Source organism: Mycobacterium venezuelense (assembly GCF_054919535.1).
Genome location: NZ_JBONDW010000015.1, coordinates 1 through 57,671, shown reverse-complemented (window position 1 = coordinate 57,671; position 57,671 = coordinate 1). Strand labels below are relative to the sequence as shown.

Annotated in this window: 45 protein-coding genes and 1 pseudogene (1 of these 46 running past the window's edge); 27 read left to right on the top strand and 19 right to left on the bottom strand. The window is 65.8% G+C overall.

The features are described 5' to 3' along the window. On the bottom strand, positions 1 to 266 hold the 5' portion of the coding sequence (locus tag ACRCUN_RS23070; protein ID WP_462143948.1) for a LysR family transcriptional regulator. It extends 649 nt beyond the left edge of the window; 266 of the gene's 915 nt are visible here — the first part of the coding sequence; its start codon is at positions 264 to 266; its stop codon lies off the left edge, out of view. A 107-nt stretch (positions 267 to 373) separates the two neighbouring features. On the opposite strand from ACRCUN_RS23070, the gene ACRCUN_RS23065 reads away from it, so the two are divergent. After that, complete coding sequence (locus ACRCUN_RS23065) at positions 374 to 1,426, top strand: pyridoxal-phosphate dependent enzyme (protein ID WP_462143947.1); 1,053 nt, start codon at positions 374 to 376, stop codon at positions 1,424 to 1,426. Between the two features lie 26 nt (positions 1,427 to 1,452). Here ACRCUN_RS23065 and ACRCUN_RS23060 read toward each other — a convergent pair whose 3' ends face one another. After that, complete coding sequence (locus tag ACRCUN_RS23060; RefSeq protein WP_462143946.1) at positions 1,453 to 2,136, bottom strand: HAD family hydrolase; 684 nt, start codon at positions 2,134 to 2,136, stop codon at positions 1,453 to 1,455. Between the two features lie 167 nt (positions 2,137 to 2,303). Here ACRCUN_RS23060 and ACRCUN_RS23055 point away from each other — a divergent pair. Further along, positions 2,304 to 2,510, top strand: a pseudogene (locus tag ACRCUN_RS23055) (serine hydrolase); the annotation flags it as partial. A gap of 84 nt (positions 2,511 to 2,594) precedes the next feature. Here the strand turns inward: ACRCUN_RS23055 and ACRCUN_RS23050 are convergent. Further along, the gene (locus ACRCUN_RS23050) at positions 2,595 to 3,353 is read right to left on the bottom strand and encodes a methyltransferase domain-containing protein (RefSeq protein ID WP_462143945.1); all 759 of its coding nucleotides are present in this window, start codon (positions 3,351 to 3,353) and stop codon (positions 2,595 to 2,597) included. Between the two features lie 199 nt (positions 3,354 to 3,552). Between ACRCUN_RS23050 and ACRCUN_RS23045 the strand changes: the two genes are divergently transcribed. The 3 genes from ACRCUN_RS23045 to ACRCUN_RS23035 all read left to right on the top strand — a co-directional run bounded on the left by ACRCUN_RS23045 (position 3,553) and on the right by ACRCUN_RS23035 (position 8,633). After that, positions 3,553 to 5,472, top strand: coding sequence for a flavin-containing monooxygenase (locus ACRCUN_RS23045; RefSeq protein ID WP_462143944.1), 1,920 nt, complete (start codon positions 3,553 to 3,555; stop codon positions 5,470 to 5,472). A 2-nt stretch (positions 5,473 to 5,474) separates the two neighbouring features. Further along, positions 5,475 to 6,500: an alcohol dehydrogenase catalytic domain-containing protein gene (locus ACRCUN_RS23040; RefSeq protein ID WP_462143943.1), complete on the top strand. Its 1,026-nt coding sequence runs from the start codon at positions 5,475 to 5,477 to the stop codon at positions 6,498 to 6,500. Between the two features lie 177 nt (positions 6,501 to 6,677). Next, positions 6,678 to 8,633 carry an MFS transporter gene (locus ACRCUN_RS23035; protein WP_462143942.1) on the top strand — a complete coding sequence of 652 codons (1,956 nt, stop codon included), beginning with the start codon at positions 6,678 to 6,680 and terminating at the stop codon, positions 8,631 to 8,633. Here the strand turns inward: ACRCUN_RS23035 and ACRCUN_RS23030 are convergent. Beyond that, a complete protein-coding gene (locus ACRCUN_RS23030) occupies positions 8,620 to 9,075 on the bottom strand; it encodes a MarR family winged helix-turn-helix transcriptional regulator (protein WP_462143941.1) in 456 nt (151 codons plus the stop codon). The two genes, ACRCUN_RS23035 and ACRCUN_RS23030, sit on opposite strands and share 14 nt — an antisense overlap. Positions 9,076 to 9,192: 117 nt before the next feature. Here ACRCUN_RS23030 and ACRCUN_RS23025 point away from each other — a divergent pair, with 117 nt between their 5' ends. Together ACRCUN_RS23025 and ACRCUN_RS23020 are read left to right on the top strand one after the other, a co-directional pair. Beyond that, positions 9,193 to 9,612 carry an organic hydroperoxide resistance protein gene (locus ACRCUN_RS23025; RefSeq protein WP_462143940.1) on the top strand — a complete coding sequence of 140 codons (420 nt, stop codon included), beginning with the start codon at positions 9,193 to 9,195 and terminating at the stop codon, positions 9,610 to 9,612. Beyond that, positions 9,612 to 9,740, top strand: a complete 129-nt coding sequence (locus ACRCUN_RS23020; protein ID WP_462143939.1) for a hypothetical protein — start codon at positions 9,612 to 9,614, stop codon at positions 9,738 to 9,740. Before ACRCUN_RS23025 ends, ACRCUN_RS23020 begins: the two co-directional genes overlap by 1 nt. Before the next feature lie 51 nt (positions 9,741 to 9,791). On the opposite strand, the gene ACRCUN_RS23015 is transcribed toward ACRCUN_RS23020, so the two are convergent. The 4 genes from ACRCUN_RS23015 to ACRCUN_RS23000 form a co-directional block, all read right to left on the bottom strand. Then, a complete protein-coding gene (locus tag ACRCUN_RS23015) occupies positions 9,792 to 11,135 on the bottom strand; it encodes an APC family permease (protein WP_462143938.1) in 1,344 nt (447 codons plus the stop codon). Between the two features lie 11 nt (positions 11,136 to 11,146). After that, complete coding sequence (locus ACRCUN_RS23010; protein ID WP_462144049.1) at positions 11,147 to 12,712, bottom strand: amidohydrolase; 1,566 nt, start codon at positions 12,710 to 12,712, stop codon at positions 11,147 to 11,149. A 76-nt stretch (positions 12,713 to 12,788) separates the two neighbouring features. Continuing rightward, positions 12,789 to 13,805 carry an agmatine deiminase family protein gene (locus ACRCUN_RS23005; RefSeq protein WP_462143937.1) on the bottom strand — a complete coding sequence of 339 codons (1,017 nt, stop codon included), beginning with the start codon at positions 13,803 to 13,805 and terminating at the stop codon, positions 12,789 to 12,791. Next, the gene (locus ACRCUN_RS23000) at positions 13,802 to 14,785 is read right to left on the bottom strand and encodes a nitrilase-related carbon-nitrogen hydrolase (RefSeq protein WP_462143936.1); all 984 of its coding nucleotides are present in this window, start codon (positions 14,783 to 14,785) and stop codon (positions 13,802 to 13,804) included. The genes ACRCUN_RS23005 and ACRCUN_RS23000 overlap by 4 nt, the downstream gene beginning before the upstream one ends. Before the next feature lie 90 nt (positions 14,786 to 14,875). On the opposite strand from ACRCUN_RS23000, the gene ACRCUN_RS22995 reads away from it, so the two are divergent. The 11 genes from ACRCUN_RS22995 (at position 14,876) to ACRCUN_RS22945 (ending at position 24,872) form a co-directional block, all read left to right on the top strand. Further along, positions 14,876 to 15,478 (top strand): TetR/AcrR family transcriptional regulator C-terminal domain-containing protein, encoded by a 603-nt coding sequence (locus ACRCUN_RS22995; protein ID WP_462143935.1) that lies wholly within the window; start codon positions 14,876 to 14,878, stop codon positions 15,476 to 15,478. Positions 15,479 to 15,487: 9 nt separating this feature from the next. Then, entirely contained in the window at positions 15,488 to 16,192 is a 705-nt protein-coding gene (locus ACRCUN_RS22990; RefSeq protein ID WP_462143934.1) for a maleylpyruvate isomerase family mycothiol-dependent enzyme, read from the top strand. Between the two features lie 27 nt (positions 16,193 to 16,219). Further along, complete coding sequence (locus ACRCUN_RS22985; protein WP_462143933.1) at positions 16,220 to 17,173, top strand: ABC transporter substrate-binding protein; 954 nt, start codon at positions 16,220 to 16,222, stop codon at positions 17,171 to 17,173. Positions 17,174 to 17,618: 445 nt separating this feature from the next. After that, entirely contained in the window at positions 17,619 to 18,302 is a 684-nt protein-coding gene (locus tag ACRCUN_RS22980; RefSeq protein ID WP_462143932.1) for a queuosine precursor transporter, read from the top strand. Between the two features lie 75 nt (positions 18,303 to 18,377). Continuing rightward, positions 18,378 to 19,052 (top strand): 5-oxoprolinase subunit B family protein, encoded by a 675-nt coding sequence (locus tag ACRCUN_RS22975; RefSeq protein ID WP_462143931.1) that lies wholly within the window; start codon positions 18,378 to 18,380, stop codon positions 19,050 to 19,052. 9 nt (positions 19,053 to 19,061) lie between these two features. Then, positions 19,062 to 19,973 (top strand): 5-oxoprolinase/urea amidolyase family protein, encoded by a 912-nt coding sequence (locus ACRCUN_RS22970; protein ID WP_462143930.1) that lies wholly within the window; start codon positions 19,062 to 19,064, stop codon positions 19,971 to 19,973. Between the two features lie 9 nt (positions 19,974 to 19,982). After that, on the top strand, positions 19,983 to 20,558 hold the full coding sequence (locus ACRCUN_RS22965) for a GNAT family N-acetyltransferase (protein WP_462143929.1): 576 nt from the start codon (positions 19,983 to 19,985) through the stop codon (positions 20,556 to 20,558). A gap of 99 nt (positions 20,559 to 20,657) precedes the next feature. Continuing rightward, complete coding sequence (locus ACRCUN_RS22960; protein WP_462143928.1) at positions 20,658 to 22,073, top strand: nitrate/nitrite transporter; 1,416 nt, start codon at positions 20,658 to 20,660, stop codon at positions 22,071 to 22,073. 34 nt (positions 22,074 to 22,107) lie between these two features. Further along, entirely contained in the window at positions 22,108 to 23,268 is a 1,161-nt protein-coding gene (locus ACRCUN_RS22955; protein ID WP_462143927.1) for a uroporphyrinogen-III synthase, read from the top strand. Then, a complete protein-coding gene (locus tag ACRCUN_RS22950; RefSeq protein ID WP_462143926.1) occupies positions 23,265 to 23,960 on the top strand; it encodes a sirohydrochlorin chelatase in 696 nt (231 codons plus the stop codon). The genes ACRCUN_RS22955 and ACRCUN_RS22950 overlap by 4 nt, the downstream gene beginning before the upstream one ends. 753 nt (positions 23,961 to 24,713) lie before the next feature. Continuing rightward, positions 24,714 to 24,872, top strand: a complete 159-nt coding sequence (locus ACRCUN_RS22945; protein WP_462143925.1) for a hypothetical protein — start codon at positions 24,714 to 24,716, stop codon at positions 24,870 to 24,872. Here the strand turns inward: ACRCUN_RS22945 and nirD are convergent, their stop codons facing one another. The 3 genes from nirD to ACRCUN_RS22930 form a co-directional block, all read right to left on the bottom strand. Continuing rightward, a complete protein-coding gene (gene nirD / locus ACRCUN_RS22940) occupies positions 24,873 to 25,244 on the bottom strand; it encodes a nitrite reductase small subunit NirD (RefSeq protein ID WP_462143924.1) in 372 nt (123 codons plus the stop codon). Beyond that, the gene (gene nirB / locus ACRCUN_RS22935) at positions 25,241 to 27,814 is read right to left on the bottom strand and encodes a nitrite reductase large subunit NirB (RefSeq protein WP_462143923.1); all 2,574 of its coding nucleotides are present in this window, start codon (positions 27,812 to 27,814) and stop codon (positions 25,241 to 25,243) included. The genes nirD and nirB overlap by 4 nt, the downstream gene beginning before the upstream one ends. 115 nt (positions 27,815 to 27,929) lie before the next feature. Further along, positions 27,930 to 29,342, bottom strand: a complete 1,413-nt coding sequence (locus tag ACRCUN_RS22930; protein ID WP_462143922.1) for an aminotransferase-like domain-containing protein — start codon at positions 29,340 to 29,342, stop codon at positions 27,930 to 27,932. Here ACRCUN_RS22930 and ACRCUN_RS22925 point away from each other — a divergent pair. Next, positions 29,341 to 30,249 (top strand): DMT family transporter, encoded by a 909-nt coding sequence (locus ACRCUN_RS22925; protein ID WP_462143921.1) that lies wholly within the window; start codon positions 29,341 to 29,343, stop codon positions 30,247 to 30,249. The two genes, ACRCUN_RS22930 and ACRCUN_RS22925, sit on opposite strands and share 2 nt — an antisense overlap. Positions 30,250 to 30,299: 50 nt before the next feature. On the opposite strand, the gene ACRCUN_RS22920 is transcribed toward ACRCUN_RS22925, so the two are convergent. Further along, complete coding sequence (locus ACRCUN_RS22920) at positions 30,300 to 30,806, bottom strand: hypothetical protein (RefSeq protein WP_462143920.1); 507 nt, start codon at positions 30,804 to 30,806, stop codon at positions 30,300 to 30,302. A gap of 79 nt (positions 30,807 to 30,885) precedes the next feature. Then, a complete protein-coding gene (locus ACRCUN_RS22915; RefSeq protein WP_462143919.1) occupies positions 30,886 to 31,647 on the bottom strand; it encodes an isocitrate lyase/PEP mutase family protein in 762 nt (253 codons plus the stop codon). Between the two features lie 111 nt (positions 31,648 to 31,758). Here ACRCUN_RS22915 and ACRCUN_RS22910 point away from each other — a divergent pair, with 111 nt between their 5' ends. From ACRCUN_RS22910 to ACRCUN_RS22890, 5 genes are all read left to right on the top strand, one after another. Then, positions 31,759 to 32,055 (top strand): Rv0250c family protein, encoded by a 297-nt coding sequence (locus ACRCUN_RS22910; protein WP_067848143.1) that lies wholly within the window; start codon positions 31,759 to 31,761, stop codon positions 32,053 to 32,055. Positions 32,056 to 32,107: 52 nt separating this feature from the next. Continuing rightward, on the top strand, positions 32,108 to 32,929 hold the full coding sequence (locus ACRCUN_RS22905) for a succinate dehydrogenase subunit SdhC (RefSeq protein ID WP_462143918.1): 822 nt from the start codon (positions 32,108 to 32,110) through the stop codon (positions 32,927 to 32,929). A 30-nt stretch (positions 32,930 to 32,959) separates the two neighbouring features. Then, a complete protein-coding gene (locus ACRCUN_RS22900) occupies positions 32,960 to 34,870 on the top strand; it encodes a fumarate reductase/succinate dehydrogenase flavoprotein subunit (RefSeq protein WP_462143917.1) in 1,911 nt (636 codons plus the stop codon). A 1-nt stretch (position 34,871) separates the two neighbouring features. After that, the gene (locus ACRCUN_RS22895) at positions 34,872 to 35,621 is read left to right on the top strand and encodes a succinate dehydrogenase/fumarate reductase iron-sulfur subunit (protein WP_462143916.1); all 750 of its coding nucleotides are present in this window, start codon (positions 34,872 to 34,874) and stop codon (positions 35,619 to 35,621) included. Between the two features lie 258 nt (positions 35,622 to 35,879). Further along, complete coding sequence (locus ACRCUN_RS22890; protein ID WP_110775225.1) at positions 35,880 to 36,041, top strand: hypothetical protein; 162 nt, start codon at positions 35,880 to 35,882, stop codon at positions 36,039 to 36,041. A gap of 12 nt (positions 36,042 to 36,053) precedes the next feature. Here ACRCUN_RS22890 and ACRCUN_RS22885 read toward each other — a convergent pair whose 3' ends face one another. Next, a complete protein-coding gene (locus tag ACRCUN_RS22885) occupies positions 36,054 to 36,539 on the bottom strand; it encodes a flavin reductase family protein (RefSeq protein WP_409506392.1) in 486 nt (161 codons plus the stop codon). 101 nt (positions 36,540 to 36,640) lie between these two features. Here ACRCUN_RS22885 and ACRCUN_RS22880 point away from each other — a divergent pair, with 101 nt between their 5' ends. After that, entirely contained in the window at positions 36,641 to 37,294 is a 654-nt protein-coding gene (locus tag ACRCUN_RS22880; RefSeq protein WP_462143915.1) for a GAP family protein, read from the top strand. Positions 37,295 to 37,300: 6 nt separating this feature from the next. On the opposite strand, the gene ACRCUN_RS22875 is transcribed toward ACRCUN_RS22880, so the two are convergent. From ACRCUN_RS22875 to ACRCUN_RS22860, 4 genes are all read right to left on the bottom strand, one after another. Then, positions 37,301 to 39,046, bottom strand: a complete 1,746-nt coding sequence (locus ACRCUN_RS22875; protein ID WP_462143914.1) for an AMP-binding protein — start codon at positions 39,044 to 39,046, stop codon at positions 37,301 to 37,303. Next, positions 39,046 to 40,194: an acyltransferase PE gene (gene pe, locus ACRCUN_RS22870; protein WP_462143913.1), complete on the bottom strand. Its 1,149-nt coding sequence runs from the start codon at positions 40,192 to 40,194 to the stop codon at positions 39,046 to 39,048. The genes ACRCUN_RS22875 and pe overlap by 1 nt, the downstream gene beginning before the upstream one ends. Before the next feature lie 57 nt (positions 40,195 to 40,251). Beyond that, positions 40,252 to 43,263, bottom strand: coding sequence for an MMPL/RND family transporter (locus ACRCUN_RS22865; RefSeq protein ID WP_462143912.1), 3,012 nt, complete (start codon positions 43,261 to 43,263; stop codon positions 40,252 to 40,254). A gap of 63 nt (positions 43,264 to 43,326) precedes the next feature. Next, complete coding sequence (locus ACRCUN_RS22860; RefSeq protein ID WP_462143911.1) at positions 43,327 to 44,748, bottom strand: condensation domain-containing protein; 1,422 nt, start codon at positions 44,746 to 44,748, stop codon at positions 43,327 to 43,329. Positions 44,749 to 44,989: 241 nt separating this feature from the next. On the opposite strand from ACRCUN_RS22860, the gene ACRCUN_RS22855 reads away from it, so the two are divergent. Continuing rightward, on the top strand, positions 44,990 to 55,987 hold the full coding sequence (locus tag ACRCUN_RS22855; protein ID WP_462143910.1) for an SDR family NAD(P)-dependent oxidoreductase: 10,998 nt from the start codon (positions 44,990 to 44,992) through the stop codon (positions 55,985 to 55,987). Between the two features lie 82 nt (positions 55,988 to 56,069). Here ACRCUN_RS22855 and ACRCUN_RS22850 read toward each other — a convergent pair whose 3' ends face one another. Continuing rightward, positions 56,070 to 57,149, bottom strand: coding sequence for an NAD(P)H-dependent amine dehydrogenase family protein (locus tag ACRCUN_RS22850; RefSeq protein WP_462143909.1), 1,080 nt, complete (start codon positions 57,147 to 57,149; stop codon positions 56,070 to 56,072). A gap of 237 nt (positions 57,150 to 57,386) precedes the next feature. On the opposite strand from ACRCUN_RS22850, the gene ACRCUN_RS22845 reads away from it, so the two are divergent. Next, positions 57,387 to 57,671: acyl-CoA dehydrogenase N-terminal domain-containing protein (locus ACRCUN_RS22845; RefSeq protein ID WP_462143908.1), on the top strand; the 285-nt coding region annotated here is incomplete at its 3' end.

The following is a 57,671-nucleotide window of genomic DNA, read 5'->3' as shown; positions in this document are numbered from 1 at the left end:
GGCTCCTCACCGGAGCGCAACTCGGCGTGTGCCACTTCGAGCGCCGCCAGGATGTCGGCGCCACGCTCTGCCAGCCGCCTGCCCGCCTCGGTGAGGCGTACGCCTCGACCGATCCGCTCCAGCAGCGCAGCCCCTGCTTCACGCTCGAGCAGGGACAGTTGCTGAGAGATCCCCGACGGGCTCATGTGCAGGGCATCGGCCACTGCCGCGATCGTGCCGCGTTGGCTCAGCTCCACGAGGAAGCGCAATCGCCGGACGTCCAACATCACCCGATTGTAGGAAAACACTTCAGTTCTGCTGCCGGATTGACGGCAGGAATCGGTGATGTTGCCGTGCCGCCGCAGTGCCTAGTGTTCCCGTCAGGAGGTGTTCCGTGCTGACGACCGAATCGTTCTTGCTCAACCCCGCCTGGTCCCCCGACCACGCTGCCGAACCGCGGCAGACCGACGAGATCCGGCGGTTCCACGAGACCCTGCCGGGCTACGCGGTGACCCCGCTGGTTCCACTGCCGACGGTCGCGGGCGCGCTCGGCTTGGCAGCGGTGATGGTCAAGGACGAGTCGCTGCGGCTCGGGCTTCCGGCGTTCAAGATGCTCGGCGCGTCCTGGGCCGTCCATCGAGCGCTGCGGTCGGCCGACCGCGCGCGCCCCCGCCTGATCACCGCGACCGACGGCAACCACGGCCGCGCGGTGGCCCGGATGGGCGCGCTCTTGAACCTTCCGACCACGATCATTGTGCCCCAAGGTGTTTCGGAGCGAGCCATCGAGCTGATCCGTTCCGAAGGCGCCGATGTCCGGGTTCTCGAGGTGGCCTACGACGACGCCGTCCGGCACGCCGCCGCGCTGGCCGACGCCGACCCCGACGCGCTGCTCGTACAAGACACCTCATGGCCGGGCTACGAGGACATCCCGCAGTGGATCGTCGACGGCTATTCGACTCTGTTCGATGAAGCGGCTGATCAAGTGGCAGCAGTCGGCGCGGATGTCGATCTCATCGTCGTGCCCGCCGGCGTCGGATCCCTCGCCCATGCCGCGGTGACCTTCGGCCGTTCGCGCCCACACTGCCGGGTTGTCGCTGTCGAACCCGTGGTCGCCGACTGTCTGCGCGCAAGCCTGGCCGCGGGCGCGCTCACGTCGGTGCCGACCGGCCAGACCAGCATGGCCGGACTCAATTGCGGCACACCGTCCTACCTCGCGTGGCCCGATCTCCAGAAGGGTCTGGCCGGTGCCGTGGCGGTCGACGACCGACAAGCCGAACAGGCCATGGCAACGCTCGCCGAACTCGGTGTCGACGCCGGTCCCTGTGGTGCCGCCAGCCTGGCCGCGCTACGGATCTTGGCAGCCGAACCCGCCCGTTCGCGACTTGGCCTGGGCACTGATGCAACGGTCCTGTTGCTCAACACCGAAGGCTCCAGTGCGACCGGATAGTCAGCTTCGTTTTGAGTGTCGGGCCGTCATGTCAGTGACCTGACAATGCCCGGCAGTTCCTTGAGAGTTGCGCTGGGCCGGTGTTCGGTGGCACGACCCACGTACACGGCAGCCATTCCGGCCTGTCGAGGACCCTCGATGTCGGCATCCCAGTTGTCGCCGACAAACGCGACTTCTTGCGCGGCAGCACCAACTTCACGCAGAGCATCCTCGAAGATGATCGGGTGAGGCTTGCGCCAGCCAACGTTCACCGACGCGACGACGCGGTCGATGGACGTGTGTAGACCAAACTGTCGCACCAGGCGCGGAACCAGATCCGGATGATGGGTGTTGCTGACGATCGCCAGCGCATGATCAGACGACAGATCGGTGACACACTCGAGCGCATGCGGCGCCGGCGAGACATTCGCCGTCCATGCGTCGAGATACTCGTCGATGAGCGTGTCGATGGCCCCCGCGACGAGCGGTGGCGCTCCGATCGAACGCCAATACCTTTGCGACACTTGGTACATCGAGAATTCTCGCCCTGACCTGACAGCCTCGGCATCGAGATCGTCCCAAGCCATCTGCCAGTATGCATTGGAAGCACTCTCGGAGATCTCCGACCCGGCACGCCGCGCAAATGCCAACGGCGCGTTGTAGTCCGGATGGATCGACGGGTTGTAGTCGACGAGTGTGCCGAAGAAGTCGAAGAATACGTATTTGATCATCGCGGTCCTTGCCGTAACACGGCCCTACGACGAGCGATCGTGCGCATGTCATACCGCGACGAACCAAGTCGTCTCAACTTCGAGTCATGTGGCGCATCGACGTGCATCTCAAATGAGCATATGACACCGAGTCTGAGAACCTGCCGTCGGTTCTCAAACTCCGTGACGGCTGGAATATCGCCACCGCCCATTCCCGGCCACGCGGCACGATCTTCCCCATCGGCAGCTTCGGCCACACCGGATTCACCGGAGTGACACTGTGGATCGGCCCGGGACCAGACACCTATGTTGTTGTCCTCGCCAACGTCATTCACCAACGTGGCGGCCCACCGATCGCAGGGCTCAGCGGCGACGTGGCAACGGTGACTGCGTAGGCCTTGCGTCTCTACGGGACGTGATAGGTTTGCGGCTTATTAACCGATTGTGCGACAGCCTATTACAGCACCCTCACAACGAGGTCATCGCTGCATCAGGGCGAAGATCCCCCAACCGAGAAACTCCCGCATGTAGCGTACGTAGTGTGCAGGCTCGGAACTGAGCTCGTCTCGTACCTCGGGCGCCAGTTCGTCGTCGGGGTTCTCGTCGAGCCAGCGACGGAGGTTGAGCCACTGCGCCGCGACGTACCGGTCCCAGCTGTCCTGGTCGGCGAGCATCATTTCCACGATGTCGTAGCCGAGGTCGCCAAACTTCTCGATGAGCTCGGGCAGCGGCAAGAAGTCGGACGGACTGGTGGCGTGGCAGGCCTGCGCAGCCTTCAGATCCGGCGGGATCTGACGCCAATACGGCTCGCCTATAAGCATCATGCCTCCCGGGCGAAGGTTGCGGCTCAGCAACTCGGCCGTTCCAGCGACGCCGTCGCCGATCCAGGTGGCGCCGACACAAGCGGCTAGATCGACCGGCTCGTCTGCCACATGACCGGAAGCGTCGCCATGGACGAACTCCACCCGGTCGGCGACGCCGAGCTCCATCGCGCGGCCCTGAGCCTGTTCGATGAAGACCGTGCTGATGTCCACGCCTGTGCCCCTAAAGCCCAAGTCACGTGCCCAGGTGCACAACATCTCGCCCGAGCCGCAGGCCAGGTCAAGCACGCGTGTACCAGGAGGCAAGCGGAGCGCGTCACCCAAGGCGGCGAACTTGGCGGTAGTCATGGGGTTGTGAATGCGGTGGCTGCTCTCGCGGATGGCGAAGATACGGGGAAGGTCCATGATGCCGCTCATCCTGTCAGGCCGGCAGATGACGATCGACCCGATTTTCGGCAGAACTTCGTCACTGGCCGCACAACGATTGGTGATCCGGTGACTTGAGGAACCCATGGATCTCCTCAGCGACTCGATCGGCCAATAATCACGCCGCGGCCATCCCAGCCCAGTTCAGACCCTTGCGCACATAACGCTACGGTGAGTAGCGTAACCGGCTGTGACCCGGAGCTTTCATGTCGGCCAGCCGTTCACCACGTCGGATGCAGACATCGAGGCGGCATTGCAGGACGTCAGCATCCCGACGCTCTTGCTCTCGCTCGTCCACATCACCGGGGATCCGCGGTTCATCCGGGAGTTCAAGCAGGCCGGGCTGTTCCTCAATGAGGTCCAGGGCTTCATGAGTGAAGACGACAAAGCCAGGGCCCGAGCGGCCGCACTACCGGTGATCGCCGACTACCGGGACCGTGGCTGTCCGGTGCCAGATCCGTTGCCGGCCGAACTCGTGAAAGAGATGTTGGACTGGGCGGCGTGTGAGCCGGTCGACGACGACAACCTCCCGTTGGTTCTGGAGGAACTCGACCTCGAAGGTGTCGACCCGCGCCGCCCGAACGCACTCGACCCCGAGCAGGCAAACGACTTCCACGTGATCGTGATCGGCTGCGGCGAATCAGGGGTGTTGGCCGGGGTCCGGCTCAAGCAGGCCGGCATCCCGTTCACGATCGTCGAGAAGAATGCCGGACCGGGCGGAACGTGGTGGGAGAACAGCTATCCGGGCGCCCGCGTCGACGTGGCCAACCACTTCTACTGCTACAGCTTCGAACCCAGTAACCATTGGGATCACTTCTTCGCCGAGCAGACCGAGTTACGTCAGTACTTTCATGACGTCGTCGACCGCCACGGGCTCGAGCCGCATATCCGGTGGAACACCGAAGTCCTGTCGGTGGCGTGGGATGACGGGATGTGGACGGTCACCGTTCAATCCGACGCGGGCACCCAGACACTCCAAGCGAACGCCGTCATCACCGCCGTCGGCCAACTCAACCGCCCGCACATACCCGAATTCCCCGGTGCGGCAACGTTTGAAGGGCCGTCGTTTCACTCGGCGGCGTGGGATCACCGTGTCGACGTCACGGGCAAGCGGGTTGCCCTCGTCGGCGCGGGGGCGAGTGGCTTTCAGATCGCCCCGGCCATCGCCGATAAAGTTGAGCACCTCACGGTGTTCCAGCGCACCGCGCAGTGGATGTTCCCGAACCCGATGTACCACGAGCCCGTCGCTGACGGCGTGCGGTGGGCGATGGAGCATCTGCCATATTACGGCCGCTGGTACCGCTTTCTGCTGTTGTGGCCCGGCGCCGACAAGGGCCTCGACGCGGCACGCGTCGACCCGAACTACGCCGATCAGGAGAACGCCGTCAGCGACATCAACGCCGTCGCACGCATCATGTTCACCGACTGGATCACCACCCAGGTCGGCGATGATGCCGACCTGTTGGCGAAAGTGCTGCCGGACTACCCGGCCACCGGGAAGCGCACCCTGCAGGACAACGGCAGCTGGCTCGGCACCCTCAAGCGCGACAACGTCGACCTGATCCGCACGCCGATCGAACGCATCACCCCGACGGGCGTCGTCACCGAAGACGGCACCAGTTACGACGTCGACATCATCGTGTACGCCACCGGGTTTCGCGCCACCGACGTGCTGTTCCCGATGACCATAACCGGCCGCGACGGCATCGATCTGCGTGAGCTCTGGGGACGGCGGCCGTACGCGTATCGCGGCATCACCGTGCCGGGCTTCCCGAACTTCTTCATGACGTACGGCCCCGGCACGCATCTGGCTCACGGCGGCAGCCTCATCCTCAACTCGGAACTGCAGATGCGCTACATCAACCAATGCCTCGAACATCTCGTCACCAACGGGTTGAAAACCATGGAACCGCACGAAGAGGCGACGAGAGCCTGGCACACGCGTTCTCAAGAAGAGATCCGCAAAACCGTGTGGGCACACCCGTCGATCAAGCACTCGTACTTCAAGAACGCCGACGGGGAGATTCACACCGTCAGCCCGTGGCGGCTCAGCGAATACCGCTCCGCCATCAACGAGCCCGTCTGGTCCGACTTCATCGTGGAGGCCTGAACATGCGCGCGGTCGTCGTCGACAACGCCGGTGAGATCCACGTCGACACCCGGCCCGACCCGACACTGCCCGGCCCGGATGGTGCGATCGTCCAGGTGGAGGCCGCGTCCATCTGCGGTTCGGACCTGCACTTCCTCGAAGGCCACTACCCGATCGCCGACCCGGTCTCCCTCGGCCACGAGGCCGTCGGCACGATCGTCGAAACCGGCTCGCAAGTCGACAGATTCACAAGAGGCGACCGGGTGTTGGTGTCGTCGGTCGCCGGCTGCGGACGGTGCGCCGGTTGCGCGACCCACGACCCGATCAAATGCGTGCAGGGTCCGCAGATCTTCGGCTCGGGCATCCTGGGCGGCGCACAAGCAGAACTGCTCGCAGTGCCTGCCGCCGACTTCCAGCTGCTGACCATGCCCGACGGCATCGACACCGAACAGGCCCTGCTGCTCACCGACAACCTCGCGACCGGCTGGGCCGCGGCGAAGCGGGCCGACATCCCCGTCGGCGGCACGGTAGCCGTCATCGGACTGGGCGCGGTGGGCATGTGCGCACTGCGGAGCGCGTTGGCGCTCGGCGCGGCAACGGTTTTCGCAGTCGACCCGGTCGAGACGCGCCGGAAGCGGGCAAAAGCCTGGGGCGCAGAAGGGATCATGCCGCCCTCGGCGCAGCCGATCCGAGAAGCCACCGATGGCCTGGGTGTCGACTCAGTCATCGACGCCGTCGGAACCGACACGTCGATCAACGATGCGCTAGATGCCGTGCGTACGGGCGGCACCGTGTCGATCGTGGGCGTGCACGACCTGCAGCCCTATCCGCTGCCTGCTCTTGCGTGCCTGCTGCGCAGCCTTACCATCCGGCTGACCACCGCGCCCGTACAACAGACGTGGCCGGAGTTGATTCCGCTACTGCAAGCCGGCCGGCTAAACGTCGACGGAATCTTCACCGACACAATGCCTTTGGATAACGCAGCCGAGGGATACGCGGCCGCCATGTCGCGCTCGGGAGAGCATCTCAAGATACGACTCGACCCGTAACCCGTACAGTTTCCTGCAAGTTCGCTGTGAGTTTGTTGAAAGACGCGCTATAGCGCGGATTTTCGTGACACTTCCCACATTGGGAATGTTCACGCCAAAAGAGGAATAGCGCTCACGTCGCCCGTCGTTTCACGGACACGTGCGCACACCCCTCCTCACACACACCGGGCGCAGCTGATGCGCCAAGGCCCCCTCGCCGGTCGCTATCCCGCAGTGGCCACGATGGTCACCCTGGCACTGATCCCCTACCTGGCGTTATCCGCCGCGCTGGACCCCCTGGTACCGATCATCTGCGAACAACTTCACATGTCGGAACAGGCGATGAGTCTGAGTTCCGGCCTTGGCAACGCGGCCTATGCGGTCGGTACAGTGCTGGCCGTCCAGTTCGCCCAGCACTTGCCGCAACGCAGGATGCTGTTGCTCTATGCAGTGGTTCTCGTCATCGGCTCGGTGATCGCGGCCTCGGCGCAGAACGGCGCCATGTTCGTCTGCGGCCACATACTGCAGGGCCTGGCCACCAGCATGCTGCTGATCGCTGCGGCACCCCCGCTGACAATCGGTTTTCCCCGAGACAAGCTTCGCCACACCGCCGTCATCATGAACATGTGCGTGTTCGGAGCCGTCGCTCTCGGCCCGTTCATCGGTGGTGTTCAGGCTGAAGCGAATTCGTGGCGACCGCTGTTCTGGGCGGTGGCCGCGATCGCGCTTCTGGCGCTGGTGATGGCGGCGCTGACGTTCGAAGATGCGCCGCCCGCCGACCGCGACGCACCGCGTGACCTGACGGCGATCGGTCTGGCCTCGGTTGGTTGCGCCGCGGCCTTCATCGGCGCCTCGCAACTGACCAGCCATGATTTCTCGGATCCCGCGGTCACGGTGCCGATGCTCGGCGGCCTGGCAACGATCGTGGTCCTGATCATCTACCAGTTCAAAGCACGTCGGCCGCTGCTGACGATCCGGACGATGCTGACGAGTGCGATCCCGGTCGCCGGCGTCGGCGTGGCACTGTTCGCCGCGGCGGCCTCGGTGGCGGCGACCGCGTTGACGGCCGGGGTATTCCTGCAGACCTACAGCCCGGTGCAGGTTGGACTGCTGTATCTGCCCGAGCTCGGTGGCGCGGTCGTCATGGCCTTTGTCTTCGGCTTCGTCATCACACGACGTGCGATGCACTATCTGCCGTTGATCGGCATGGCGCTGCTCGCCGCTGGAATCGTCGTCTTTCGGTTCGCGTTGCCCGCCAATCAACCGCTGGCGCTCATCGCCTCCGCACTGACCGGGCTCGCCCTGGGCGCCACGGTGGCACCGGCGCTGTTTGTCGCCGGATTCTCATTGCAGTCCAACAGCCTTCAGCGGGTCTTCGCGATCATCGAGCTGTTGCGGGCGGTGGCGGCCTTCATGGTCGCGCCGATCTTCGCGCATTTCGCCGTCAACGCGTCGGGCGGTCTCACGGCAGGTACCGGGGATGCGTTGTGGGTGGGGTTCGGCCTCGCCGTCGGCGGCGCGTTGTTCGGTGTGGCGGTCTACGCGCTCAGCGGTGCGCGGCCCCAAACGCCCGATCTCGATCGCTTCCTCGACGGCGAGTCGCCGGCCTGGTATTCACCGCCGCTTCTCGCGCGGATCCGTCCGGGCCTGCCGGCGCCGACGATACCCGCCGAACGGGCCGCAGCACTCCTCGTTCCGGAACGCCGGTCCACGTCGGCCTCGACGGGGCCCGTGCTGTTCGCCTACGACGGAACGGAACGCGCCGCATGCGCGATCAAGCACGCATCGGCGCAGCTCGCGCCCCAACGTGACGCGGTCGTGGTGTGTGTCTGGCAGCCCGTCGATGTCGGCTTCACCCCCACCGGCGGAACACATTTCGACGCCGACAAGGCCACCGAGGTGCGGCAGGCTGCCGCGCGGACGGCTGCGCACGGAGCAGAACTCGCGGGCGCGGCCGGATTCGTGGCCCGTAGTGTTGCCGTCGAAGGCGCGCCCACGTGGCAGGGCATCGTCAAGGCAGCCGACGAACACAACGCGAGCCTGATCGTGATCGGACCGCACCGGCGCAGCGGCCTCCTCGGACACCTGGAAGGCAGCGTGGCGGCGGCGGTGGTCGCGCACGCCAGCACGCCGGTCCTCGTCATTCCGGAGTAGCGGCACCCTCCTGCGCGTGCTTGCGGAGGTTGTCGCGCAGCGCGACGATCCCGCGTTGCATCGTGCGGAACTCGTCGGCCGAGAGCCCGGTCGCGGCGACCAGGTCCATCTCGAGGCCTTGCTCGCGCAGCTTGCGGCCGGCTTCGGTGAGGCTTACGACCACTTGTCGCTCGTCGTTCGGATCACGTTGCCGCGTGACGTATCCCATGGTTTCGAGCTTCTTGAGGATGGGGGTCAGCGTGTTGGACTCCAGGAAGAGCTTGTCACCCAGACTGCTGACGGTCTGGCGGTCTTCCTCCCACAGCGCGACGATCGCGATGTACTGCGTATAGGTCACACCGAGCTTCTCCAGGATCGGCTTGTAGGCCTTGCCATAGGCGAGGTTGGCCGAATAGATCGCGAAGCACAGGAAGTCGGCCAAGCGTGGACTCTTGGTTGACATACCCACATTGTATCGGATCCGATTCAATCGGATGGGATTGACAAGCACACTTTTGGTGTTAATGTCTAGCGAGTCCGATTTAATCGGGTCCGAGATTTATCCAGACAGGAGAACGCAATGACCACCCAGACCGGCAACGTGCTGTACACCGCCCAGACTCACACCACCGGCGGACGCCAGGGCGAGTCCTACAGCTCGGACGGCCGGCTCGACATCGAGCTGACGCCCCCGGGCGCCGCGGGTAACGGCACGAATCCCGAGCAGCTGTTCGCCGCGGGCTGGTCCGCGTGCTTCATCGGCGCCATGGGCATCGCCGCGGCCGCCCACCACGTCAAGCTGCCTGCCGACACCGCCGTCGACGCGGAGATCGATCTGCTCAATACCGACGGGGCGTTCTCGCTGCAGGCCCGCCTGAACGTCAGCGTGCCGGGGATCGATCGCGAGACCGCGCAGGCCATCGTCGACGGCGCCCACCAGACCTGCCCCTACTCCAAGGCCACCCGCGGCAACATCGACGTCACGATCAACCTCGTCTGATGACGCGCGACGGGAGGAAGCGCCCGCTGATCCTCGGCATCGTCACCGCATTGCTGATGTCGGTAGCCGGCGGCTGGTGCTTCGACGAGCTGGAGAATCCCCACCAAACCGTGGCGGCAGCCGAGTAGAAGGCGAATGGCCACCTGTTGGTGCAACAGGTGGCCACTCGTCGTTTCGGTCTACTCCTTCATGTCCAACACCGGGGTCGGTTGCTGAAAGCCCCGGGTGACGCCGGCCAGCCACACGAATCCCACTGCCAGCCAACACAAGCCGATGATGAGCGTCAGACCGGACAAGCTAGTCCACAGCCAGACGGTCAGCAGGAAGCCGATGAGCGGCAATACGAGGCTGTTGATCACCTGCCCTCCGGCCCGTTCGCCCCGGTCCACGTAGTAGTGCTTGATCACCGACAGGTTGACGACCGAGAACGCCACGAGTGCACCAAAACTGACGAGCGATGCCATGGTGGCCAGATCGATCACGATGGCCAGCAACGAAACCGCCGACACCACGAGGATCGCGTACACCGGGGTCGAGTATCGCGGTGACACGTAACCGAAGATGGATCGCGGCAGGATGCCGTCACGCCCCATCGCGTACAGGATGCGGGCGACCGAGGCCTGCGACGTGATCGCGGATCCCAAAGCGCCTGCCACATACGCGGCGGTGAAGAAGGTTTCGAGGAACTGTCCACCAGCGGTCACCATCACGTCGAGGGATCCGGAATCCACATCGGCGAACTCGTTGGACGGGAAAACCAGCTGCCCCAGGTAGGACAGCACGACGAAGATCAGACCCGACACCAGGGTGGCAATCATGATGGCCTGCGGGACAGAACGTTTGGGGTCCTTGGCTTCTTCCGACAGGGTCGACACGGCATCGAAGCCAAGGAACGACAGGCACAGGATTGCCGCGCCGGCGAAGATCGGGCTGAATCCAGGCGCGGTCCCGTCACCGGTGAACGGCGCCGCCAGATCAACCGACCCGAGGCCGAAGACCTTCGAGCACGCCAGCACCAGGAACGCGACGATGAAAATCGCCTGGATCGCGATGATGACGAAGTTCGCGCGCGCCACCGAGACGATGCCGACGATGTTGAGCACCGTCACGATCGCGATCGACACCAGAATGAAGATCCACGCGGGCACGGCCGGGAACGCGGCCTCCAGGTAGATGCCGATGACGAGGTAGTTGATCATCGGCAAGAACAGATAGTCCAGCATCAGCGACCAGCCGGCGAGGAAACCCACCGGGGCGCCGAACGACTTCTGGGTGTAGGTATACGCCGATCCCGCAACGGGATACGCGACAGCCATCCTGGCGTAGGAGCGCGCGGTGAACACCATCGCCGCCAGCGTCACCAGATACGCGAGCGGAAGCCGTCCGCCGGTGGTCTGAGTGACTATGCCGTAGGTGGTGAACACCGTGAGCGGCACCATGTACACCAGACCGAACAAGACCAATGACGGCAGGCCGAGCGCTCGGCGCAACTGCCCTTCGGTCACCTCCGTGGTGTTCGACATATCGGCTCCTCTCAATCCGCGGCCGAATAGACCTGACGGCCCTGCAAATAGGTCGCACGCACCTGCACCGCAGGCAATTCCAGCGCAGACACCGTACGCGGGTCCCGGTCCAGCCACACCAGATCGGCACTCGCGCCAGGCGTGATCCGTCCCCAGTCCGCCTCGGCGAACGCCTGGAACGCGACCGCACCCGTGTAGGACGCGAGTGCGGGTTCGATCGGCAGAATCTCCTCGGGCGTCCAGCCACCCGCCGGATCACCTTCGGCGGTGCGCCGGGAGACTGCGACGGCGATGCCGTCGAGCGGTGCACCGGACGACACCGGCCAGTCCGAGCCGAAAGCCAGTGCCGCGCCGGAGTTCTCCAGCGTGCGCATCCGGTACTGCTTGTCGGACCGTTCGGCCCCCAGCCGCGGGATGGTGAGCACCGTCATCAACGCGTCCATCTGCGCCCACAACGGCTGCATGTTCGGGATGACGCCCAGTTCGGCGAACCGGCCGATATCGTCATCATCGACCAACTGGGCGTGTGCGATGACCGGCCGACGGTCACGCGGGCCATTCTGCTGGACAACGTATTCGATGGCGTCCAGAGCCTGGCGCACTGCCGCGTCACCGATCGCGTGAATGTGGATCTGCATCCCGAGTTCATCGACCCGGCGCGCCGCCTGGGCGAGCGAGTCGCCCTCCCACAACTGCATGCCGTGGTTGTGCAGGCCCGAGCAGTACGGCGCCAACAGGGCACCGGTCTCGTTCTCGACGACGCCGTCGGCGAAGAACTTCACCGTCTGCGCGGTCAGCAGCGGCGACCCGGCCGCCTGGACGCGGTCCCTAGCCGCAGCGTATTGCCTTACCTGCGAGTCGAAATGGCGCGGATCGGCATAGAAGGCCAGATTGAACCGCATGCGCAGCGCACCCTGCTGGGCCGCGGCGACGTAGGTGTCGATGTCGGCAGGCTCAACCCAGGCGTCCTGGACCCATGTCACGCCGTGGGCGAGATAGTAGTCGGCCGCGGTACCCAACGCACCGACGCGCACGGCCTCGTCGCGAGCGGGCATCACCGCGGCAACCAGATCGGTGGCGCCCCATTCGCGCAGTGTGCCGAGCGGCGATCCGTCCTCGCGGCGCGGAATCTCGCCAAGCACCGGTTCCGGAGTGTCGGCCGTGATACCGGCCCGCTGCAGCGCTACCGAGTTGACCCAGAAGGTGTGATAGTCCCAGGCCCGCAGCACAACCGGGCGATCCGGGACGGCGGCATCGAGCCACTTGGCGTCGAACAGGCCGCCGGGCGCCAAGCTTCCGTCATAGGACGCGCCGACGATCCACTCCTGTTCGGGGTGGGCAGCGGCGTATTCCTTGACGGCAAGAACTATTTCGTCGATGGACTGGCACTGCCGCACCGGCGGGCCCGCCGATTCCAGGCCGCCATAGAGTGGATGCGCATGCCCGTCGCCGAACGACGGCATGAGAAAGCCGCCCTCTAGGTCGACCTGCTTGTCAGCGTGCTGTGCCTTCGCCTGCTCCCCGACGGCCCGGACCACGCCGTCGGCGATCAACAGCGCATCGGTCGGCGTCGCCATTGGGGTCCAGATGGTCCCGCCATGAAAGAGGGTGGCCGCCGTGTCGAGCACGGACGGCACATTACGCGCGTTCACACTAACTCCGGGTGGTTATCGGGGATGGTTGTTGTTGGGTGATGCAGTGGATTCCGCCGCCGCGCGCGAACAGGGGGCGGGCGTCGACACTGACGACTTCCCGGCCCGGATACTGCTCGGCCAGGATCGCCACGGCGTCGGCGTCACGCGGATCACCGAAACTGCAGGCGATCACGCCGCCGTTGACCACCAGGTGGTTGATGTAGCTGTAGTCGACGTACCCATCCGCGTCGGTGAGAGTCGCGGGAGCCGGCATCTCGACGATGTCGAATCGGCCCTCAAGGCCGGCGCGAATCTCCTTGCACACCACGTTGTCCGGGTGCCGGTCATCTTGCTGCGTATGCAGGAGTAGGCGGCCTGGTTCGGTGAAGGCCGCCACGATGTCGACATGTCCGCGGGTGCCGAACCGCTGACTGTCGCGAGTCAACCCGCGCGGTAGCCACACCACGTCGCTCGCACCGATGGTGCGTGCCAGCTCGGCCTCGACGTCGGCTTTGGTGACCGCGGGATTGCGGCCGGGATCCAATTGCACAGTCTCGGTGACGAGTACGGTGCCCTCACCATCTACCTGGATGCCGCCGCCTTCGTTGACTAGGGTCGACGACACCAACTCGACTCCGGCCAGCGCCGCCACGGTGGCACCGATCTCGGCGTCGCGATCCCAGCGCGCCCAATCCTGGCCGCCCCAACCGTTGAACACCCAGTCGACCGCGGCCACCGAACCGTCGGCGGCGTGCACGAAGGTCGGGCCGATATCGCGCATCCACGCGTCGTTCAGCGGCGCCTCGACGAGCTCGACCTGTTGGGACACATATTGTTTCGCAGCGCTCATCTCGGCCGGGTCGACGAGCATCGTCACCGGCTCGAACCGGGCGATCGCATGTGCGACCGCGGCCCAGGTGGACCTGGCCTCGTGCTGCTCCTGCTCGGTGTCACCCAGGGAGTAGCCCTCACACGGAAAGGCCATCCACACCCGATCTTGCGGCACGCCCTCGGCGGGCATGACGTATCGGGTCATTTGACGACCGCGGTGGCCGCGTGGCCGGCCCCATACGGACGGGACGGGTCGACCGGAGCGGTCAGCGATCCGTAGCTGTCGGGGCGGCGAGTGAGCAGGAACGGAAAGAGCTCGAGCCAGTCCCGCCGCTGATCCAGGTCGAGGTCGGCGACCAGCACCGCCTCCTCGTCGCGTGGCGCCTGCACGAGGACGCGGCCGTACGGGTCGGAGATGAACGACGACCCATAGAAGGAGACAGTGCCCTCGTCGCCAGTTCGGTTGGGTACCACCATGAACAGTCCACTGCTGATCCCGTTGGCCACGATCACCTGCTGCCACAACGGCTGGGTGTCGAATGCCGGGAACACGGGCTCGGAGCCGATCGCGGTCGGATAGACGACGATTTCCGCACCACCAAGCGAATAGTTGCGCGCCACCTCGGGGAACCACTCGTCCCAGCAGGTCGGCATGCCGATGCGGGCGCCCAAGCCGTCGGGGTTGTAGACGCGATACGGGTCGTCGTCAGCCGGGCCGGGGCGGAAGTACGTGTCCTCGTAATACCCGGCCGAGATCGGGATGTGCATCTTGCGCGTGCGGCCGACGAGTTCACCCGACGGCGAGACCAGGATGGCCGTGTTGTAGCCGAGACCGTCTGCTGCGGGCGCCTTCTCATACAGCGACGCGTGTACGAAGATCCCGTTGGCACGCGCGGCTTCGGCCGCGAGCGCGAAGGTCGGCCCGCCGGTCAGATCCTCGGCGTGGTCGCCCGGGTTGGCGCCCGCCGGCGTGTCTGCCGGATAGCGCAACAGCGTGATCTCGGGCAGGAACACCGCGGTGGCACCGGCGCCTGCGGCGCGGTCGATGCCATCACGCAGCACCTTGGCCAGTTCGTCGGCGTCAGCCCGCCAGCGGTGTTGCACGAGCCCCACTCGCAGCGGCGGCCGCTGAGACGCAGTGGTACGCGACAGCGGTTCGGGCGCGGTGGCCGTCAGGGTGATCATCAGACTCCTAAAACGAATGCAGTTCGTTTATTGTGTGATGAGGACCACCGTGTTGTAAAGCGGTGGGACGAAAACTAGGGGGAACCGGCCATGGGACGTCCGTCGATACCGATCCTGTCGTCAGACCGGATCGCTTCTGCAGCACTGGATTTGGTGAGCGCAACGGGTGGGTTCACCATCCCCGAACTTGCCCGCAAGCTCAAGGTCAGCCCGTCGTCGCTCTACAACCACGTCTCCGGGCGGGAACAGATCGTCGAGCTCCTGCGCGAGCGCGCGATGTCGGAAGTGGATCTGCCCGATATCGACGCCGACCGGCCGTGGGCTGACATCGTCGCGGACGTCATGCGCTCATATCGCCGCAGTTTCGCACGCTATCCGCGTCTGATCCCCCTGCTCACTCTGTACGCGGTGAACAGCAGCCAGGCGTTCACGATGTACAACGCGTTGGCTGTCACGCTGGCCCGGGCCGGGTTCGATCCCGCCGACACCCTGCGGATCATCACCATGTTCGACAACTACGTCCTTGGCTCCGCGCTGGACCTGGCCGCGCCGGAGGAACCTTGGGAATCGGGGGCCGAGGTTGGGCCCGAGCTCGCGGCGGCGTTGGCCACCGGGGCGCCCAAGCCTGCCCGCGCCGACGATGCCTTCGAGTTCGGCCTCTCCGTGCTGCTGCGCGGCCTGGCCGAACCGTAGTCTGCACAGGTGGACAACAGCTTATTTCTGGGCCGCCTTCAGGCCGATCTGATGGCGATAGAAGCGGTCGCACTCGCCGAAGGCGGGGACCTCGGCCGGGCGGTGCCGACCTGCCCCGGCTGGACGGTCACCGACCTGCTCGGACATCTGTGGTCGGTCGAGAGCTGGGTCCGCGAGATCCTGCGCACGCGCGAGGTGGCACAAGAGCGTGAACCGGCCGCCGACCCGACCGGGGTTGTCGCCGATTTCGTCGATGGCATCCCCGACTACCTGACCGCGATGCGTGCCATCAATCCCGAGGAAGCGTGCTGGAACTTCGGGCCGCCGCCCCGGCTGGCCGGCTTCTGGATTCGCCGCCAGGCCCACGAGCACGCCATCCATCGCGTGGACTTGCTCACCGCGCTGGGTGGCGAACCGCTCCGCTTCGATCCGGCCTTCGCCGCCGACGGGGTGGACGAGATTCTGTCGATGTTCTATCCACGCCAGGTCAGATTCGGCCGTACCGAGCCGATCGCCGCGCCGATTCAGTTCTGCGCCACCGATACCGGTGACAAGTGGACCCTCGGTGACGGAGAACCCGTCGCCACGGTCACCTCCGACGCCGCGACTCTCTACCTCGGCCTGTGGAAACGGATCGACCTCATCGACAGGTCGCAGATCGACGGCGATGACGGCGCGGCGCGGGCGGCGCTTGCGCACGCGCTGACGCCGTAGCGCCGGCCTTGCCGTTAATCTGGCTAAGTGCCGACAACCTTGTCACGGCGCGGGTTTCTGGCGGTCACCGCCGGGATGGCGCTCGTTGCCGCGTGTAGCTCGCAAAAGCCTGGCGAAGTCGCCAAAGACGGGTCGGTGACCGTTCGGCACATCTTCGGCGAGACGAAGATCCCGGCGCCACCGCAGCGCGTCGTCAGCGCCGGGTTCACCGAGCAGGACGATCTGCTCGCGCTCGGCGTCGTGCCGATCGCGGTCACCGACTGGTTCGGCGGTGAACCGTTCGCGGTCTGGCCGTGGGCCCAACCCAGACTGGCAGGCGCCCAGCCCACGGTGCTGAGCCTCGCCGACGGCATCCAGGTCGACCAGATCGCGGCGCTCAAACCCGATCTGATCGTGGCGACCAACGCCGGCTTGGATGCCGACACGTACGCCAAACTCTCCGGCATCGCACCGACCGTCGCGCAGTCCGGCCGCGACGCGTTCTTCGAACCGTGGAAAGACCAGGCCACGATCATCGGCCAGGCGGTCTTCAAGAACGACGAGATGTCCGGACTCATCAGTGGCGTCGACGAGAAGTTCACTGCCGCGGCGTCCAACAACCCGCAGTTCAACGGAAAGAAAGCGGTGCTGCTCGGCGGCACGCTGTACCGCGACAGCCTGCAGGCCCGCCCACCCGGTTGGCGCACCGAGTTCCTCACGCAGATGGGCTTCACCGCCCCTGACGTTCCTGCCCTGATACCGCGGGATCAGTGGGCGTCCGTGCTCGACACCGCCGACGTGCTGATCTGGACCACCGAAAGCGACCAGGAGCGCGACGCGCTGCTCGCCGATCCGACGATCGCGCAATTGAAGGCCACCGCGCGGGAGCGCAACGTCTTCACCACCAAGGAGCTCGCGGGCGCGATCGCGTTCGCCTCACCACTGTCTTATCCCGTCGTCGCCGACCAGCTGCCGCCCCTGCTGTCGCGCGCGCTGGGTTAGCCGTCCGGGCGCTGAGCGGAACCGGTGTCGGGCCGCCCGGCTAGGAGCGACAATGTCGCGGAAACGGGCTCATGAGCCACATCGGCCCCATGGGCCGGTCTGGTCAAATCACATGAAGCGCAAAAGGGGTCTGCTTCCACATCAGTCCCTGCCGTTACGCGCCCGCACTGCGCGCGACACTGTCGCTGAGAGGTGGACGACGGAGTTCGCGTGGCCAACGGTGCTGACGCGGCCAGAGTGACAGGTGCGACTTCCGGCGTGGGACTTGAGCGAATGATGTTGCGCACGAGGCGTTTTCAGCGACATTGTCGCTACTATGCGGGCGGGACGGCACCTGGCCCCGACAGCGCGACGACACGTCGTCATCGTGCGCGTGAGTAATGCAGCCCGGCGAGGCAATCCACCGCGCTGGCCCGAGCCTGCGGCCGACTGACAAGATTGCCCGGTGACAAGCACCCAGGAGAACGAGCACCGCGGCACGGCGACCATCGGTTCGGCCTACTATCCGACGCTCGTCGCGGTATTCACGGCCCTGGTGCTCATCTCCAATGTCGCGGCCACCAAGGGCGTCGCGTTCGGTCCGTTGCTCACCGACGGCGGCTTCATCGTGTTCCCGCTGACGTACGTGATCGGCGACGTGCTCAGTGAGGTGTACGGCTTCAAGGCCGCGAGCCGGGCGATCCTGATCGGCTTCGCGATGCAGGCGCTGGCGGTGGTGGTGCTGTGGACCACCGTGCGTCTGCCCGGAGCGCCGGACTACGCCAACCAGGAGGCGCTGGCCACCACGGTGGAGTCGATCACCGGTCTGGCCGCGGCCGGCTTGGCCGGGTTCCTCGCCGGCCAACTGGTGAACGCGGCCATCGTCGTGCGGATCAAACAGCGCACGAAAGAACGGCATTTGTGGGCCCGGCTGTTGGGTTCGACGGTGGTCGGGCAGTTCGCCGACACACTGGTGTTCTGTGCGATAGCCGCACCGATCATCGGGTTCGGCAACATGGGGTCCTTCGCGGTCTACGCCGCGATCGGCTGGATCTACAAGACGGTGATCGAGGCTGTCCTACTCCCCGTCACCTACCGCGTGATCGCGTTCATCAAGCGTCGCGAACCCACGTATCAGGTCGCTGTGTGAGGCTTCGATAAGGCAGCTCTGGCAAAGCTTCACAAACCGGTGTCGATCTTAGCTACTCGCGGGTAGTTTCAGGCCATGAGTGTGGCACCGGATGTGATGGACGCACGGGGCGCAGAAACCGGCCCCGGTACTCCGCATGATTATGGCGACCAAGCGCTCCTGCTTGAGTTCGCAAGTACCGCCGAGGTTTTGGCATGGACCGAAACACTGCAGGAGGCCGGCCTGCCAGGCGTAATGGACATCGTCCCGGCTTCGCGCACGATCCTGGTCAAGTTGGACGGCCACCGGTACCAGGCGCCGACGCGGCAGCGGCTGAGCAAGCTGCAGCTACGCCCCGGCGCGCTGGCCGGGCCACCGGCAGGCGACCGGGTGGACGTGACCATCGACGTGGTCTACGACGGCGCCGACCTTCATGAAGTCGCGGAACTGACCGGGCTGACCCCGGCACAGGTGATCGCGGCTCATACCGGCAGCCCCTGGCGGGTGGGATTCAGCGGTTTCGCACCGGGTTTCGCCTATCTCGTCGACGGTGACCAACGGTTGCGGGTACCGCGCCGCGCCGAACCGCGCACCAACGTGCCGGCCGGAGCTGTCGGGCTGGCCGGGGAGTTCAGCGGAATCTATCCGCGTAAGTCGCCCGGTGGCTGGCAGCTGATCGGCCACACCGAGGCAGTGCTGTTCGACGTGAATCGAGACACGCCGGCGCTGCTCACGCCAGGCATGTGGGTGCAGTTCCGGGCGATCGGTTAGGAGGCACAGATGACCACCACACTGGAAATCCTGCGCACCGGACCATTGGCATTGGTCGAGGATCTCGGCAGGCCCGGCTTGGCGCACATGGGCGTTACTCGTTCCGGCGCGGCCGACCGGCGGTCACACACGCTCGCCAATCGCCTCGTCGCCAATCCGGGTGAGCGCGCGACCATCGAGGTCACGTTCGGCGGATTCTCCGCACGCGTACGGGGCGGCGACGTCGCGATCGCCGTCACCGGCGCCGACACCGATCCGGCCGTGAACGGGGTTCCGTTCGGCACCAACAGCATTCATCACGTCCATGACGGTCAGGTGATCTCGCTGGGCGCCCCGCATTCGGGGCTGCGAAGCTACTTGGCGGTGCGGGGCGGAATCGCTGTCGACCCCGTCCTCGGATCGCGCAGCTACGACGTGATGTCGGCGATCGGCCCGGCGCCGCTGCGGCCGGGAGATGTGTTGCCGGTCGGTGAACACACCGACGAGTTCCCCGAGCTCGATCAGGCACCGGTGGCCGCGATCAGTGAGGACATCGTCGAGCTCCAGGTGGTGCCCGGGCCACGTGACGACTGGTTTGTCGATCCCGACATCCTCGTTCGCACCAACTGGCTCGTGACCAACCGCAGTGACCGTGTCGGCATGCGGCTGGTCGGCATGCCGCTGGACTACCGGTGGCCCGATCGGCAGCTGCCGAGCGAAGGTGCCACAAGAGGAGCAATTCAGATACCGCCCAACGGCTTTCCGGTGATTCTGGGTCCGGACCATCCCGTCACCGGGGGCTATCCCGTGATCGGCGTCGTCACCGACGAGGACATCGACAAACTGGGTCAGGTGCGACCCGGGCAAACGGTGCGGCTGCACTGGGCCTACCCCCGTCAACCATTCGAGGTTAGTCAAGACACCGGCGCGCAGCGCTGGTAGAACAAGAGTGTGGTCTCCCCGAATACCTACGCTCCTCATGTGCGCGGGGTTCTCCATACTGCACGCCTGGTCCATACCTCCGACCTCGACCACGAGACCCGCGAGGGCGCGCACCAGATGGTCATCGATGCGTTCGACGGCGATTTCACGGATGCCGACTGGGAACACTCGCTCGGCGGCATGCATGCACTGATCTGTCATCACGGTGCTTTGATCGCGCACGGTGCCGTCGTTCAACGCCGGATGCTCTATCGCGATGTCGCACTGCGGTGCGGTTACATCGAAGGCGTCGCGGTGCGCGAGGATTGGCGCGGCCAGGGCTTGGGCACCGCGGTGATGGACGCCCTCGAACAAGTGCTGCGCGGGGCCTATCAGCTCGGTGCCCTGAGCGCATCGGATGTCGGGCGGCAGATGTACACGTCGCGCGGCTGGTTGCCCTGGCAAGGGCCGACGTCGGTGCTCGCGCCCTCGGGCCTGGTCCGTACCGCCGAGGACGACGGCGGTGTGTTCGTGTTACCGATGGGCATCGAACTCGACACCACCGCAGCCCTCGCGTGCGACTGGCGCGACGGCGACGTCTGGTAATTCGGCCTCACATCCGGCGTGACGACCCGGTGAGGGGAAGTTCACGGCCGGGTCACCGCGGGCAGCTTTTGGGCAATAAACGCTTTCTAGCGTTTCCTCATGCCCAATCTGTTGAAGTCGAACCGCATCGCCAACTGGGATCCCGAGGACACGGTCGCGTGGGAGGCCGGTAACAAGTTCGTCGCGCGTCGCAATTTGATCTGGTCGGTGTTCGCAGAGCACATCGGCTTCTCCATCTGGTCCATCTGGTCGGTGATGGTGTTGTTCATGCCCGAAGCCGTGTACGGCTTCTCGGCCGGTGACAAGTTCCTCCTCGGCGCCACCGCCACGTTGGTCGGTGCCTGCCTGCGGATTCCGTACACGCTGGCCACCGCGACCTTCGGCGGTCGTAACTGGACGGTGTTCTCGGCATTCGTACTGCTGGTGCCGACCACCATGACCATGGTGTTGATGGCCAACCCCGGTCTGCCGCTGTGGCCGTACCTGCTGTGCGCGGCGCTGGCCGGCTTCGGCGGCGGCAACTTCGCGTCGTCGATGACCAACATCAACGCCTTCTACCCGCAACGGCTCAAGGGCTGGGCGTTGGGGCTCAACGCGGGTGGCGGCAACATCGGCGTGCCGATGATCCAGCTGGTCGGCCTGCTCGTGATCGCCACCGCGGGCAACCGGGCCCCGTACTGGGTGTGCGCGATCTACCTCGTCGCTCTGGCCGTCGCAGGCATCGGCGCCGCCCTGTACATGGACAATCTCGAGCAGCACAAGATCGACCTGGGTGCCATGAAAGCGATTCTCTCCGAACGGGATACGTGGGTCATCTCGTTGCTCTACATCGGTACGTTCGGCTCGTTCATCGGGTTCGCGTTCGCGTTCGGCCAGGTGCTGCAGATCAACTTCGCCGCAGGCGGCCAAACGCCGGCTCAGGCCTCGCTGCACGCCGCCCAGATCGCCTTCATCGGGCCGCTGCTCGGGTCGTTGTCGCGGGTCTACGGCGGCAAGCTGGCCGACCGAATCGGCGGTGGACGAGTCACATTGGCGGTGTTCGGCGGCATGATCCTGGCGGCGGGCCTGCTGGTGGCGATCAGCGTGATCGATGACCACAGCACCGGCGCGGCGACCGGCCTGATGATGTCCGGCTACGTGGTCGGGTTCATCGCCCTGTTCCTGCTGAGTGGACTCGGCAACGGCTCGGTGTACAAGATGATCCCGTCCATCTTCGAAGCACGCAGCCACTCGCTGCAGGTGAGCGAGGAGGAGCGGCAGAAGTGGTCGCTGTCGATGTCCGGTGCGTTGATCGGCTTCGCCGGCGCGGTAGGCGCCCTCGGCGGCGTGGGTATCAACCTCGCGCTGCGGCAGTCCTACCTGTCGAGCGGATCGGCCACCGCGGCGTTCTGGATCTTCCTGGCGTTCTATGTGCTGGCCTCGGTCGTCACGTGGGTGCGCTACGTCCGCCGCCCGGTTGCGACCCAGGTCACAGCGGACGAATCGCAGCGACACGCCTCAGCAATCGCCGGGTAACGACTTGGAAACACGGCCTGCATACACAGGAACCATGAGTGAGCCCGACTGGGCACCGCTCACCGGTTTTCGGGTGGCGGTGACCTCTTCACGCCGCGCCGATGAACTGAGCGCGCTACTCCGCAGGCGGGGTGCCACGGTGACGAGTGCAGCCGCCATCACCATGGTCCCGCTGCCCGACGACGACGAACTGCGTTCGCACACCGAGTCGTTGATCGAGCTGCCGCCCGACATCGTGGTCGCCACGACGGGTATCGGGTTCCGTGGGTGGATCGCCGCGGCCGACGGCTGGGGCTTGGCGAACGAGTTGACCGACGCCCTCGGCAAGGCTCGCATCGTCTCGCGCGGCCCGAAGGCCACCGGCGCGCTGCGGGCGGCGGGGCTGCCCGAGGAGTGGTCACCGGAATCGGAGTCGTCGCGCGAGGTCGTGCGTTATCTCGTCGAACACGGCGTCGCCGGTCAACGCATCGCTGTGCAATTGCACGGCGCGACCGACGAGTGGGATCCGTTCCCGGAGTTCCTCGACGAACTACGCGAGGCCGGCGCCGAAGTGGTGCCGATCCGCGTGTATCGCTGGCATCCCGCGCCCGCTGACGGTGAATTCGATCAACTGGTGGCCGGTATCGCGGAGCGACGGTTCGACGCGGTCAGCTTCACGTCGGCGCCCGCGGTGGCATCGGTCCTGATGCGGGCGGCCGAGATGGGGATCGCCGACCGGGTGGTGTCGGCGCTGCGTACCGATGTGCACGCGATGTGCGTCGGCCCGGTCACGGCACGCCCGCTCGTGCGGCTCGGCGTGCCGACGTCGGCGCCCGAACGGATGCGCCTTGGCGCCCTGGCCCGTCACATCACCGACGAGCTACCACTGCTGCAGTCCCGCACGGTCCGGGTGGCCGGTCACGTACTGGAGATCCGGGGCACATGCGTACTCGTCGACGGCGTCGTCAAGTCCCTGTCCCCGGCGGCCATGGCCACCATCCGCGCGCTGGCACATCGACCGGGCGCGGTGGTGTCGCGGTTCGATCTGCTCGGGGCGCTGCCGGGCAGCGGCACCGACACTCACGCGGTCGAGACGGCGGTGCTCCGGCTACGAACGGCATTGGGAGACAAGAACATCGTGTCGACGGTGGTGAAACGGGGTTACCGACTGGCAGTCGACGACTCCGAGATGACTGAAATGGCGCAGGCATTATGAGCCTGGTTCTGGTCGCACACGGAACCCGTAAGCCCGGCGGCGTCGCGATGATCGGCGATCTTGCGGATCGGGTGGCCGGTTTGCTCGACCGCAGGGTGCACGTCTCGTTCGTCGACGTCCTTGGTCCGACCCCCAGCGAGGTACTCGCCACCCTGCCGATGGACCGGCCCGCGGTCCTGGTTCCGGCATTCCTGGCCGCCGGCTACCACGTCCGCGTCGATGTCCCGGCCCACGTGGCTGCCAGCGCACATCCGCTGGTCACCGTCACGCCTCCGCTCGGCACGTGTCCGGGGACCGTGCGTGTCCTCGCCGACCGATTGGTCGAGTCAGGCTGGCGCCAGGGGGATTCGGTGATCCTGGCCGCGGCGGGAACGTCGGACCCGAGCGCCCAATCAGATCTGCGCCGAACCGCGGCGATGCTGTCAGCCGTTACCGGCGACCGCGTAGAACTGGCCTACGCCGCGACCGGTGCCCCCAGCGTGGCTGACGCTGTCGCGGCGCAACGCCGCCGCAGCGACCGCCGCATAGTCGTTGCTTCCTATTTGCTCGCCGACGGACTTTTCCAGGATCGGCTGCGTGCTGCCGGTGCTGACTTGGTGAGCGACCCACTCGGCACCCATCCCGGCATGGTCAGATTGATCGCGAACCGGTTCCGGCGGGCCGGCGTGCTGAGCCTGCCTGCCGCGGCGTGAACCGACCATCCGGGCCACAAAGGGTGCAGCAAACACTGCCAGCACCAGCGCCGCACCGCTGCCGCCGACTGACATGGCAACGCTTCTGCGATCGGCGACCAATCCGGCACACTGCGCGGCGTAGTCACTCGTAGCGAACGCCGGCCCGACCAGGGTGTGCTGATCGAGGTTGAGCAGATCCTGCTTCGCCGCGATCCCGTAATCGGGGCTGATTGCCGTGCCGCACGGTATGGGCTGACCCGCCCGATCGACCGCGTTCAGGCCGAGCGGCAGCGCCACAGCAACCAACGCACCGAGCACCGCCGACGCACCCAGCAGATTCAGGATCGACCGCCCGACCATCACTCATCACCCCCGTACGAAGGTTCCCCCTCGAATGCGAGTGTAAACATCTCCAGCGAACATCTCTAGTTAGCCAGCCAGCCATCACCGGACACTGGCAACGTTGTTCAACTGTTGTTCATTTTGGCAAAGATCACGATCAAAACACGGTCTGTGCAGGTAGTTAACTTTGTAACCCAAGTTATTGACGCGTGCGTGGAGGTTCTCCTGGTGAATAGCCGGGTTGTACTCAGCTATCGTTAGGTCGATCGTTGGCCGGAGTGTGCGGGGGTATGAGTAGGGTGCTGGTGACAAGACCGGGCTGCGCAGTGTGTCGGAGTGGCCAATTCCGCTGTGCCCGTGCCTAACTCAGTACCCGCGGAGCGCTTGCGTCAAAACCTGCTCAGCGCCTTGGAAAGCGCAAAGAAACCGATGTCGACCGCGGAGTTGCGCGACCACATCCACGAGCACTTCCGGGAACCAGTCGTGATCGAGGCGGTGTACCGGAACCTGACGGTCCTCGAACGGCGCGGCGAGGTGTGCCGCCGCAAACTCCCCGGACGCGACGCCCATTGGACGCGCGCCGACTGATCAGGCCGCGATCTCGACGAAGCCGTCGGGAGTGACCCGAGTTCGATAAACGGGAATCGAGACCGTCTCGTCGTCGAGGCAGCTGCCGTCGTCGAACGCGAAGGCCTGTTTCTTGATCGGTGACTGCACGGTCGCCCGCCCGCCTCGGTCCCCCACGATTCCGCGAGACAGCACAGCCGCACCCGAGAACGGGTCGATGTTGCCGACGGCGTGCAACGAACCGTCGTCGAGGCGGAACAACGCCGCCTGAGAGCCGTCCGGCAACAGCACCGCCACCCCACGGCACGGCATCAGGAAGTCGTACCGGCAGGCTGTCGTCCACTCCCTCGCGTTCGTGGCGTGGGCGTCTTCACGATCGTCGACCAGTGTCATTTCGCCTCCTGGAATCCGCGGACCTTCGGCATCCCGATGTCGGTCGCGCCCGGCACCTTGCGGCCGGCGCGTTCGGTGAACGTGATGGTGGGATCGGCTACGTCGGGCGCGTTGACGAACGACACGAAGCGCGAGAGCTTCTCGGGGTCCTCCAGCACGCCCTTCCATTCGCAGGCATAGCCCGCGACGTGACGCTCCATGGCCGCCTCGAACTCCGATGCCAGACCGAGGGAGTCGTTGCACACGACATCGCGCAGGTGGTCGAGCCCACCGTCCATGGCCTCCAGCCATGGGGCGGTGCGCTGCAACCGATCTGCAGTGCGGATGTAGAACATCAGGAAGCGGTCGATGTAGCGGATCAGCGTCTCGTCGTCGAGGTCGCCGGCCAACAACTGCGCGTGCCGCGGCGACATCCCGCCATTGCCGCACACGTACAGGTTCCAACCCTGTTCGGTGGCGATGATGCCGACGTCCTTGCTCTGCGCTTCGGCACACTCGCGTGCGCACCCCGATACGGCCATCTTGATCTTGTGCGGAGCACGCAGGCCCCGGTACCGCTTCTCGATCTCGACGGCCATGTTCACCGAATCCTGTTGGCCGTAGCGGCACCACGTGCTGCCCACGCAGCTCTTCACGGTGCGCAGCGATTTGCCGTAGGCGTGACCCGACTCCATGCCGCCCTCGACCAGACGCGCCCAGATCTGCGGCAACTGCTCGACGCGGGCGCCGAACATGTCGATCCGCTGGCCGCCGGTGATCTTGGTGTAAAGGTCGAAATCCCTTGCGATCTCGCCGATCAGGATCAGCTGTTCCGGAGTGATCTCACCGCCCGGCGACCGCGGCACCACCGAGTAGCTGCCGTTCTTCTGGAGGTTTGCCAGGAAGTGATCGTTGGAATCCTGCAGCGAGGCCTGTTCGCCGTCCAGGATGTGGTCGGAACTCGTCGACGCCAGGATCGACGCGATCGTGGGTTTGCAGATATCGCAACCTTTTCCGGTACCGAAGCGTTCGATCAGGCCGGAGAACGTGCGGATTTCGGTGGCGCTGATGATCTCGAACATCTCGGCGCGCGAGTGGTTGAAATGCTCGCACAGCGCCTTGGACTGCTCGACGCCCTCCGCCTCCAGCAGTTGCTTGAGCAGCGGCACACACGATCCGCATGACGTGCCGGCCAGCGTGCACTTCTTGAGGCCGGGGACGTCGGTGCAGCCACCGCAGATCGCTTCCTTCAGATCGCCCTTGGTGACGTTGTTGCACGAACAGATCTGGGCGATATCCGGCAGCGCGCCGACCCCGAGACCCGGCGTGCTTCCCTCCTGGGCCGGTGCGATCAACGACAGCGGATCGCCGGGCAGCTCACTGGCGACCATCGGACGCAGCACACCGTAGGCCGACGCGTCGCCGACCAGGATGCCGCCGAGCAGCGTCTTGGCGTCATCCGAGAGCACCAGTTTGGCGTAGGTCTTCTTGACCGGATCGTTGACCACGACGTCCAGGCAGTTGGGCGTGCGCCCCTGCGCGTCACCGAAACTCGCGACATCGACGCCGAGCAGTTTGAGCTTGGTGGACATGTCGGCCTCGGGGAATTCGGCCTCCCCGCCGAGCAGCCGGTCGGCAACCACCTCGGCGCTCGTGTAGCCAGGGCCGACCAGGCCGTAGCAGCGGCCCTCGATCGCGGCGACCTCGCCGATCGCATAGATGCTCGGATCACTCGTGACGCAGGACAGGTCGGTCAGCACGCCGCCACGTTGGGCGATGTCGAGGCCGGCCTTGCGGGCCAGTTCGTCGCGCGGGCGCACACCGGCGGCGAAGACGACCACGCCGGCGTCGACGCTGCTGCCGTCGTTGAGCGAAAGCCGCACGGAGTCGTCGGTGTCGGATTTCCGCAACGGCGTGTTCCGCTGGACCGGTTGAATGCTCTCGGTGCTGACCCCGGTGTGCACCTCGATGCCGAGACTGCGGATCATGCGATTGAGCAGCGCGCCGCCAGCCGGGTCGAGCTGTGCCGCCATGAGGTGCGGCGACATCTCCAGCACATGGGTCTTGAGCCCGAACGCGCGCAACGCGTTGGCGGCTTCGAGGCCGAGCAGACCACCGCCGATCACCACGCCGACCGGTGTTTTGGAGTCGAGCGCGGTCAGCGCTCCGGCCCGAATGGCGTCCAGATCGTCGAGGGTTCGATAGACGTGGCAGTGCGGCAGGTCGTGGCCCGGCACCGGCGGCACGAACGCGTACGAGCCGGTGGCCAGCACCAGAGCGTCGTAGTCGATGCGCTCGCCACCCGCGGTGCGCACCGTCTTGGCTTCGCGGTCGATCTCGGCCACCGGGCTCGCGAGCCGCAGGTCGACGCGATCATCGCCGGCATAGTCGTTGCCAGGAAGCGCCAACTGTGCCCGGTCCCAATGCTCGGTGTAGCCGGTGAGCCCGACCCGGTCGTAGGCGGCGTCGGCCTCCTCGGACAGGACGGTCACCCGCCAGGTGCCCTGCTCATCCCTGGCCCGCAACGCCTCGACGAAACGGTGGCCCACCATGCCGTGGCCCACGACGACGACGTGTCTTGTTGACTGCATACAGCGAGGCTAGAAATCCGATATTGCCGAAATGTCGCCCTGTGTGAAGCGCCCATCACGGTGTGCTCACGGTTTGCCGAACGCACCTGTGAGGTCTTGCGCCGGTGAGGCGCGCCTAGCGGTGCTGACGTGCAAGAGCCTGCCCGATCACGCGTGCACCTTCGTCGAACCGGGCCGGGTCCGGCCCGGAGTAGTTCAGCCGCAGGAACGGGCCGGCCGGCTCGGCGGGAAACCATTCCGAACCCGGCGCGACCAGCACGCCGCCGGCTTCGCAGTCTCGAACCAGGCGCTCGAGATCGGTCGCGTCGGGCAACCGCAGCCAGACGTGCAGCCCGCCGCGGGGCACGTGGTCAAGATGCACGTCGGCGACATGTTCCTCCAGGCAGGCGATCAGTAGATTGCGCCGCGCGCGCAACTGGTCGGCCAGATCCCGCAGATGGGTGCGCCAGGCGGGTTGTGTCACCACGTCGAGCGCCGCGGCCTGTAGCAGTCCGCTGACGTACATCGACTCCGCGCCACGGTCGGCCAGGATGCGCTCACGCGCTGGTCCTCTCGCGATGATCGCCGCAACCCGGATCGACGGCGACACACTCTTGGTCAGCGAGCGCAGGTAGATGACATGACCGCCGTCGTCGTGGGCGGCGACCGGGCGCGCGGTCGTGTCGATTCCGAAATCGTGTGCCCAGTCGTCCTCGACGAGAAACGCGCCGTGTTCGCGTACGACGTCGAGCACCTGCTGGGCACGGTCGGTGGTCCATTGTGCGCCAGTCGGATTCGCGAAGTTGGGCTGCGCGTAGAAGACCCTGGCGCCGGTCTCGGCAAAGGCCCGCGCGAGCTCGTCGGGGTCGGGCCCCCTCGTGCCGCTCGGCACCGGCACCATCCGCACGCCGGCCTGTGCGGCAGCGAGGATCGCGCCCCAGTAACTGGGCGATTCGATGAGCAACGGCTGCCCGAATCCGACCAACGCGCGAAACGTCGAGCTGAGTCCGCTCTGGCTGCCGGGCAACACGATCACGTCGCGCGGTGACGGCGCGGTGACGTTGGGCGGGCTGGCCTCTGCCAACTCCTGGGCGAACCACGCCTGTAGTTCTGGCAGGCCCGGTGCCGGCGAGCGGCTGAGTGCGGTGTCACCGCGGGCGGCCCGCGCGACCGCGGCTCGCACGAGGCGTTGCGGTAGGAGTTCGCGATCGGGATATCCCGAATGCAGTCCGATCACGTCGGGTGCACCGCTGCGAAGCGGTGTCGACAGGGCCGGGATGCGAGCGTGCGGAGAGCGCAAAGCGGCCGTCTGCCAACCGTAATCGGGTGGCCGCGCGGTACGGACCGCCCGCACGAATGTGCCGACCCCTGGCCGGCTTTCCACCAGACCGAGTCCACGCAATGTGCGCATCGCCTTCGCGACCGTGACGGGGCTCGCGTTGTATTGGGCCACCAACGCCCGGTTCGACGGCAGCTGGGCACCGGCCGGCGCGGTGGCGATCCACTGTCGGAGACCGCGCACAATCCGCTCGGTGCTATCGTTATCCATGTTGGATCAGAGTAGCGCTACTGCGCAGACACAGTCACCGCTATCCCATGCCGGGCTCTGGTGGGGTTTGCTGGGCGTTACGGCGTTCTCGTTCACGGTCGTCTTCACCCGCATTGCGGTCGGCGGACTGTCGCCGCTGTTCATCGGCGCCGGACGCGCCGTCGTCGCCGCCTTGCTCGCAACCACCGCGCTCATCGTCACCCGACAGGCGCTGCCCCGCGGGCGCCAGTGGGTACGGCTGGTCGTGGTGGCCACGGGCATCGTCGCCGGCTTCCCGTTGTTGACGTCCTATGCGCTCACGACGGTGCCGGCCAGCCACGGCGCCGTGGTGATCGCGCTCCTGCCTGCCGCCACCGCTGTCGCGGCGGTGCTTCGCGGACACGAGCGTCCACCGCTGGCGTTTTGGGTGGCGGTGGGGATCGGCGCTGTCGCGGCGGTGGTTTTCGCGATGCTGCACGGCGGCGGCATCGGGCATCTGAGCTGGGCCGATCTGCTGTTGTTCGGAGCCGTCGTCGCGGCGGCGATCGGCTATGCGGAGGGCGGGATGCTGGCGCGCGAGCTCGGCGCATGGCAGACGGTGTCGTGGGCGCTCGTCGTTGCCGCGCCGGTCATGGTCGTCCTGACTGCTGTCTCCGTGGCCCACCAGCCACCGCACGCCACGGCCAATCAGTGGGCGGCCTTCGCCTACCTCGCCGCGGTCAGCATGTACCTCGGCTTTTTCGCGTGGTACCGCGGGCTGGCGATCGGACCGATCGCGCAAGTCAGCCAGGTTCAACTCGTCCAGCCGGTGATGACGATCTGCTGGGCGGCGCTGATGCTGCACGAAGGCCTGACGTGGGTGACCGTCCTCGGCGGTGCCGCGGTCATCGCTTCCGCGGGACTTGCCGTCCGCATCCGGCTCCGGTGAATCCGCCGCGGTAAAACCCATAGGCCGCCGCCGGTTTCGGCGGTCTGCGGTCAGATGTCGACCAGCATGGTGGTGCTGTAGACGTCACCGCGCACCTTTCCCGGCGCGGGCGGGCCTTCGACGACGACCCACGCGCCTGTCGAGCCCTCCTGACGCGGACCGCTGATCGTGACGAAACCAGTGCCCGCCACATCGGTGTTCATGACGCCGGCCGCGACACCGGGGTCACCGGGACGGCACGTGGCCACCGATGCCCGCGGTGTCTGGATCAGCCTGACCCGGTAGACGGTGTTCGGATGCGCCGTCTGGAGGCGCACGTCGGCGCGCACCGAGCCGGCTTCGGGCGCGCCGATCTCGGCCTCACCCGAACCCGTGCCGGTTCCGTACCCGAGGAGAAAATTCTCCAGAACGAAATCGCACTGCCTGATGACGTTCTGCAGCGGCGTCATCGTCATACCCGTCGAATCGGCCGCGGCGGCCGGCGCACCGATGCCACACAGCATCGCGGCAATCGCCACCACGGGTGCCGACGCCGCACGTTTCCTGGACCTACCCATGCCGTACATCCCGCCTGCTCGCCGTGATACCGACGGCTTCACAGTAACTACGGGACGGCCACCCCGGAGGCGAGACGAGCTAAGTCCAGCGCGACAAAATCTCCTTGGCCTGAGCCGACAGCGCCCACTGCAGGAAGGGGCCGAAGGTGATGCGGCCGACCCCCAGAGCCGCCAACTCGGCCCGGTCCGCCGTGTCGGGCGGCACGGTCACACTGACCGGCAGTGGCACCGCAGAAGTGAAGCGCGCCAATCCTTCCGGATCCCGCAGGCCGGCCGGGAACAGGGAATCCGCACCGGCGGCGGCCGCCTCCGTCAGCCGGGCGATCGCGCGGTCCACCCGATCGGCGTCGTCGCCGTCGTTGCGCAGGAACAGGTCGGTACGCGCGTTGATCACCACGTGAACCCCGGCCGCGTCGGCCGCCGTACGCAATTCACCGACCAGTGCCGCGTGCTCGTCAGGGGTGCGCAGCCGACCACCGTCCTTGTGCACGGTGTCCTCGAGGTTGAAACCCACCGCTCCGACGTCCAACAATCCCTCGATGATGCGAGCCGGGGCCTCGCCGTAGCCCGATTCGATGTCCACCGACACCGGAACATCGACGGCGTCGGTGATCTGACGCACGCGCGTGAGCAGATCGTCGAACGTCATCACCTCGCCGTCGGCCTTACCGATTGAATCGGCCACCGGGTGGCTACCCACGGTGAGTGCGGCGAACCCCGCTTCGACGGCCAGATTGGCCGACCAGGCGTCCCAGACCGTTGGCAGGACGCCGGGGTTACCGGGCTGGTGCAGCGCCAGCAGCGCCGACGCCCGTTCCTGCAGAACCTGTTGAGACAACATGCAAAAACCTCCGACCCTTCAACGTGACCTGTGTCACTCTCAACTCGGTGACGTGGCTAGCATTGGTTGTCGTACTGTGAGCCATGACACCCTTCAGCCCAAGGAGGTCACTTGTCCAGCACCACCGAATTCGCCGAACTGCACAATCTGATCGGCGATATGCGTCGTTGCGTCACCACGCTTGCTTCGAAGTACGGGGACTCCCCGGCCATGCGTCGCGTCGTCAATGATGCCGAACGAATCCTCAACGACATAGAGCGGCTCGACATCGACGCCGAAGAGCTGGAGATGCGCCACGGGGTAACCCGGCAGCGGCAGGGCGCCGAGAAGATCGCCATTCCCGACACCCAGTACGGAAGCGATTTCTGGCAGGACGTCGCCGACGAAGGTCTCGGCGGATATCGATGAGCGCGTGGGCGTTTGACGCCCACCGCAACAACTGAACCTCAGAAAGGGAACCGTGAGCGCACCCACCGCTGACCGTCGCGCTACCGGGGTCTTCTCGTCGAAGCGAGCTCAGATCCCCCAGCGCACCCTACGGACCGACCGGTGGTGGCAGGCACCACTATTGACCAACCTGGGGCTCGCGGCGTTCGTCGTCTACGCCACGGTCCGGGCCTTCTGGGGCAGTGCCTACTGGGTGGAGGACTACCACTACCTCACCCCGTTCTATTCGCCGTGCGTGAGCACCGCGTGCGCACCGGGATCGAGCCACTTCGGCCAGTGGGTCGGTGAACTTCCGTGGTTCATCCCGATGGCCTTCATCTCGCTGCCGTTCCTGCTCGCCTTCCGGCTCACGTGCTACTACTACCGCAAGGCCTATTACCGGTCGGTGTGGCAGTCGCCGACCGCATGCGCGGTGGCCGAGCCGCACGCGAAATACACCGGGGAGACGCGCTTTCCGCTCATCCTGCAGAACGCACACCGGTACTTCTTCTACGCCGCCGTCCTCGTCTCGCTGGTCAACACCTACGACGCCATCGTCGCGTTCCACTCGCCCAGCGGCTTCGGATTCGGCCTGGGCAACGTCATTCTCGTCGTCAACGTGATCCTGCTGTGGGTCTACACCGTGTCCTGCCACTCCTGCCGGCACGTGACCGGCGGGCGGCTCAAGCACTTCTCGAAACACCCTGTCCGGTACTGGATGTGGACCCAGGTCAGCAAGCTGAACACCCGGCACATGCTGTTCGCCTGGATCACGCTCGGCACCCTGGTGCTGACCGACTTCTACATCATGCTGGTCGCCAGCGGCACCATCTCCGACCTCAGATTCATTGGTTAGCAATAACACTCAAAGAACAAGCGAGGATTAATGGTTGAACTCGAACGGCACTCCTACGACGTTGTCGTGATCGGTGCCGGCGGGGCGGGTTTGCGTGCGGTGATCGAGGCGCGCGAACGGGGCTTGCGGGTTGCGGTGGTGACGAAATCACTGTTCGGCAAGGCCCACACGGTGATGGCCGAGGGTGGGTGCGCCGCGGCCATGCGCAACGTCAACACCAAGGACTCCTGGCAGGTGCACTTCGGTGACACCATGCGCGGCGGCAAGTTCCTCAACAACTGGCGGATGGCCGAGTTGCACGCGCAAGAGGCGCCCGACCGGGTGTGGGAACTGGAGACCTACGGTGCGCTGTTCGACCGGACGAAGGACGGCCGGATCAGCCAGCGCAACTTCGGCGGCCACACCTACCCGCGACTGGCCCACGTCGGTGACCGCACCGGCCTGGAGATCATCCGTACGTTGCAGCAGAAGATCGTGTCGCTGCAGCAGGAGGACAAGCGCGAACTCGGCGACTACGACGCACGGATCCGGGTCTTCCACGAATGCTCGATCACCGAACTGATCAAAGACGGCGACCGCATCGCGGGGGCATTCGGATATTGGCGCGAGACGGGCAGTTTCGTGCTCTTCGAGGCGCCCGCGGTGGTGCTGGCGACCGGCGGCATCGGCAAGTCCTTCAAGGTGTCGTCGAACTCCTGGGAGTACACCGGTGACGGCCATGCCCTGGCGCTGCGGGCCGGGTCGAACCTGATCAACATGGAGTTCATCCAGTTCCACCCGACGGGCATGGTGTGGCCGCTCTCGGTGAAGGGCATCCTCGTGACCGAGGGTGTGCGCGGTGACGGCGGAGTGCTCAAGAACTCCGAGGGCAAGCGCTTCATGTTCGACTACATCCCCTCCGTCTTCAAAGGCCAGTACGCCGAGACCGAGGAGGAGGCCGACCAGTGGCTCAAGGACAACGATTCGGCCCGGCGCACCCCTGACCTGCTCCCCCGCGACGAGGTGGCCCGCGCGATCAACTCAGAGGTCAAGGCAGGCCGCGGCTCGCCACACGGCGGCGTGTACCTGGACATCGCGTCCCGCATGCCTCCCGAGGAGATCAAGCGGCGGCTGCCCTCGATGTATCACCAGTTCATCGAGCTGGCCGAGGTCGACATCACCAAGGACGAGATGGAGGTCGGACCGACCTGCCACTACGTGATGGGCGGCATCGAGGTCGACCCGGACACCGGGGAGGGTGCGACACCCGGACTGTTCGCGGCGGGCGAGTGCTCCGGCGGCATGCACGGCTCGAACCGGCTGGGCGGTAATTCGCTGTCGGATCTGCTGGTGTTCGGCCGTCGCGCCGGCCTCGGTGCATCGGAGTACGTGCGCGCGCTGTCCGACCGGCCGAAGGTCACCGAGGCCGCCGTCGAGGACGCCACCCGGCTGGCGCTCGCACCGTTCGACAAGCACGACAACCCCGAGAACCCGTACACGTTGCACGCCGAGCTCCAGCAGTCGATGAACGACCTGGTCGGCATCATCCGCAAGGAAGAGGAGATCGAGGCGGCGCTGGCCAAGCTCGCCGAGCTCAAGGCCCGCTACGCCAATGTCACCGTCGAGGGCGGGCGCGTGTTCAACCCGGGCTGGCACCTGGCGATCGACATGCGCAACATGCTGCTGGTCAGCGAATGCGTCGCCAAGGCAGCGCTGCAGCGCACCGAAAGCCGCGGCGGACACACCCGCGACGACTACCCGGAGATGGATGCCAACTGGCGCAACACCCTGCTGGTGTGCCGTGCGGTCGAGACCGACGATCCCGTGGTGCCCGACGTGTCGGTGACGCCCGAACCGCAGGTTCCGATGCGGCCCGACCTGCTGGGTTGTTTCGAGCTTTCCGAACTGGAGAAGTACTACACCGACGCTGAACTGGCCGAGCACCCCGAACGGAAGGGCTGAGATGGCTGCGTATGAAGCGAGTTTGCGAGTCTGGCGAGGTGACGACACCGGCGGCGGCCTGCAGGACTTCACCGTCGAGGTCAACGACGGCGAAGTGGTGCTCGACATCATTCACCGGCTCCAGGCCACCCAGGCTCCTGACCTGGCCGTGCGGTGGAACTGTAAGGCCGGCAAGTGCGGGTCCTGCTCGGCTGAGGTCAACGGCCGGCCCCGGCTGATGTGCATGACGCGGATGTCGACGTTCGACCCGGCCGAGACGGTCACGGTGACACCGCTGCGGGCATTCCCAGTCATGCGGGATCTGGTGACCGATGTGTCCTTCAACTACGAGAAGGCACGCGAGATCCCGTCGTTCGCCCCGCCGAAGGAACTGCAGCCCGGCGAGTACCGCATGCAGCAGGTGGACGTGGAGCGCTCGCAGGAGTTCCGCAAGTGCATCGAGTGCTACCTGTGCCAAAACACCTGCCACGTGGTGCGCGACCATGAGGAGAACAAGCAGGCGTTCGCCGGCCCGCGGTATCTGATGCGCGTCGCCGAATTGGACATGCATCCGCTGGACACGCTCGACCGCAAGGACATGGCTCAGGACGAGTTCGGGCTGGGCTTCTGCAACATCACGAAGTGCTGCACGGAGGTGTGCCCCGAGCACATCAAGATCACCGACAACGCGCTGATCCCGATGAAGGAGCGCGTGGTGGACCGCAAGTATGACCCGATTGTGTGGTTGGGCAACAAGCTGTTCCGGCGATGAGCGCTCGCGCGAAGAGTCTGTCGGTGGGTGGTGGGTCGATTGCTGTGACGAGCGTGCAACCTGTTGTGATGATCTCGGCTCGGGGGCGCAAAACCCTGCACGTTCGGCACAGTGCACAGACGACTATGCCGAACCCTGAGCCGCCCCCCGTATTCACAACGTCAGATAGGTATGTCCGGCCGTTTTCACATTCGCGGACTGGGGTATGAGACGCGCGTAGGCTCGACACAGCAGCCAATCACCGTCGAAAGGCAGCTCATGAGTATGGGACATACCCACAGCGTCAACGACATTCGCACTGCGATCCGGGAGTTGTCGACCCGGGCTCAGTTGGCCCGCAAGGAGGGCCGTACTGCTGACGCGAGCGAGATCGAAGAGCGCATCGCCCGATATCGCGAAGAGCTCGCGCAGCGTCCGTAACCGCCCGGAGCTCTAGCCGCCGAGTCGGCGGAACGTGCTGCGGTGGAACACGATTGGCGCGACGTCGTCGTGCACGGTGATATCGCTGACCCGCAGCACGACGATCGTGTGATCGCCGGCCGGCACCAGTTGTTCGATTGCGCTCTCCAGCCACACACTGGTGCCATGAATGAACACGGCGCCACTTTCGCGTGACTCGGTCTCCAGGCCGGCGAACCGGTCCCCGGTCTTGGCGGCCAGGGTCCGCGCGGCCGCGTCGTGGGACTCCCCGAGGACGCTGATGCCCAGTGACGGCAGATCCTTGAGCTTCGGCCACGTGGTCGAGGAGTTCTGTACGCAGAACGACACAAGCGGCGGATCGAGGGACACCGGCACGAACGTGCTGGCGGCAAGGCCCACCAGGGTGCCGTCCACCTCCGCCGCAATCGCGATGACACCGGTCGGGAAGTGGCCGAACGCTTCACGCAGCGACGTCGGGCTCAGATCTGTTGCGCTCATAGCACCTCCATCTTCACACGTACGGGTGTGCGCCTGCCAGGTTCGGAATCGTTGTGAACGCAACTGCGTAGGACAGGCACGCCGGTAACCTGACCCGCATCATGTGGATTCCGCTGCTCGCGATGGCCGTTGCGGTCAGCCTGGAACCGTTCCGGATCGGGATGACCGTCGTGATGCTCAACCGGCCCAAGCCACTGCTGCAACTACTCACCTTCTTGGCCGGCGGGTTCGCGATGGGCACCGCGGTGGGCGTCATCGTGCTGTTCCTGCTGCGGCCCGCGTTGGGTTCGGCACATTTCACCCTGCCCAGGGTGCAGATCCTGGTCGGCGTCGTGGTGCTGGTGACCGCTGCGGTGGTCGCTGCGGGTGTGTTGGAGCCCAAACCCGGGCCCCGAGAACCGGGGCTGCTCGCGACGCGCGCCCGGCAACTACTCAACGGCCGTTCGCTGTGGACGGCGGGCGCCGCGGGCCTCGGCATCGCGCTGCCGTCGGTCGACTATCTCGCGGCCCTGGCGCTCATCGTCGCGTCCGGTGCCGCGGCCGCGACCCAGGTCGGCGCGTTGCTGCTGTTCAACGTGGTGGCGTTCGGACTCGTCGAGATCCCGCTGATCTCCTTCCTGATCGCGCCGGAGCGCACCCGCGCGACTCTGTCGGCACTGAACGACTGGCTGCAGGCGCGGCGCCGCCGCGGGGTGGCTGTCCTGCTGGCCGCGGTCGGCTTTGTACTGCTCGCCGTGGGGTTCGCCGGTCTCTGAACGCGCTCAGGCGTCCAAACGGGTGAATTCGTCCTGCCGGTACTGCTCGACGCAAGCGGCGCGCCGAACCTTGCCACTCGTGGTCGTCGGAATCGAGCCCGGAGACACAAGGACGAGATCCCCGAGATTCAACCCGTGCGCGTTGGAGATTGCGGACGTGACATTGGTCTTGATCTCCTTGAGCCAGTGCACCGCCTCGACGGTCGACTCTTCCCGCTTCTTCACCTCGGCCACGGTCACCAGCTTCTCGGTGCTGTTCACCGGCACCGAGATCGCCGCAACCCGGCCACCGGTGATCTGTTGGACCGTGGCCTCGATGTCCTCGGGGTAGTGATTCCGTCCGCGGATGATCAGTAGATCCTTGATGCGCCCGACGATGAACAGCGCACCATCCGAGATGAAGCCCAGGTCACCGGTTTTCAGCCAGGGTCCGTCAGGCGTGCCGGGCGTGGGGTCGACGAGTGTGGCGCCGAAGCACTGCTGTTCCTCCGGTGAGCGGCCCCAGTAGCCGGCCGCGACATTGTCGCCGTGGACCCAGATCTCGCCGACCAGGTCCTGCGCGCATTCCTGGTGCGACTCGACGTCGACGATGCGCACCACCGGTGACTGCGGAAGGTTGTATCTGACCAGCGCAGTGCCGGTTCCGGATTCACACCGCCGGACCCTGCCGGCAGAGAGTTCGTCGGCATCGAAGCTGTCGACGTCCGACGACTCGCTCCACGTACCGGTGGCCACGAATACCGTTGCCTCAGCCAATCCGTACGACGGACGCAGCATGTTGTCCCGAAAAGCGAAGTGGGCGAACCGATCTGCAAAACGCTCCAAGGTGGCCTGTTCGACCCGCTCGGCGCCGTTGATGATACCCACCACGCCGCCCAGGTTGAGCCCGGCCAGATCCGCGTCCTTAGTCTTGCGAGCCGCGAGGCCGAAGGCGAAATTGGGCGCTGCCGAGAACGAATGGGCGTTCTCGGCCAGCGCTCGTATCCACCTGGCCGGCTTCTCCAGGAACGCAACAGGACTCGTCAACACGGCGCGATAGCCGCTCAGGATCGGTGCGCAGACACCCAGCACGAGGCCCATGTCGTGATAGAACGGCAACCACGACACGATCGTCGCGTCCATTATCGCGTTGCGGTCTGCATCCGTGAAGAAGCAGCGCATCAACTGTTCGAAATTGGTCTGCAGGTTGCGATGCGAGATCATGACACCGGTCGGCAGCCGCGTGGAACCCGAGCTGTACTGCAGATACGCCGTCTCCGGGCACTCAACCGCGCCGAGACTCGCAGCGTCGTCGTCGGCATCGAAATCCAACGAGTCGATCTGAACGATCTTCGGCGCGGTGTCCAGGCGCGACCGGTCCACATAATCGCCGACATCCTGGGCAACCGAGGACGTCGTAAGAACAACCGACGGTGCGGTATCGGCGAACACCGCACTCACCCGGTCGTGGCTCGAGCCGCGATGAGGCAGTGGCAACGGAACCGCGATGAGTCCGGCCTGCATGGATCCCAGGAACGCCAGGATGTATTCGAGGCCCTGGGGCGCCAGGATCACCGCCCGGTCACCGGCTGAACCGTGCGCACTGATCTCGCGTGCGACATTCATCGTTCGCCGAGACAGCTGCGACCAGGTCAGGGTCTCGGAGACACCGTCCGGGTTGTCGGTGTAGTCGGTGAACGTGAAGGCTTCGCCGTCGGGGCGCAGGCTGGCACGTCCGTGCAGCATCGAGAGAATCGTTGACTGGGCGGACATCACGAGCCACCGCCTTGCGGGTTCAGCAGCGACAGGGCGGTGTTGACCAACTCCGACATCGGATCGGTGCCGCCGCCAAAGGTCGCCTCGTTGGCCGGTGCGGTCACCTCCGCCGGGTCGAAGCCGTTCACCGGGTCCACCGTGATCGGTGCGGTCGCCGGATCGTCGTTGCGTGAATAACCCGCGTCCACCATGGGCAGCAGCACCGCGTCCAGCTTGTTGAGCGTGTCCTGGTCGTAGCCGAGGTACTTGAATGGCAGCACCAGCGGCAGGTGCTCCTCGGGAACCAGGTACGTCGTCGTCGTTCCGCCCCTGGAGTTGACCGTGGTCCTGATGTTCTGCGGCGGAACATTGCTCGGATTGGTGAAGGCGATCGCTGTGTGACCGGTGGCCAACCCGGCGATCGAGTTGATCACGCTCATCCAGTGGTCCGGCCGGTCCGGCCAGTCGGCGATGCTGTCGTAGGCGGAGATGAACTGATCTGTGTGGTACTGGCTTTCCACGGGAGCCGGTATGCGGTAATCCATAGACGGTACGACGCTGCCGACGGGAAAGTTCTGGGTCAGGAAACTCTCGCCGAACGGGTGCTTGGCGATCGGATCACCGAACGTCGCAAAGCTGAGTTGATCCGGCGGCGGAGCGGTCGGATCGTTGGCCAGACGCGCTTTCACGGCGTTGACCACGAGCGCTCCCTCGGAAAGCCCCATCGCCGTTCCCTTGCCACCGCTGCGGATCGCCGCGTCGAGGTTTCCCTCCCCCTCGTCGACCGATTCACCGATGTCGGGCCCGTCGAGACCGATGCCGGGATAGATCTGCTCTCCGAGCGCACCGATACCGGGGAATATCCGTTCCAGGGTGTGCCCCTGAACTTGACCTGCCGGGTAGTCGACCTTCGTCCGCCTCATGCCGGGGAACCAGTGCTCGCCCGTCATACGGATGTACTCGTCGTACGGAATGCCGAGGACGTGAGCGCCGCCCAAGGCGTACGCGGTCCCTGGGTTCTCCGGCGTCCCGGCAGCCGGGCCGCCGGGAGGCGGCGGTGGCGGGGGCAGCAGGGTCTCATCGGCCGACGCAGTCCCAAGGACGCCGAACGCCCCGCTGACGCTGGTCGTCATCAACACGGCAAGTCCTGCAAGGAGTTTCTTCATGGCCACTCCTGATCGCCCGCTTCGCTTCGTAGTTTCACATACATGACGTGTGCCCGCTCACTCGGCAACTGCCGACGCGCTCGCGGCCGGCGGCCGTGCGCGGGGCTTCCGCGACTCCAACCTTGATGGCCACCAGTTCGCCTTACCGACGAGGGCCGCGATGGCGGGCACCGTGATGGTGCGCACCACGAACGTGTCCAGCAAAATCCCCACGCCGATCAGGAATCCTCCTTGGACCACCATGCCGATGCTGGAGAACAACAGACCACCCATCGACGCGGCGAAGATCAACCCCGCCGCGGTGATCACACCGCCCGTCGAACCGAGCGTGCGAATTATGCCGTAACGCATGCTGTTCGGAGACTCGTCGCGCATTCGCGACACCAGCAGCATGTTGTAGTCGGCGCCCACCGCGACCAAGACCACGAAGGCCAGCGGAGGCACGCTCCAATGCAGCTGCTGTCCGAGGAAGACTTGGAACACCAGGACCCCGATACCGATCGCCGCGAAGTACGAGACCACCACGGACCCGACGAGATAGAGCGGCGCGATGATCGCCCGCAACAGCAACATCATTGTCAGCAGGACGACGATGAGCGTCGCGGCGATGATGAACCGGATGTCCTGCTGGTAGTAGTCGCGGGTGTCACGCAGTGCCGCAGGGAACCCGCCCATCGAAATCGTGGCGTCGGCCAGCGTGGTATTCGGCTGGGCCCCGCGGGCGATGTCCTGGATCTGATTGACCTGGTCCATCGCGTCGGAGCTGAACGGGTTGAGTTTGGTTTGCACCAGATAGCGCACCGAGCGGCCGTCCGGCGACACGTAGGCCGAGGCAGCCTTCCGGAAGTCGGCCAGACCCAGCACTTCCGGCGGAATGTTGAACCCGGCCTGCGACGGATCCGCGGCGTCGTGCCTCATGGTCAACAGGAACGCCGATGCCTCATTCAGCCCGGCCGCGATCACCTTGACCTGCTTGACCAGTTCGTCGACGCCGCCTGCCACTTCCCGGCTGCCGCCGGCCAGGCGGTTGGCGCCCTGCTGCAAGTCCTTCAAGCCCGCCTGCGGGCCGCCGGGTTTGTCCAGCCCCATGGCGTTGACGGCCTTGTTGACGCTGGCGAGAGCGGTGTTCAGGCTTTTCACCGTCGAGTTGAGTGACTGCGCGTCATCAACGCCCTGGAGTTCTTGCGCGAGCTGGTTGATCTGGTCGAGACTGCCGTCGTTGTTCGCGTCGACCAGCCGCTGGAACTGCATGCGGGTGTCGCGGCAGGAGGGATTGGCATCGCAGACCGCGTTGCCTTGCAGCGCGGTGAGGACCGGGCCGATCCAACCGAACATGTCCTTGACCGCGCGGAAGTTGACGCCCATCGAATTGGCGAGCGCATTGACGCTCTGCACGAGCTTGGCCGCGGTCTCGACGTCGCGCACCAGCTTGTCCCCGCCGTATTCGGTGCGAACCGAGGAGAACGCGTTCACCATGCTCGCGAGGCTCGGGGCGATCTGGTTGATCTGGGCGCGGACGTCGGCCAGGCTGTCGGCGAGCGTGTCGGCGCCAGCCGCCAACCTGTTGAGGTCGCTGGAGCGCTGGCCGATCTGGGCGGAGCCATCGGCCAACCGGTCACCGACGATGCCGGCCTGGAACGTCGCCCGGAACTCGGCAGGCACTTCCCCAAGGGGCCGGGTGATGCCGCTGACCAGACCGACGTCCGGCAGTTGCGCGACACGCGAGGCCAGTTGTTCCAGATCGGCGAGGGACCGGGGATTGAGCAGGCTGTGCGGCGACTGGATCAGGATGTATTCGGGGATGGACTGTGCGATGGGGAAATGGCGTTCTACGGCGGCGTATCCGATCGAGCTCGGCGCCGACGGCGACACCACCTTGCGGTCGTCGTAGTTGAACTCCGCAAAAATCGCGCAGCTGGCGAGCAGTGCCAGCACCAAAAGGCTGGCAGCAAGGTGCGGCACCGGGCGGCGAACGATCCGGATCCCGGACCGCCGCCAGAAGCCGGCGGTCAGCTCGCGCCGCGGCTTGACCCACCCGCGCGGGCCGGCCAGCGTCAGGATCGCGGGCAGCAATGTCACGCCGGCAAGGAACGCTATGCCGATACCGATCGCCGACGACACGCCCACCGTTCTGAACACACCCATCTTGGCGAAGCTCAGCAGGAGGAAGGTGATGCCCACCATGGCGGCGGATGCGGCGATCACCTTCCCGATCGACATCATCGCCTTCTTGACCGCCTGATCGGAGTCGGCGCCCATCCGCAGGTAGTCGTGATAGCGGCTGATGAGGAAGACCGCGTAATCCGTGCCGGCACCGGCCATGATCGCGCTCAAGAACACAATGGACTGGTTCGAGACACCTGCACCTGTCAACTGGGAAAAGCCCGACACCAGTGCCTGCGCGATCACCAGAGATGACCCGATCGTGACCAATGGGAGCATCATCGTCACCGCACTGCGATAGACGAGCAGCAGCACGGCGAGGACCAGTACGGCGATCGCGATCTCGATCGGCAGCCGATCCTGCTCGCCCGCGACGGTGAGGTCGGCGACGGTCGCCGCGGGGCCGGTCAGATGCACGTCAAGGTGACTCCCCGCGACATTGGTCCTGACGACCTCGGCAACCCGGTTGAACGAGTCGAACGCGCGCGGAGTCCCCAACTCCCCCGCGAGCCCCACCGGCAACACCCACGTGGTCTTGTCCTCGCTCGTCAGGAACTGCCGCAGTTGCGGGGTGTTGAGGAAGTCCTGCACCGACACGACGTCCATCTGGTCGTCGTGCAGAGCGTCAACGAGTTTGCGGTAGGCCGCCTCGTCAGCGGGTTCCAGGCCGTTCTCGTTGATCAACGCCACGAGAAGCAGGTTGTCGTTGCCGGGTTCCTGGAAGGCTTCGGTCATCTTCTGCGCCGTGATGCTCGACGGCGCATCGCTCGGAAGAATGGCGAGCGGATGTTTCTGGGCCATCTCGCCGAGGGACGGGAATGACAGCGGCAGGGCGATCGCGAGCGCGACCCACACCCCGATTACCGCCCATGGCCATCGCACCACCAGATCAGCTAGCCGTCGCATATCGTCCTCACCCTCGCGCCGGAGTGCATCGTGGAGAATCCATGGCCATCGTTTTGCTCACCGCTAGGCGACGCGTCCCCAGTGCCCGATGTCAGCAACCCGGGTGGACACCGACTTCATCGCCGCCAGGTACCGGGTGACGGATTTCCTCGCAACGGGGTTGTCGGGATGCATGATCGCCATGGACGTGCCTTCCCCGTAGCGGAAGATATAGATAGTCAATTGATAGGAGAACCGCCCGTCGGGGTAGATGCCGATATTGTTCGCAAGGCCCATGTCGGCCGCGGCGAGGATGGCGTTGAGCGGCGCGGCACCACCGTGCAAGAAGTTCGACACCGGGAAGTTCGGCCGTGGCCAGTTCAACCACGGCGCCAACTCCAGTACGCGGTAATACGGAACTCTCGCCATGTCGAGGCTCGAATCGAAACAAGCCTGCGCAGCCCAGGCAGCCTCGCCGAAAGAGGTTGCCGCGACAGGAACGGTTATGGGAATCAGGCCGGTGAACCAACCTTGCGTCATGAAATTGTCGCCGGCTGTACGGGAATCCCTCGGAGTGAGTCCGTAATACGTGAGCGCACCGGTGAACTCGTGCTCCACCAAGCCCAGGCAGGCAAACAATCCGCCGACGAAGCGCGCACCCGCCGCGGTGCAGGCCGATTCGAACCGTTCCGTCTGAGCCGCGTCCATCAGAAGTTCGGACGTCATGTCACTTCGCGTCGAATCATGTGGATTGCCCAGTGGCAGCGGGAATTCCGGAAAGCCGTCGCTGTTGTTCTCGGCGAAGTCGAGCCAGGCCCGCACTCCGGGCGAATCCAGGGTCAACGCCGACGCGTACTCGCGCTCGCGAACACAGAAGTCGTCGAAGCTACCGGCATCAGGCAGCGCAAGGGCCTGGCCGTCGCCCGTCATCGCCGAATACATGCCGTTGGCTTCCATCATTGTCGTGCCGATCAACGTGGCATCCCCGTGCACGTGATCCATGGCGGCGAAGAATGTGAAAAAATTGTCGTTCTGGATAATTCCGAAGGTGAAGCAGCCCCATTCCAGCGGATTCGGGATCGCCACGACGTGTGCGCGTATTTCGTCGACGGTCATGTGACCGTGATCGACGGCCGCGAATTCAATATCAATGGGGTCTTCGATGCTACGCCGGACGAATTTGCCAGAATCAGCCTCTTCGAACCAGCTGCGGAATGTGTCGTGCCGACGTAGGTATGCATTGACGGCGTGGTCCATGGCCGCGATGTCACATTGGCCGGCCACCTCGCAGCTCGCGATGATCTGCCGGGAGAAGTTCAGACCCGCGGCGCTCCTCTCGCAGTAATTACGCAGATGTTGGCTCTGCATGTAGCTAACCGGCACCGAGCTGACCGGCGCTCGGCTCGCACTTTCCTGAGCCGCTGCCGTCGGATGCCACGACGTAACCGCGCCCGGGCTCAACGACCATTCATCAAGTGCGCCAACAGTTATCTTCCCGATGCGCAAAACCTGCCCCTCCCACGTACGCCCCGATCAGCCGTCGCCGATTCCGGCAGTTCCCCTCGCGGCATCAACGTACCCTCGGTCGTCCGACAGCGGTACTGCAAAGCCTCACGCGGAAAGCGAACCGCACACGCGACGGGTCCGCGTGCAATAGTGTCGTCGAGTCGATCTTCACGCGCTTCGGGGGACGCGCGGGGTCATCGCGGAGTCAGTTCGATGCCGCCGATGCAAGGAGGACAACGGCATGGGTTCCACCGCACACCCGAACACGCAGGCGCCAAAGTTTGCCATCGTCGGCTATGCGGCGCGTTTTCCGGGCGCTCCAGACGCCGATGGGTTCTGGGAAGTGTTGCGCGAAGGCCGCGACGCGGTGTCGGAGATCCCCGAGGACCGCTGGGACGCCGACGAGTTCTTCGACCCGGAGCCGGGCGCGCCCGGCAAGGTCGTAACCCGTCGTGCGGGTTTCGTCGATGACGTGACCGGATTCGACGCGCCATTCTTCGGCATGTCGACGCGTGAGGTCAGACTCATGGATCCGCAACATCGCATTCTGCTGGAAACAGCATGGCGCGCAGTGGAACATTCGGGTACCGCGCCCACCGCTCTGGCCGACACCAACACGGGCGTGTTCGTCGGTCTGGCGACCCACGACTACCTGGGCATGGCATCTGACGAGCTGACCTATCCCGAGATCGAGGCTTACATGGCCATCGGGACGTCGAATGCCGCGGCAGCAGGCCGGATCAGCTATCGGCTCGGCCTGCAGGGTCCTGCGGTCGCCGTCGACACGGCGTGCAGTTCGTCGCTGGTCGCGATACATCAAGCCTGTCAGGCACTGCAATTGGGCGAGTGTGACCTCGCGCTGGCCGGTGGTGCGAATGTCCTGCTCACCCCGGCCACCATGATCACGTTCTCCAGTGCCCACATGCTCGCGCCCGACGGACGGTGCAAGACGTTCGACGCGGCCGCGGACGGGTATGTGCGCGGCGAGGGTTGCGGTGTCATCGTCGTCAAGCGCCTCGAAGACGCGGTCCGCGACGGTGACCGCATCCGGGCCGTCATCCGCGGCAGCGCGATCAACCAGGACGGCGCATCGGGTGGGTTGACCGTGCCGAATGGTGTTGCGCAGCAACGGGTTATCGCCGATGCATTGAAACGGGCCGACCTGCAACCCAGCGATGTCGGCTACCTGGAGGCACACGGTACCGGGACATCGCTGGGCGATCCGATCGAGGCGCAGGCCGCAGGTGCGGTGCTCGGCGTTGGTCGCGATCCCGGCCAACCGCTGCTGATCGGTTCGGCGAAGACGAACATCGGACACCTCGAAGCTGCCGCGGGCATCGCGGGCGTCATCAAGGTCATCCTGTCGCTCGAGAACGAGACTTTGCCGAAGCATCTCCATTTCGCGAACCCCTCTCCGCACATCCCGTGGGACCGACTGCCGGTTGAGGTGGTGAAGGAGACCATTCCCTGGGCGCGCAACGGCAGGCCGCGGATCGCGGGTGTGAGCTCATTCGGGTTCGCTGGGACGAACGCGCACGTCATCATCGAAGAAGCTCCCGAACTACCCGCTGCGCGACCGAATCCGGTCGCGCAGCCCGAACCGGATGTCGCCGCCGAAGCTCCTGAGCGGTTCAGCATCCTGCCGCTCTCCGCACGTACGCCCGCCGCGTTGACACAGCTCGCCGCGCAGTACCGCGACTGGATGCGCGCGCATCCGCAATCCAGCTTGGCCGACGTGTGCTTCACCGCCGGAGCCGGTCGAGCCCACCTGGAACACCGCGCCGCGCTCGTCGCGAATTCCAGAGAGTCGGCGATCGAACTGCTCGCCGCGCTGGCCGACGACCGCCCTGCGCCGGGTCTGGTCCGCGGGGAAACCCACGACACCCCGAAGACGGCGTGGCTGTTCACCGGTCAGGGCAGCCAGTACCCCGGCATGGCACGGGAACTGTTCGACGCCGAACCGGTGTTCGCCGAGACGTTGAACCGCTGCGCGGCCGTGGTCGCCGATGTTCTCGAAAAGCCGTTGCTGGACGTGATTTTCGATCTGGACGATGCGGATGCCGAGGAGACGCTGCGGCAAACCTCCTACGCGCAGCCCGCGTTGTTTGCGGTGGAGATGGGCTTGGCCCGCCTCTGGCAGTCGTGGGGCTTCGATCCGGACGTGGTGCTCGGCCACAGCGTCGGACAGTATTCGGCTGCCTGCGTGGCGGGCGTTTTCAGCCTCGAGGACGGCGCGCGGCTGATGGCCGAACGCGGCCGCCTCTTCGGCAGCCTGCCCGCCGGTGGCCGGATGGTCGCGGTGTTCTCGGCAGCCGAACGGGTCGAACGTCTCACCGACGAGTCCCCCGCGCTTTCGGTCGCCGCATACAACGGGGCCAACACCGTGCTGTCGGGCCCCGCGCCAGACCTGGAGAAGGCTGTCGCCAGACTCGTGGCCGACGGCGTCCGGTGCGACTGGCTGGACACCAGCCACGCGTTCCACTCGGCGCTGCTGGAGCCGATCCTCGACGAATTCGAGAAGTATGCCGAGCAGTTCACGTTCAACACGCCACAACGGATCCTCATCGACAACCGCACCGGTGTTGCACTCGGCAGGAGTGTGAAGCTCGATGGCGCCTACTGGCGCCGTCATGCCCGCCAACCGGTCGAGTTCGCGAAGAGCGTGCGCACCCTTTCCGATCTGAACTGCAAGGTGCTGATCGAAATCGGCCCACACCCGGTGCTCACCGCGGCCGCGTTGAGTGCATGGCCGGACCCGGGCACCACCCCGCGCGCGATCACCTCCATGCGCCGGAACACCGCCGATCACCGGCAGATCATCGAAGCCGTTGCCGACGCGTACGTCTCGGGTCACCTGCCCGAATTCGCCGCCTTCCGAGGACCGCACACGCGAAAGCTCGACCTGCCCACCTATCCGTTCGAGCGCCGCCAGTACTGGTTTTCCGACAACCGCCGTGACGATCGGGAGAGCGGCGGCGAGCGGCCGCCTGGGGCTGCACGCACCCACGCCGTCGGGCTGCTGGAGGACGGCCGCATCGAGGAGCTTGCGGCGCTCCTCGACGGCGGCGGCGATCAACAAACTCTGTCCGTACTGAGAAGACTTGCGGCGCAGCACAATCAGCAGCGCATGACCCAGTCCATCGCTGACCACCGCTATGAGTTTCGCTGGGAGAAGACCGCTGACGCACTCACCGGAGCGGATAGCGGCGGGGGCTCCGCGTGGATCGTCATCGGCGATGAGTCACCATCCCTGCAGCCGCTGGTCGAGGCGCTCATCGCGCGCGGTGAGCAGTATCGCTTCATCGGGTTGCCGACATCAGACGCCGACGAGGAACGACTCGCAAGCGCGCTGCGCACCGCGGCGGCGGACGGCGCGAGCCCGCGCATCGTGCACGTCGCGGCTGTCGACGTGGACCAGGACACCAAGACCGCACCCTCGATGCGGACGCTGCTCCGGATGCAGCACCGAATCCTCGGCGGGACGAGGCGACTCTTCCGCGCCGCCGGCGCCGCAGAGCTGAGCGTTCCCATCTGGGCGATCACCCGTCGGGCACAGCGAGTCACCGACACCGACACCGTATTGCCCGATCAGAGTTGCTTGTGGGGCTTCGGCCGCGCGGCGGCGCTCGAGCTTCCCCAGCTGTGGGGCGGTCTGGCCGACCTGTCCGCCGGTACGGCCGGCGAATGGTCCCGGCTCTTCCATGCGATTGCGGCACCGCGCGCCACGGCCATCAGGGAAGACCAGATCGCACTGCGCGACGGCGCGGTCTACGTTCCCCGACTGGTTCGTCGAGCCGACCAACCGACCGGCGCGCAGCTCGTACTGCGAGACGACGCAACGTATCTGGTGAGCGGCGGCCTTGGTTCCATCGGGCTGGAGGTCGCCGGATACCTGGCCGCGCACGGAGCCAAACACGTGGTGCTCACCAGCCGGCGCGCGCCAGACGACGCCGTACAGCAGCGCATCGACGCATTGAGCGCACAATACGACTGCGAACTCCGGGTTGTCGCCGCCGATGTCGCCGACGCGCACGACGTCGCACGCCTGCTGACCACGGTCCAGGCCGAACTGCCGCCACTTGCCGGCATCGTCCACGCGGCCGGTGAGGTCGGGACGACGCCGCTCAGCGATCTCGACGCCGAATCCCATCAAGCCGAAGTGGATCGCGTCTTCGCCGGAAAAGTCTGGGGCGCCTGGCATCTGAGCGAGGCAGCGGCCGACCTCAAGCTCGACTTCTTCATCAGCACCTCATCGATCGCCTCGGTCTGGGGTGGGTTCGGCCAGACCGCCTACAGTGCGGCGAACGCCTTCCTCGACGGGTTGGCCTGGCGGCTGCGCCAGCAGGGCATCCATGGGGTCAGTGTCAACTTCGGCCCCTGGTCGGCCGGTATGGCAGACGAGCAGGCCCGTACCCGCCTGGAGCAACGCGGAATTCGGACATTGGCGCCGGCCGATGCACTGGTGGGGCTGGCAGACGCCGTATCGGCCGCTGATGCTCCCGGCCCCGCCCAAGGAGTAGTGGCCCGCGTCGACTGGACGCGCTTCCTTCCGCTCTATCAGCAGGCGGGTCGACGCGCGTTCCTGTCAGAGCTGGAGCGCGAGTTGCCGGCCCCGCTGATGCAAACGTCGTCGACTGTGACGCCGGCTGGGAAGACCGAGCTGGTCGAGCGGCTCACCAATGCCCCGGTGCAGCAACGCAAGAGACTTCTCACCGACTACCTTCGCGCCGCGGTGGCCGAGGTGACGCGGGTCGATGACACGGATGTCCGCGAGGACGCCGGGTTCTTCGATCTCGGCATGGATTCGCTGATGGCCGTCGAATTGCGACGCCGCATCGAACAAGGAGTGGGCCGCGAGATTCCCATCACGCTGGTCATGGATCACCCCCGTATCTCCGACGTGGCCGACTACCTGCTCGGCGACGTGCTCGGGCTCAAGGAACAAACATCCGCCAAACGGCCGGCGTCGGCGGCCGCGACGCGCACCGACGAACCGATCGCCATCGTCGCGGTGTCGTGCCGTTTCCCCGGCGCGCCCAACCCGGAAGCCTTCTGGGAGGTGCTGTCGGGCGGTATCGATGCGATTCGGGAGGTTCCGGAAGATCGCTTCGACATCGATGAGTTCTACGATCCGGATCCCGAAACCGCAGGCAAGACGTACACCCGCTTCGGTGGATTCCTCGACGACATAGACGGATTCGACCCCGAGTTCTTCGGTATCTCACCACGCGAAGCCGTCTGGATCGAACCTCAGCAGCGGCTGATGCTCGAAACGGTCTGGGAGGGTCTGGAGCGTGCGGGGTATTCACCGGCGTCTTTGCGCGGCAGCCGAACCGGCATCTTCGCCGGGGTGGCCGCCAACGAGTACGCGCACCTGCTGTCGTCGGAGTCGATCGACAAGATCGAGCCGTACTTCATCACCGGCAATGCCCTCAATGCCATCTCCGGTCGGGTCGCGTTCGCGCTGGGATTCGAAGGGCCGGCGATGGCGGTCGACACCGCATGCAGCTCGGCCTTGGTGGCGGTCCACCAGGCCTGCCAGGCATTGCACTCCGGTGATTGCGACCTGGCTTTGGCAGGCGGCGTGAATGTCCTGTTGAGCCCGGTCACTGTCGTCGCGGCATCGCGCGCGCGGATGCTCTCCCCCGTCGGGCGATGCAAGACGTTCGACGCCTCGGCGGACGGCTATGTGCGCAGTGAGGGTTGCGGGATTCTCGTACTCAAGCGGCTCAGCGACGCGCAGCGCGACGGCGACCGTATCTGCGCGGTCATTCCCGGGAGCGCGGTCAACCAAGATGGCGCGTCCAGCGGTTTGACGGTCCCCAACGGTGGTGCACAGCAACGGCTTATCGGCGCGACGCTGGCTCGTGCCGGCTGGGCGGGCGGGGATGTCGACTACCTCGAAGCACACGGGACTGGCACCCCGCTGGGGGACCCGATCGAGGTTCAGGCGGCCGCGGCCGCCTACGGCGACGCACGTGACGCGGACCGGCCGCTGTTGATGGGATCGGTGAAGACCAACATCGGCCACACCGAATCCGCTTCTGGCGCAGCGGGCCTGATCAAGGTCGTGCTCTCGCTGCAGCATGAGGTGTTGCCACAGAGCCTGCACTTCGAGAACCCGTCCCCGCACATTCCGTGGGACTCCCTTCCGGTGCGGGTGCTGGACAAGGCGGTTCCGTGGCAACCCAACGGCAGGCCGCGCCGCGCAGGCGTGAGCTCGTTCGGATTCACCGGCACGAATGCCCACGTGCTGATCGAAGAGGCGCCGACCACGGCACGTCCGGACAACGAAGCGACTCCAGAGCCTGTAGAGCCCGACACCCACGTCCCTGTCGATGTACTCCCGCTGTCTGCGCGGTCGCCGGAAGCGCTCGTGGAGCTGGCCCGACGGTATGGCGCCTGGTTGGGGACCCACCCGGACGTCGACCTCGCCGCGGTGTGCCGAACCGCCGGCACGGGCCGTTCACACTTCGAGCACCGCGCTGCGCTAGTCGTGGATTCGATCGAGAGTGCGCGTCAAGGGCTTGCCGACCTGGCCGAAAACCGCACACGCCCCGGCGTCGTGCGGGGCGAGCACACACAACACCCGACAACTGCGTGGCTGTTCACCGGACAGGGCAGCCAGTATCCGGGGATGGCACGTGAGTTGTTCGATGCCGAGCCGGTTTTCGCCGAAACTGTGAAACGCTGCGCCGACGCGGTCGACGACATCTTGCCGCGCCCGCTGCTCGACGTGATGTTCGCGACCGATCGCGAGGTCGGAGAACGCCTGCGGCACACCTCGTTCGCGCAGCCGGCGCTGTTCGCCGTCGAGATGGGCCTGGCCCGGCTGTGGCAGTCGTGGGGCATCGAGCCAGACGTGGTGCTGGGACACAGCGTTGGCCAGTACGCAGCGGCGTGTGTGGCCGGTGTGTTCAGCCTCGAAGACGGCGCTCGCCTCATCGCCGAGCGCGGTCGGTTGTTCGGCAGCCTTCCCGACGGCGGGCGCATGGTCGCGGTCTTCAGCGACCCCAAGCATGTCGAGGCGATCGCGGGCGAGTTCCCACGCGTGTCGGTCGGCGCCTACAACGGGCCGAACACCGTGCTCTCGGGCCCAGGCGACGATGTGGAGCGAGCAGTCGCCAAGTTCGAGGACGAGGGAATCCGCTGCACGTGGCTGCAAACCAGCCATGCCTTCCACTCGGAATTGCTGGACCCCGTGCTCGACGAATTCGAGTCGTTCGCAGCGCAGGTTCAGTTCACTGCCCCGACGTTGCCGCTCGTCTGCAACCGCACCGGAGCGGTACTCACGGCCCAGAACCCGATCGACGCTCAGTACTGGCGGCGCCATTCCCGGCAGCCGGTGCAGTTCGCCGAGAGTGTGCGCACTGTGGCGGCACTCGGCTGTTCGGTGTTGATGGAGATCGGACCGCAACCAGTGCTGACCGGGGCAGCCGTTCAGGTCTGGCCCGAGCACTTGCCCGCGCCGCGCGCGATCGTCTCGTTGCGCAAGGGCATCGACGACCGGCGCCAGATCGTCGAGGCACTGGCCGCGGCCTATGTCGGCGGACACCGACCGAATTTCGCGGCGCTGCATCGCCATCCCCGGCACCGGGTGGAGTTGCCCACCTATCCGTTCCAGCGCCGCCGCTTCTGGCCAAAGACGGCCGCCATCACGATCGACGGCCCCGCTGGATCGGGCATCCTCGGCAGCGGCAAGGATCTGGCATCCGGCGACTCGGTCTACACCAGCAGGCTGTCGGTCAAGTCTCAGCCGTGGCTGTCCGACCATGTCATCTACGGGACCGTCGTCGTACCCGGCGCAACATATGCGGCCATGGCGCTGGCCGCGGTCGGCACCCCGGCGCACGCAAAGGATGTGTTCTTCTACGAGCCGATCATCCTGCCCGAGAAAGCTTCTCGCGAAGTGCAACTGACACTGCATCCAGTGCAGGACGGTGAGTGGAAATTCCAGGTGCACAGCCGGGCGTACGGTGAACGCGGCGCTGATTGGTCGCTGAATGCCGAAGGCACGGTCGCGAGCGGCATCGCAGACGGCACCGACGAGGCGGCTGTCGAGGATGCGGAGCCCGTCGACGAAGCAACCGAGCGCATGAACCGCATGCGTCCACAGGAACTGTTCGAGACCTTCGCCGACTTGGAATTGTCTTGGGGCCCAACCTGGTCCGGTTCTCTGAAGTCACTGTGGCTCGGTGACGGCGAGGCGATCGGCGACATCCTCGTCGGTGAAGAACTGGCCGAGCAACTGGGATCTGAACCGATGCACCCGGTGCTGATGGACCTGTGCACCGGAGTCGCCTTTCCCGCATTCCCGGCGCTTCTCGCGGCCGAACAGGGCGTCAACGACCTGTTCCTGCCCCTGCGGTATGGGCAGGTGACGTTGAAGGAGAAGATGCCTCGGCGGTTCTACTGCCGTGCGAGATGGCACCAGAGCGCCCTCGACAGCGAAACGCAGGTCTTCGATCTCGACTACCTCGATCGGGACGGTCGTCGCCTGGGCGGCGTTCGCGAGTTCACGGTCAAGCGCGCACCGCGCGAGGCGCTGCTGCGCGGCCTCGGCGGCGATGCCACCCGCCTGCTCTACACCCTTGGCTGGCATGAGGTCCCGCCGCCGCCGACCGATGAGGCCGGTACGGCAAGCGGTACTTGGCTGATCGCCGGATTCGACGACCTTGCGGCGAAAGTGCCGGGTTGCATCCCGTTCGATCGGAACACCGGTCAGCAGTTGAGCGAGGTGCTGGCCGGGGCGCAGGAGCGCGGTCTGCCCTTCTCCGGTGTCGTCTGGCGCGCCGCCGCTCCTGGCGCAGGCGAGTCCACCGCTGACGCCGAAGCACGACTGGAGGCCGAGATCGCCAACCTTCTCGGCGCGGTGCACACCGTGCAAGGCGATTTGAGACTCCCCAACGGTCTGTGGATCGTCACCGAACGGGCTGTGGCCACCGAGTCCGGTGAGCCGGTCGACCCGGTGCAGGCGTCGCTGTGGGGATTCGGGCGCACCACGATCAACGAGGAACCGGCGCTGCGGACCAAGCTCGTCGATTGCGACGGGTCACCAGAGGCCGTGCAGGTGGTTGCCAATCTGCTGGCGACGCCGGTGGAGGAACCGGAAATCGCGGTGCGGCAGGGAAAGCTGTTGGCTTCCCGGTTGCTGCCGTGGGCACGCAGCGGCAACCTCACGGTGCCGCGCGGCAGCGACTACGTGCTGGCGCCCACCGAACGCGGCGCGATCGACAACCTCCGGATCACCGAGAAGGACGTGTCGCCGCCGGACGACGGCTATGTGCAGGTGCGAGTGGAAGCGGCCGGGCTGAACTTCCGCGACGTACTCAACGTCCTGGGTCTCTATCCGGGCGACCCGGGCCCGATCGGTGGCGACTTCGCCGGTGTCGTAACGCAATTGGGTGACGGCGTGAGCGGACTCGAGGTCGGGCAGCGTGTCTACGGCTCCATGCAAGGTGCGTTCGCCAGCCGGTTCAACGTGCCTGCCCAATTCGTGGCACCGATCCCGGATGGGGTCAGTGCAGTGGAAGCCGCGACGATTCCTGCCGCGGCGTTGACGGTCCGGCTCGCGTTCGACTGGGCGCGACTGAAGCCGGGCGACAAGGTGCTCATCCACGCTGCCAGCGGTGGTGTGGGTCTGGCAGCCATCCAGATGGCTCAGCAGTGCGGTGCGACGGTGTTCGCCACGGCCAGCACCTTCAAACGCCCTACCCTGCGCAAGCTGGGTGTGAAGCACGTCTACGACTCGCGGACAACGGACTTCGCGGACCAGATCTTGGCGGACACCGACGGCGCCGGCGTGGACGTGGTGCTCAACAGCCTGACGAGCGAGGGCTTCATCGAGGCGACCCTGCGGGCGACCGCTCAGAACGGCCGCTTCGCCGAGATCGCCAAACGCGACATCTGGTCGCCCGAACAGATGACCGAGGCGCGACCCGACATCGCCTACGAGATCGTCGCGTTGGACACGGTGATGTTCACCGAGCCAGACCGTATTCGCGACCTGCTCACCCAGGTGTCGCAGGGACTTGCCAGCAGCTACTGGAAGCCGCTGCCCGCCGAGATCTACCCGCTCGCCGAGGCGAGGACCGCGTTCCGCCGCATGCAGCAGGCGCGCCACATCGGGAAGATCGTGGTGCAGATCCCGAATCCACTGCAGCCCAGGCCCGATCGCAGTTATCTGATCACCGGCGGACTCGGTGCGATCGGTCTGCACACCGCGTCGTATCTGGCTCAACTCGGCGCCGGGGACATCGTGCTGACCAGCCGGCGCGCTCCGGACGCCGATGCTCATCAGGTGATCGAGGAGATCACCGACCGCTACAAGACTCGCATCCACGTCTTCACCGCCGATGTCGGCGAGGAATCCGCGGTTGTCGGGCTGTTGGAGCGGGTCCGCGCGGAGTTGCCGCCGCTCGCCGGCATCGTGCATCTGGCCGGTGTGCTCGACGATGCGCTGTTGGGCCAGCAGAACCTCGAGCGCTTCCGGAAGACGTTGGCGCCAAAGTCATTCGGAGCATTGCACCTCGACCGTTCGACGAAGGACGACGACCTGGACTTCTTCATCGTGTCCTCGTCGGTGTCGAGCCTGTTCGGTTCGCCCGGTCAGTCCAACTACGCGACGGCCAACGCACTGCTCGACGGCCTCATCGCGCAGCGAAGGGCGCAGGGTCTGCCCGCCACCGGAATCAACTTCGGTCCGTGGGCGCGGGGCGGCATGGCCTCGTCGGAGGCCGCGACCGCCAATATCAGTGCCCAAGGCCTGATTCCGTTGGAACCGTCGGCTGCGTTGAGTGCGCTCGCCGAGGTCATCGCAAACGGAACCGGCCAGGCCACGGTCATCAAGGCGAACTGGCAACGTGCCGCGAAGGTGCTGGGCAGTCAGCGTCCGCCGATCCTCGACCTGGTGTTGCCGAGCGCCGTCGGTGAGGTGGTGGGTGACAGCGAGGTTCTCAAGCAGCTGCTCGAGATCCCCGTACCGCAGCGTGCCGGGTTCGTGACCGAGTTCCTGCAGAAGGAGGTGCAGAACTTCCTGCGGCTCGCCTCACCGCCGGCCGCGACCAGCCGCTTCCTGGATCTCGGCACCGACTCGCTGATGGCGATCGAACTCCGCAACCGGCTGCACACTCAGTTCGGCGGCAAGTTCACGCTCAACGCGACGGCAGTGTTCGACTATCCGACGATCGGCGGGCTCGCCGAGTATCTCGTGAGTCAGCTGCCCGATGCCGAGGACTAACCCGTCGAGTGGCCAGTTGTGACACGCCTTTTCGCGTTTCGCGTGTGATAACTGGCCACTCGGCATTTTTGGGCGAGCAATGTCAGGCCCAGCGCGTCGCTTCCACCTCGGCCGGCAGCGGCGGATGCAGCGGCACGTCGAGCCCGTCGTAGATGCCGGGCTTCTGGGTGGCGAGCCAGTCGATCGCGCCGAGCAACCGGTTGGCCGCGGTGGTGTTACCGCCGTCGGCCCGGGTGCCGCCCGGCACGTCGGCGCGCACCACGATGCTCAATTGCGGGTCGCCGTCGATGATCACCCGATGGTCGCCGACGCCCTGGTCGGGTTGCGGCCAGTCCGGTGCGCAGGCCGGGTCGATGCGGGTGATGTGGTCGACGACGACTCGTTCGATGCCCTGCGACCAGCCGATCACCTGCACGCGGAATGCGCCCTGCGTGCCCTTCTCGAAGGGGCCGAGCACGGTGTCGACGGCCTCGTCGAGCGGCAGCCGCTCGACCTTCTCGGTGATGTCGTCGATCTCCATACCCAGGCCGCGGCCGATCAGCCGCACATTGCCGCCCCACACCATGGTCGGGATCGACGGCAACAGCATCATCGGGACGTCGTCCATCGAACCGCCGAACCCGCACAGCACCCGGACGGCGTGCGGTTGGTTGTACGTCGAGTAGTCGAAGATCTCCTGGCACCGAATGGATCGGATGCGAGTGCACAAGCCGGCCGCCGTAACGGCCAGGGCGTCGTTGGCCCAGCCGGGGTCGACGCCGCTGACCAAGAGGGCGGCGTTGCCTGCCGCGGCGGCGTCGGTGAGCCGCTCGACCCACTCGGGCGGCGCGGACGCCGGGTCGTAGAGCGAGTACAGCGACGGCGTCACCACATGTTTGCCAGAACGTAGGCAACGCTCAATTTCCGCGATCGCCTCATCGGGCCGGATATCACCGGAGGACATGTAAGCCACCGCATCGCATTCGGCCAGCGCGGCGTCGATGTCATCGGTGGCCGTGACGCCGGTGTCTTGATCGAGCCTGGCAAACGTCGCTGCGTCGCGACCCACTTTGTCCTGCGACGAGGTGATGACGGCGGCCAGTTCAAGCCCGGGAAATGCGACCGTCGACCGGATCGCAGTTGCCCCCATGTTGCCTGTGCCCCACACCGCGATCCGACGCATCCGCTCACCCTAGCGGGCAGTTTCGTGACGATCCTCACAATCGCGCGAAACCGCAGTTCAGCGCGCTTTCGCGAGCCTGGTACGAACCTCGATCAACCACTGGGTTGGTTAGGTCCGGGAAATTGCTCGCGCCCGCTTTGCGTTGAAGTTACTGGACGGTATAGTTAGCCGCAGTTACTGGTGGGTAACTTATCCGGAGTACCCAACCTCAAGTGGCATTCTCACCGAGGAGGAATAGTGAGCCACTACAAGAGCAATGTCCGTGACCAGGCCTTTAACTTGTTCGACGTTTTCGGCGTGGACAAGGCCTTCGGTAGCGGCGATTACAGCGATCTGGACGCCGACACGGCCCGCGAGATGCTCAACGAGATGGCTCGCCTGGCCGAGGGTCCGATCGCCGATTCGTTCGCCGAGGGCGACCGCAATCCGCCGGTGTTCGATCCCGATGCCCACACCGTCACGCTGCCCGAGGCGTTCAAGAAGTCGGTGCGTGCGGTGCAGGAAGCCGGCTGGGACCGAGTG

Coding starts and splice junctions, on each gene's coding strand:
- ACRCUN_RS23060 (WP_462143946.1), bottom strand. CDS start 2,136: ATGATCAAATACGTATTCTTCGACTTCTTCGGCACACTCGTCGACTAC.
- ACRCUN_RS23050 (WP_462143945.1), bottom strand. CDS start 3,353: ATGAGCGGCATCATGGACCTTCCCCGTATCTTCGCCATCCGCGAGAGC.
- ACRCUN_RS23040 (WP_462143943.1), top strand. CDS start 5,475: ATGCGCGCGGTCGTCGTCGACAACGCCGGTGAGATCCACGTCGACACC.
- ACRCUN_RS23035 (WP_462143942.1), top strand. CDS start 6,678: ATGCGCCAAGGCCCCCTCGCCGGTCGCTATCCCGCAGTGGCCACGATG.
- ACRCUN_RS23030 (WP_462143941.1), bottom strand. CDS start 9,075: ATGTCAACCAAGAGTCCACGCTTGGCCGACTTCCTGTGCTTCGCGATC.
- ACRCUN_RS23025 (WP_462143940.1), top strand. CDS start 9,193: ATGACCACCCAGACCGGCAACGTGCTGTACACCGCCCAGACTCACACC.
- ACRCUN_RS23020 (WP_462143939.1), top strand. CDS start 9,612: ATGACGCGCGACGGGAGGAAGCGCCCGCTGATCCTCGGCATCGTCACC.
- ACRCUN_RS23015 (WP_462143938.1), bottom strand. CDS start 11,135: ATGTCGAACACCACGGAGGTGACCGAAGGGCAGTTGCGCCGAGCGCTC.
- ACRCUN_RS23010 (WP_462144049.1), bottom strand. CDS start 12,712: ATGGCGACGCCGACCGATGCGCTGTTGATCGCCGACGGCGTGGTCCGG.
- ACRCUN_RS23005 (WP_462143937.1), bottom strand. CDS start 13,805: ATGACCCGATACGTCATGCCCGCCGAGGGCGTGCCGCAAGATCGGGTG.
- ACRCUN_RS23000 (WP_462143936.1), bottom strand. CDS start 14,785: ATGATCACCCTGACGGCCACCGCGCCCGAACCGCTGTCGCGTACCACT.
- ACRCUN_RS22995 (WP_462143935.1), top strand. CDS start 14,876: ATGGGACGTCCGTCGATACCGATCCTGTCGTCAGACCGGATCGCTTCT.
- ACRCUN_RS22975 (WP_462143931.1), top strand. CDS start 18,378: ATGAGTGTGGCACCGGATGTGATGGACGCACGGGGCGCAGAAACCGGC.
- ACRCUN_RS22970 (WP_462143930.1), top strand. CDS start 19,062: ATGACCACCACACTGGAAATCCTGCGCACCGGACCATTGGCATTGGTC.
- ACRCUN_RS22960 (WP_462143928.1), top strand. CDS start 20,658: ATGCCCAATCTGTTGAAGTCGAACCGCATCGCCAACTGGGATCCCGAG.
- ACRCUN_RS22955 (WP_462143927.1), top strand. CDS start 22,108: ATGAGTGAGCCCGACTGGGCACCGCTCACCGGTTTTCGGGTGGCGGTG.
- ACRCUN_RS22950 (WP_462143926.1), top strand. CDS start 23,265: ATGAGCCTGGTTCTGGTCGCACACGGAACCCGTAAGCCCGGCGGCGTC.
- ACRCUN_RS22945 (WP_462143925.1), top strand. CDS start 24,714: ATGTCGACCGCGGAGTTGCGCGACCACATCCACGAGCACTTCCGGGAA.
- nirD (WP_462143924.1), bottom strand. CDS start 25,244: ATGACACTGGTCGACGATCGTGAAGACGCCCACGCCACGAACGCGAGG.
- nirB (WP_462143923.1), bottom strand. CDS start 27,814: ATGCAGTCAACAAGACACGTCGTCGTCGTGGGCCACGGCATGGTGGGC.
- ACRCUN_RS22925 (WP_462143921.1), top strand. CDS start 29,341: ATGTTGGATCAGAGTAGCGCTACTGCGCAGACACAGTCACCGCTATCC.
- ACRCUN_RS22930 (WP_462143922.1), bottom strand. CDS start 29,342: ATGGATAACGATAGCACCGAGCGGATTGTGCGCGGTCTCCGACAGTGG.
- ACRCUN_RS22920 (WP_462143920.1), bottom strand. CDS start 30,806: ATGGGTAGGTCCAGGAAACGTGCGGCGTCGGCACCCGTGGTGGCGATT.
- ACRCUN_RS22915 (WP_462143919.1), bottom strand. CDS start 31,647: ATGTTGTCTCAACAGGTTCTGCAGGAACGGGCGTCGGCGCTGCTGGCG.
- ACRCUN_RS22900 (WP_462143917.1), top strand. CDS start 32,960: ATGGTTGAACTCGAACGGCACTCCTACGACGTTGTCGTGATCGGTGCC.
- ACRCUN_RS22895 (WP_462143916.1), top strand. CDS start 34,872: ATGGCTGCGTATGAAGCGAGTTTGCGAGTCTGGCGAGGTGACGACACC.
- ACRCUN_RS22890 (WP_110775225.1), top strand. CDS start 35,880: ATGAGTATGGGACATACCCACAGCGTCAACGACATTCGCACTGCGATC.
- ACRCUN_RS22885 (WP_409506392.1), bottom strand. CDS start 36,539: ATGAGCGCAACAGATCTGAGCCCGACGTCGCTGCGTGAAGCGTTCGGC.
- ACRCUN_RS22880 (WP_462143915.1), top strand. CDS start 36,641: ATGTGGATTCCGCTGCTCGCGATGGCCGTTGCGGTCAGCCTGGAACCG.
- ACRCUN_RS22875 (WP_462143914.1), bottom strand. CDS start 39,046: ATGTCCGCCCAGTCAACGATTCTCTCGATGCTGCACGGACGTGCCAGC.
- pe (WP_462143913.1), bottom strand. CDS start 40,194: ATGAAGAAACTCCTTGCAGGACTTGCCGTGTTGATGACGACCAGCGTC.
- ACRCUN_RS22865 (WP_462143912.1), bottom strand. CDS start 43,263: ATGCGACGGCTAGCTGATCTGGTGGTGCGATGGCCATGGGCGGTAATC.
- ACRCUN_RS22855 (WP_462143910.1), top strand. CDS start 44,990: ATGGGTTCCACCGCACACCCGAACACGCAGGCGCCAAAGTTTGCCATC.
- ACRCUN_RS22850 (WP_462143909.1), bottom strand. CDS start 57,149: ATGCGTCGGATCGCGGTGTGGGGCACAGGCAACATGGGGGCAACTGCG.